The following is a 57671-nucleotide window of genomic DNA, read 5'->3' as shown; positions in this document are numbered from 1 at the left end:
GCTGCTATAAATTGGCAGTTGCCTGAGCACGTCGATTCTGAATAAAAACCCTGATCTCAATACGATGGCCTTGATACAATTCGCGCCATGATAAAACTGAATCAAGTCTCCTTACGTCGAGGGACACGTCTATTATTTGAATCTGCCAATCTGATTATTCACCCAGGACAGCGGATCGGTTTAACGGGTGCCAATGGTACCGGTAAGTCGAGCTTGTTTGCGATGTTGCGGGATCAATTACATGCCGATACTGGCGAAGTCAGTATGCCTGATTCATGGACAACCGCACATGTCGCGCAGAAACTCCAGCGGTTGATTTACCGGCGATTGAGTATGTGTTGCAAGGTGATGAAGAACTCACTCGGCTTCATACCCAATTAGCTGAAGCTGAAAAACAAAGCGATGGGCACTTACAAAGTGTGTTGCATGACAAGCTGGCGGCAATCGATGCCTACACTGCCAATAGTCGTGCAGGTAAGTTGATGCACGGTCTGGGCTTTACTGCCGAGCAGGAGACAAAACCGGTTACGGCATTTTCAGGTGGTTGGCGAATGCGCTTGAACTTGGCACAGGCATTGATGTGCCGTTCAGACTTATTATTACTTGATGAACCAACGAATCACCTTGATTTAGAGGCGGTGTATTGGTTGGAGGAGTGGCTCAGAAGTTACTCAGGTACCTTGCTCGTGATTTCACATGACAGAGATTTTCTCGATAGAGTCGTGACCCATATCGCCCACATCGAACAACAGCGCATCAAAGTGTATACCGGCAATTATTCTGACTTTGAACTGGCTCGCGCCGAGCACCTGGCCAACCAGCAAGCGGCCCATCAAAAGCAACAACGTGAAATTGCCCATATGCGAAGTTTTGTCACGCGCTTTAAAGCCAAGGCAACGAAGGCCAAGCAAGCACAAAGCCGGGTGAAAGCATTAGAGCGTATGGAGTTAATTGCGCCTGCACATGTTGATTCTCCCTTTCACTTCAGCTTTTTGTCGCCAACTCGTCTTACCGTGCCTTTATTAGCATTGGATAAAGCCTCCGTAGGTTATGCTGATACACCGCTGATAAGTCAGGTGAAGCTGACCCTGGCACCGGGGGATCGCATTGGTTTGTTAGGTCCCAATGGCGCAGGGAAATCAACCTTAATTAAATTAATAGCAGGCGTGCTTGAGCCGTTGAGCGGCAAGCGCAAGGAAGCCAAAGATATACGCATTGGATATTTTGCCCAGCATCAGCTGGAGCAGTTACGATCTGACGATACGCCGCTTAAGCATTTACAACGGCTCGACAAGCAAGCCAGTGAACAGGACTTACGTAATTTCTTGGGTGGTTTTGGTTTCCATGGTGATAAAGCGCTGGATTTGGTGGCACCTTTTTCAGGGGGCGAAAAAGCGCGATTGGTATTAGCCATTCTGGTTTACCAAAGACCGGCGGTGTTGTTATTGGATGAGCCAACCAATCATCTTGATTTAGAAATGCGTTTAGCGTTGACCGTCGCCTTACAAGAGTTCGAAGGGGCGCTTGTTGTTGTGTCGCATGACAGACATTTATTACGTTCCGTAACCGATGATTTATGGCTAGTGTCAGAAGGGCAGGCGAAAAGCTTCGATGGTGATCTTGATGATTATCGACAATGGTTACTGAATAAAGATAAGCCACAGAAAACTGAGGCTTCAGCCAACGTTAACAATAAAAAGCAGGATCGCAAAGCGGCAGCCAACCACAGGCAAAAACTGCAACCGCTTCGCAATGCGGTGAAAAAAGCAGAACAACAGATGGATAAGCTGACAGGGTCGTTAAGCGACCTAGAAATAGAAATGGCTGATAACTCGCTTTATACCGAACAAGCCAAAGATAAACTAAAAGCCCTGCTTCAACAGCAAGCGGATTTAAAAACACAACTGGAACAAGCCGAAATGACTTGGTTTGAAGCCAGTGAACAACTAGAAGCAGCTCAAGCTGCTGGAGAATAATTGTGGCATTACTGTCATTGAAGCAAGTTACCGTCAGCTACGGCGGCCCTAATCTATTGGATAAAGTCGATTTTCAATTAGACCGCGGTGAACGTGTGTGTCTGGTTGGACGCAATGGCGCCGGTAAATCAACCTTAATGAAATTGATTGCCGGCGAAATTAAAGCCGACTCCGGCGAAATCATGGGCGGGCAGGAAACCAAAATTGCCCGGCTTGAGCAGGAAGTGCCGATTGGCACGCATGGCAAAGTATTTGATGTCGTGGCGGAAGGGTTAGGCGAGATCGCCCCTTTGTTAGTCGAATACCATCAAATCGTGCATCAACTGGAAACGGATAGCTCAGCAGCCTTACTCGATAAGCTCGAAAAAGCTCAACACAAATTGGAAGCCGTTGATGGCTGGTCCTTGGAACAACGTGTGGAAACGGTGATTTCACGTTTGTCGTTAGATGCTGATATTGAGTTTGATAGCCTTTCAGGTGGTAAAAAACGTCGTGTCTTATTGGCTCAGGCATTAGTTAAACAACCCGATATTTTGTTGCTGGATGAGCCGACTAACCATCTTGATATTGAATCTATCACGTGGCTGGAGGGCTTCCTAAAAAGTTATGGCGGCACCTTATTGTTTATCACCCATGACAGAACCTTCCTGCAATCTTTGGCGACACGCATTGTTCAGCTCGACCGTGGCCAACTCGTGAGCTTTCCTGGTGACTATAATAACTACCTGAAAAAGCGTGAAGAAATTTTGGCAGCTGAAGCCGAACAAAATGCCCAGTTTGATAAAAAGCTGGCTCAGGAAGAAACCTGGATTCGTCAGGGAATTAAGGCCAGAAGAACCCGTAACGAAGGTCGGGTGCGCGCCTTGCAGCAATTACGGAGAGAACGCAGTCAACGCCGTGAAAAGCAGGGCAATGTGCAAATGCAACTGCAAGAAGCAGAGCGAAGCGGCAAGCTGGTGATTGAGGCTGAGAATATCAGTCAGAGCTATGACGGTAAGCAGTTGTTTGAGAATTTTACGACGTTAATCCAACGTGGTGATCGTATCGGTGTCATTGGTCCCAATGGCTGCGGTAAAAGTACTTTGCTGTCTATCTTGCTGGAACGACAAGCCCCTGAATCTGGTGAAGTAAAAACGGGTACGAATCTGGAGATTGCCTTTTTCGACCAATTACGTAGTCAGCTCAATGAAGAGGAAAGTGTGGTCGAGAATGTCGGGCAGGGCAGTGACCATGTCGATATCAATGACAGTCGTAAACATATTATTGGTTACTTACAAGACTTCCTGTTTACACCAGAACGTGCCAGAACACCGGTTAAAGCCTTATCGGGTGGTGAAAGAAACCGTTTATTATTGGCTAAGCTATTTACCCAGCCTGCAAACTTACTGGTGATGGACGAACCGACCAATGACCTGGATGCTGAAACCCTGGAGCTGTTGGAAGATCTTCTACTTAATTACACTGGCACTTTGTTGTTAGTAAGCCATGATCGTGCCTTTATCAATAATGTGGTGACCAGCAGTATTGTGTTTGACGAGGATGGCCAAGTTCGTGAATATGTGGGCGGTTATGATGATTGGTTGCATCAACGGTCACAAGCCAAACAACAAACGCAGGCCTCAAAAAAGTCTGAGAACCAACCTACACCCACGGTAAAGTCAGCGCCGAAAAAGAAAAGTAAACTGACCTATCAAGAGCAATTGGATCTGAAGGCCTTACCAGCCAAAATTGAAGAGTTGGAGGCCAAGCAAGCGGCATTCAATAAACAAATGTCCGATCCCGATTTTTATAAAAAAGATGCAGAGACCATCACCACGCTGCAACAGGATGTTGACGATTTAGAGCAAACACTGTCTGCCACCTATGCAAAGTGGGAAGCGCTCGAGGAAAAAGAAAATAGCTGATATTAGGCCGGTAGGCGCTGCTCCAATAATGGCAGTATATTTTCAGCAGGGATGGGCCTGCTGAAATAATAGCCTTGATAGATATCGCAATCATGTTGTTTTAGAAACGTGAGTTGTTCGATGGTTTCAACCCCTTCAGCAATGATCTGCAGACCTAAACTTTTGCCCAAAGTGATGATTGTTTTACATATTGCCGCATCTTCACGTTTGCTCTGACATTCGCGGATAAAAGCTTGATCAATTTTCAACACATCAACAGGGAATTTTTTAAGATAGCTCAGCGATGAATAACCTGTACCGAAGTCATCGATGGATAAGCGAATATTTGTTTTTTTGAGCGCTTTCATCGCGGCAATACTCTGTTCAGTATTACCAGTCAGTACGCCTTCAGTGATTTCGAACTCTAGCAGTGCACCATCAATATCAAATCGCTGTGTTAATTTGGACACAAAACCAGCCAAATTGTCTGAATGTAAGTGGTGGCCTGAAATATTGATAGCAACAGGAAGTAAGGGCGCGCCGATTTGTCGCCACCGTGACAGTTGTTCAATCACTTGTTGAATGACCCATTCACCCAGATGAATAATCAGGTTTGATTCATCGATTAGAGGGATGAATTCACCTGGCATAATGAGTCCGAGTTCAGGATGATTCCAACGCACTAATGCTTCAAAGCCGACCACCTCATCAGTCATCACTGACACTTTAGGCTGATAATGTAATGTGAGTTGATTCTTTACAATCGCTTCTGGCAAGGCATTTTCAAGTTGGAATTTCTGCTTGGTTTTCTCGCTCATTTCTTCGAGATATACGCGATAGGTATTACGGCCACTTTGTTTGGAACGGTACATGGCCATATCAGCTTGTTGCATTAATTGCTCAGGTGTTATCTGACCGTTTTCAGATATGGCAAGGCCGATGCTGGTTGGAACAACGAGTGTTTGCCCATCCAATTTAACCGGTGAACGCATCACTTTGAGAATATCTTCTGCTTTATGTTCTGCTTGAGATAATGTGATGTTTCCTGACATGACAATGACGAACTCATCGCCGCCCCAGCGACCCACTAAGTCAAGCTCCCTCATCACCTGTTTAAGTCGACTGGCGACTTCACACAATAACTGGTCACCTGCTTTATGGCCTAGATTATCGTTAATTTTTTTAAACTGGTCCAGATCGAGGAACATCAGCACGACTGAGCCTAAGTTCTCTTGATGATAGGCAATTCGTTGCTTGAGATGGCTCATGAAATACGTGCGGTTATAAAGACCGGTTAATGGGTCATTATAAGCAAGTTGTTTAAGTCTATCTTGCAGTCTTATTTGTCGCGTAATGTCGCGAATATGTAAGGTATACTCGATTTCAGATTGTGTCGGCAATGTCGTCTGTGTGATCACAACTTCTGCAGGAAACTCAACACCATCACTTCGTGATAACTCTGTGATGTTATGGCGTTTCAATACCATGCCATCGCCGGCAACAAATCCCTGGTTTAGGCTATTGATAGCAGCTGAACGTGACTCTTCAGCAATGAATAATGTGAAAAAGTTGTCACCCAGTACCGATTTTCGTGACATGCCAAAACATTGTTCAGAGGCAGGGTTGAATTCGATGATATCGCCACGGCCATTGATGGTGACAATGCAATCCATCGCTGCCTGCATGATGGCACCTTTGCGGAACTCACTCTGTTTAAAGGCACTAAACGCTTGATCCCGTTGTTCTATTTCGCTATTCACTTTATCGATAACGCGATTATACTGCTGGGCTATTTGCCCCACCTCAGTAAACGGTTCGACGGGTACGCGGGATGAAAAATCAGACTTTTGTTGCTGATGCTGCATCGCTGCCAGCAAATCGAATACTTCTGTACTGACTCTATGTTCAGCAACATTAAGACCAATCAGCTCAGCTTGTTCGTTGACCCGTAAAGGGTAGAAGCGATTGATAATGCGAAATAAGACATAAGCTGTAAAAAAACTATAGATGCCAATTGTTACTATGCCCAGAGACTGTACATAAAGCTGTTCAGTCCAACTCAGTCCACTGCCAAGACGCTCAGTGTTGCCCATCAAGGCAACGGCTAGGGTTCCCCAAATCCCTGCGAATAAATGAACTGGAATAACCCCAATAGCATCATCAATACGTTTCGATTCAAGAAAACGGTCACCATAAAAAACAATGAGGCCACCCATTAGACCGATCATCATGGCCTCTACTGGCGTCACTAAATGACAATTAGCGGTCACCGAGACTAATCCACCCAAGACGCCATTGATAATCATCAACACATCGACATAACCATCGGTGATGTATTTGAGTAATGTGGTACTGATACCGCCCCATATAGCGGCGAGTATCGTATTGAGAATAATGACAGGGACATCCTCATTCCAGACTAAAGTGCTGCCACCGTTAAAGCCGAACCAGCCAAACCAGATTAACAAGCCGCCTAATACGGCCATAGGCAGGTTGCTACCCGGTATACGCCTGTCTGCTTTGTCATATCTTCCGATTCGCGGCCCAATTACTAGAATGGCCGCTAATGCCACCCAGCCACCCACAGAATGAACGACTGTAGAGCCAGCAAAGTCGACAAACCCTTTTTGCTCCAGCCAACCCGTCGCTTCACCATTGAATATTCCGGCCCAGACCCAGTGGCCAATGATAGGGTAAATGAACAGGGTGATAACAATGGTAATAATCACATAACCAATGTAGCTGGTTCTCTCTGCGACTGCGCCTGATACTAGCGTGGCAGCTGTGCCGCAAAACATCATTTGGAAAATAAAAAAAGTGATAAGCGAAGGAGAACTGTCGTTGCCAAATAGAAATTGGTCACTTCCGAACCAGCCAATTTTGGTTTGACCAAACATCAAACCAAAGCCGACTAGCCAGAAAATGGCACTGGAGATTGTAAAATCTGTAATGTTCTTCGCAGCAACGTTGATGCTGTTTTTACTTCTTACAAGTCCACTTTCTAAACAAAGAAAACCTGCCTGCATTAGAAATACAAGACATGCGGAGCAGAGCAACCAGATACTATCCACCAAAACCTTCTTCCTTTAGGGTTACTTAACTGTTTACGGCACTTTCCAGAAAAAATCCATTGCAATCGTTGAAAAAGCTAGCAAGGAACATTTTTAGCTAGTTAAATCAGAATACAGAGCAAAAAAAAGCCACGATCGAGATGGGTCGTGGCTTTTGAAATAATGACTTATGTTGTTTTATTCGTCGAGTAGGGCATCACGAGTATCTTCGCCGAAACGGGGTAATATCCACATTTCGTACATAGAGACGACCCACATAAAGGCAAAGGATAAAGCCATGGAACCACCGGCAATGATGACTAACCAAGCAAAGTTAGGATTCATTTTTGTGAGCCACCAAGAGGCAATATCAATTAACAGAAAGGCGTAAGGCGTCGATATTGCAAGAACCTTTAAGGGTTTTGGCACACCAGATGCCAGACTGAAGATCAGACCGACAAACATAAATATGAAGGCGATACCAAACAAGTGAATGTGAGATACACGTGCTAATGATGAGAATGAAGCGCCGGTATCCACCAGAGCACGGTCTTTAATGTTCTGGAACTCAGTGTAATCCGGAATCGGCATGCCCGAGTCGGCGTTGTGACAAGCGATACATCTGGATTCAAAAATTTGTTTAATACCATTGCTTTCATAAGCTTCTTCACTTGCACCCTGCTGTATCCAGGTAATAATGTCGGCACGCTCTTCATCACTTGCCATCGGCTTCATCGAACCATGCAATTTATTTTCTAATAAAGAGTTTGAGCGGTTACCGTAATAGCTATAGACAATATCATCGACGGATAAGCCGTATTCACCATCGGCCAGACCATGAGTAAGCTGAATCTGCACCAGTGCCATCAGATAGCCGACAGCGACAACGATCAGGTAACCACTGAATAACGCCTTGAGCGAGGTTCCTTGACTGGACAGGTTGAGTTTGTGCGATAAAGCCATGGTATTTCCTTTATTATTTGTGCGGTCTTTATGTTATTACATTCGTAACATGATAAGTAGCAAAAATTCCCGCTTCTTTCACTGACTGAAAACTTTTTTCAGTAATTCAGTGCTTCGTGCTGCTGGATTCTCTCTGATTTTTTTCTCTTCAATGGCCAGCATAGTGAACAAACCATTCAACGCCTGTTCGGTGACATAATCGGGTAAGTCCACATTTAGATTTTGACCAACAACAGGTACATCAGACACTTGATCGCTGAGTTGATTGTAATAGCGAGTTGATCCAACCTGGTCCAGAGAGTTTTCAATGGTTGGACGAAACAAAGTGCTTAACTGATCACTGGTTTTGGTCTTAAAGTATTCTGTAGCAGCGTTATCAGGGCCGTTGAGAATTTGTTTTGCATCTTCAATGCTCATATTCTTAATCGCATTAATGACGATATTTGTAGCTTCCGGAGCCGCTTCTTCGGCAGCTCGGTTCATACTGGTTGCAAACTCATCGGCTAAGCCACTCATGCCAAACTGGCGCATTAGTCCACCCACTTGTTCAACTTGGGGGGGGAGCGGGATACGAATCTTAGGATTTGCAAGAAACCCGTCTGTCTGGCCAATTGTATCGATGGCACGTTGACTACCGACGCTTAATGCTTCTTTAAGACCGGAAATAATAGTATTCGTGTCTAGCGTTGAGTCTGCGGTTTCAGCACCTGGCATGAAGGTTTTACCCGCTTCTTTTAAATCATCTAACATTGCGCCCCAGTCAGCTCGGGCATGCCCAGACAAAAGACTTATACTAATGATAAGAGTGAGACTTACGAGTTTCAGGTTCATGACAGCCATCCTTTGACGAACGTGTACAGCAACATTGCTGATAGCGATACTTTATTGTCGCTGATGCAGCCATACAGTCAAGTCGCTATTTTCTCTATTTCTAATGGTATTTTCCGCCGAAACCGTGACGCGGTTATGTCAAATCAAGCTTATCAGGCGATAACCAACGAATATCACCAAAACCACCAATCAGTCTGATTGCTGTGAGGTTTAACTGGTAAAACTGAAATCCGGGTAGTTGCAGCACTTGCTCAGCATGGCTGAATTTCATTTGGTAAAGCTTTTGTAATGCCTCTTGCTGCTGGCTGAGCGTGATATCAGCCAAGCAGGTAATTCGTGCTTCAGCGGCGGGGTTGGTGGAGTTATCAGCGTCACTGATAGTCAGTGCTACTTTATTGTTGGCGGCAATGTTTTTTGTATGCTCTGCCAATGCACTGATGTAGATGTGGATGCTACCGTCTTCAGCTAGCAGATAAGGCACCAGTGAACCGAATGGGTAGCCAGGATGACTTAACGAAAAAGTGGATAACACACCAAATTGATGGTGTTTTATAAAATCGGCAGGCTGTAACGGCATCATTGAATCCAATTAATCTCTCTGGCCGTTTTCTCCCCTACTTTTGCTTTACGCAAACTATCCGGCATTTTTGCCTGATGAGGACTAATGGCTATTCGACCAGCCATGATTTCGGCATAGCGTTGCGGGTGCAAAGGTTCACGCTCAGGTTCAGCATAACCTGTAGGAAAAATAGGGAAGTTATGTGCATCATATTTATCACTGGCTCCAACGGTATGTAAAATTTCATGTGCCATGACGACTGTATTCTGCTGTGTTTGTTTTTTACTGGCATAGGCATGTATTACGCCGATAAGTCCTTTTTGTAACCCGAGTGAGTGGGCTAGCGGGGTGCTACCATTGGCTTGGTGATAGAGCACATACAAACGAATACGCGCTTTGTTTGATAGGGTGTCAGGTGTGTTTTTATAAGCCCAATAACGTAATTTCAAACTCCACCATATAGTCGCGATGACATTATTGGAGCTAGGTGGGACAGGGGGGATTTCTTTAATCGTTGCCCCAAGCTGAGTGACAACAGGTTGCTTAGCTGTTAATTGGTATTCACGACCACTACGGGCGAAAAAGTGATCAATAGCGGTGAAGTCATTAGTGGATAAGCGAGTGATATATTCTTGTGTTGCCGCTTTGCCATCGCCATTGATGGGAAAAATGATGACAGTGATTGGCTTATACCAGGCCGTGGTATTACGTTTCTGTTCTTGTGTATAGATGAGTGCGGCCGCCAAAATGCCGAGTAAAATAATCACGCGAATATTGCGGAAACTGAATACTTTCATCGTGTCTTATCACATTTCTTGTGAAGCTACCCGCATAAAAAAGGCCGGTTAGATTGCTCTAACCGGCCTTGGAATTCTATTTTCAGGCATTAAGCTGGGACAACGTTCTCAGCCTGTGGGCCTTTTTGGCCTTGTGTCACTTCCATCGTGACCGCTTGACCTTCCTTCAATGTTCTAAAGCCTTCTGATTTAATCGCGGTGTGGTGGACGAATACATCGGGACCATCAACCTGTTCAATAAATCCGAATCCTTTTGCATCATTGAACCATTTAACCGTACCTGTAACTTGATCTGCCATATCAACCTCAATTTATTAACTATGCCGGTGCCGCTCCAGCGCCGACGGAACATCCGCTCCAAATATGGAGCTTATTGCATTGTACGATCAAAAAATGCAAAAAAGTCAGCATTTTGGGAAAACAAATCAAACTTTTTTTTGATTTTTTTATTAAAAAATGGCATGGGGTGGCGGAGTAAAATTCCTGGAAGGCTTGATTTTATTGGCTTTATGCATTTTCAATGAGTTCGCACAGGGAGCCATGCCAGTGATCGTCTGGTCGTTAGGCTCCCTGCGCTTTTTTCGACTTTTTGCGCTAATTTTACTGTAAAAGCATTATTCTGGAACAAAGTCAGCTGGTGGTGTAGAGCCTTCACCAAAGAAGAACTTTTCCATTTCAGTTTTCAAAAAGGCTTGTGATTTCGGATCTGCCAAAGACAAGCGATATTCATTAATCAGCATGGTTTGTTGGCTCAACCACATTTGCCATGCTTCTTTTGAAACAGACTCATATAACTTTTTGCCCGTTTCACCAGGGTAAGGAGGGAAGTCCAGCCCTTCAGCTTCTTTGTCTAATTTTACGCAATGAATCAAGCGTGCCATAAATGCCTCTATAAAAAAGATTGTAAAAAGGATTTGACTGGTGCCGGGAGGCCCAGCGTTAAAGAATCTTCTATTTTATACCAGTTGCCGTTATCTTTGTCGGCAATGCCTTCTGCTCTGCACTGCAGCAGATGAGGATGAATAGCCAGTTTAAAATGACTAAAGACATGTTGCAGATGAGGCAAGGGCTGATGCTGAGTAATGTTGATATGGAAACGTTGGCGGCATAAAACGTCTATATCTTCAGCCTTGTCAATTTCCGGAAAACTCCAAAGCCCACCCCATATGCCTTGTTGAGGGCGCTGTTCCAGGTAGATTTCATTCTGGTCATTTTTTAACACTAACCAATGTGTTTGACGCTGGGGAACCGCCTTTTTGGGTTTTTTTTCTGGAAATGCCGTTGGCGTGCCCAAAGCAAATGCTTGGCAATGATGTTGCATCGGACAGTTTTGGCAGTCTGGTTTAGACCGAGTGCACAACGTTGCGCCTAGATCCATTTGTGCCTGAATATAGTTGGCGATGCGACGATTTGGCAAAAGTTGTTCGGCACGCTGCCATAATTTATTTTCGACCTGCTTGTTACCGGGCCAGCCTGAAATAGCATCAAACCGAGTTAATACCCGTTTTACATTGCCATCAAGAATCGGAAACGGCTGATGGTATGCTAGTGTCAGGATGGCCCCAGCAGTTGATCGGCCAATGCCGGGCAGAGCTATCAATTGTTCTAATGTCTTGGGCATTTCACCAGCAAAGTCAGCAACCACAATCTGTGCTGTTTTATGCAAATTACGAGCGCGGGCGTAGTAGCCTAAGCCAGACCAATAAGCGAGTACATCATCCTGTTTGGCTTGAGCTAGGCTACGAATACCGGGAAACCGTCGAGTAAAGCGTAAATAATAATCAATGACCGTCGTCACCTGTGTCTGCTGCAGCATGATTTCTGACAACCAGACATGATAGGGCGTGGGTGATTGCTGCCAAGGCAGATCTTTGCGACCAAACTGGTCGTACCAATTCAACAGGGCATCAGCAAAATTAAAAGTTGTCGACATTCAGATAAAAAAATGCCCGCGCCTGAAAAGTGCGGGCATTGAGTCTCGTTTTATTAGGTTTAGAAAAAGTCTTTCAACTTGTCTTTAACGGCATCTTCCAGTTTCTCTTCAGGTGCCTTTTCTTTTTCAACGGGTGCTTCATCCGCTGATTTATTGGTTGAGGTGTCATCCCCCGTTGATTGTGAGTCGGTTGCTCCCTTGGTGCCTAAAGCACCGCCCAGTAAACCACCCAGATCATCACCAAGTTTTTCTTTAATTTTTTCTTCGGCTTTCGATTTCAGCTCTTCTTTGGCCTTATCTTTAACCATGCTAGCCAGATCAACAGTTGGTTTAGGCTCACTGAATGTACCCGTAATTTTTACCGGAATCGTCAGTCCTTTCAGCTCTGTTAACTCTTTACCACCTTGTCCAGAAATGGTGCCAACTACAGCCACATTCAGACTGTAATCGATAGTCTCTTTGGGTAAACTGGCCTGACCAGCGCCACTGATACGTAATAGGGGAGATTTCAGAGATAAATCCTGATTATCAATCACGCCATTGGTGGCTTTGAAGGTACCCGTTAATGCTGAAAAGTCAGTTTGAACAGGCGCATCAGATTCTGCCAGCTTCTGTCCGGATAAAGCCGCTTTAGCTTTACGGATAGCATCAGCAATATTGATACCTTTCAAGGCGCCGTCAGTAAATGAAAAGCCGCCATTACCATTCAGCGTCTGTTTGATCTCATCGACGCTGGCACCGACGCCTGTCAGTTTGGCATTTGCATTGGCTGTACCTGTGACGGCGGCATCCTCTCCAGCTGACATGTCTTGCAATAACGGACCTGCCTGAACGCCTTTAACGGTCTCGTCGATAGCGAGCTTAAGTTTGTCGCCACGGGCATCAAGATTAACATTACCATTGTATGTACCCTGATATAAATCAGCGCGCATCGGTGTCAGCTTTACCAGGCCGTTCGCCGCGTTAATAGTGACATGAATATTTTCACTGGTAAGACCTGTAGCTTTCATTTTGCCAATATCGATACTGCCTTTGGCGTTGATTTGACGCAATGCTTCTAACGGTAGCTGACTCGAGCCACCGGCCGCTGCCGTTGCGGGTGTTGCAGCTGGTTTTGACTCAGCTTTGTCTTCAGGAACGGGCGGCAGATAGCGGTCCGCATCGATTTGATCAAGTTTCAGCTTGAAGTTGAAAGCTGGCTGAGCAAAGTTATTAATCGCTAACTGACCGGTTAATTTACTTTGATCCAATGTGACATCAAGTTGTTTAGCGTTGATATGGCTTGCTGAGCCTTCCAGCTCTGCTTTGACTTCAAGCTTCTCTAAGGTATTGCTGTCGGCCATCTCGGGTAACTCAATGTTCATATCGTCAGCCAATTTTCTTAAGCTGAATGGTTGGATATGCACATTACCGGCAAAGCCTGGTTTGTCGCTTAGGATATTGTTGGCTTTAATATCTGCATTGAGCATCAACTCTTCCAGCTCCAGCATTAACGCTGACAAGGTCAACGTTTGTTGTTTTAGATCTGCATTGATATTACTAGTCAATTTCAGATCTGCCTGTTCGCCAGGTATAGACGGATCTTTTATTGTCGCCGTCAATTCGAAGCCATCAACGGTGGTTTGTTGGCTTGCCAGATTAGCATTGACGTCACCGGTCAGATTGGCATCAATAGTTTGCGTATCGTTATTTACCTTAGCTGTGAGACTTAAGCCCGTGATATTCACCAATTGCTTGACCATATCGGCTTTGATATCACCATTTAACTTGATATCAGCTTGTGCAAACGGCAGCGTTTTGCCTTCAGCAATGGTGGTGAATGCTAGGTCGGTCAGCGCGTATTGCTGGTTTTCCATATCGACCATGACGTTGGTGTCCAACGTGACATGGGCTTTTGCTTCTGGTTTAGCACTGATGAGATCAAATGCCATATCAACAGCGGTAGGTTCACCCGGTGTGAGTGGATCGGTGTCCAGATTCAAGTTACGTAGCTGGTAGCTTTCACCTTTTGACGCATCAGACCAGAGGATATTGGCATTCGTTAATTGCACACCAGCAATGCTAATGGCGGCTAACGCTGGGCCTGATTTTTCCTGACTAGGTTTGGCATCTTCTTTCACCACTTCATCAGCTTGAGTCAGATCATCCCAGTTGGTTTTGCCATTTTTATCTGTTTCCAGATTCAGTACTAGGCCATCCAGCACAACCGTGTCCATTTCGAGTTGCTTTTTCAGTAATGGCATCAGCTTGATACGAATTTCAGCAGCTTCTACTTTAGCGAATGAGTCAGCTTTAAAGCCCTGCGCATTACTCAATGACAATGGTCCCAATTCCAAAGCAATCCATGGAAACACGGAAAGCCCGATATCACCTTGAAGAGTCAGGTTTCGTCCAGTGGCTTTTTCGACCTGACTGGAAATTTCGTCTTTATAATCGTTAGGGTCAACAACAAACGGTAGAGCGACCAAGCTGGCCACTGCGATAATGATGACGATAAGAATCAGTTTTAAGACAGTGCGCATAATTGATATTCCATTTTATTCTAAGAAATCCTGTTTGAATTGATGATATGTCTGCTGACTATGATTATGAAATCGGCTTGGTGGTGAAGTTGAACTGTTCGTAATCCAGTGTGCTGTCTATCATACCATTGGTAATAATGACGTAGGGCTCGCCATCACCTTTGACGCGAATTTTTCTCTTCGGTGAATACAAGCCTTTTTCAGTAATCATGGTTGCGGCTGTTTGCGAATCATTCGCAGGCAAGATCATCGCAGGATGCTGTTCCGCTTCACCATCCGGTGTACAAAGTATTGGGATGGGTTTGCCATCAATAAGTTCCATGCCAATATAGGTATCAGCATCAATATCGATTTGTAACCACTTAATGGTGGCCAGTTTAACTTGGAAGTCACTTTCAAAAATGCCAACCAAATCGCCAATATTTAAATGGTAACACCCCTCAGTTTGTCTTTTTGCCATTAAACCGCCACTGCTCTGATTATCCAGTTTCCAGGTTAACGCGTGGGTCAGTTTTTGTTTCAGGCTTTGCTGTATGGCGTTAATACCATGAGCAATATCGACATTACGGTGCTTGCCTGTATTCAGTCTATGGAAACGGCGCTCATGTGTTGTGTTAAGCTGCGGAATGATTTTTTTAAGTAAACGCAGTTCGGTATCCAAGGAGGCATGAGAGTTGCTCTTGGCATCTTTGAAAGTATTCTCAACAGCTAGCAAAGCCGGTTGAGTATTGAGCATACGGGTTTTGTCCGATGCGCGAATCTCGGTTGGCGTTTTTATCATCGGCTGTGGTAAATCATCATCGTTGCAATCAATACAAAAATGGCCAGTCAGCAAAAAATTACTGGTGGTATTGATTTGCTTGTAACTTAGTAAGCTTAGTTCAATTTTATCGGTGAATTGTGCCATCAAACCGAATAGACGAAACACATCAAACCTCGCCAAGCTGTATGGATCTGCCAGCCCAGTGAGCATGATTTGTGCGTAGAGATCAAAGAAGCTTCTGCTTTGATAAAACTCTTTCAATGCAACAGTTTCATGAAGTGTTCCTGCGGCTTCTTGATACAGGTAAAACTGATGCAGTTGTTGCCAAGCGCCACTGGGTGCCGCGCGATAATAATGATAGGCATGCAGAATTTGTAGAGCGAGCATTTCTGTCGTGCGGTTGATACACAACAGCATGGCCGCGTTGTTATTAGGCGTTTCACCACGCTGATAGTAATAAGCAATGATTTGCTGGTATGCCACAGCAAGGTTGGCAATCAATTCGTTGATACTACGAATCGCGCGCAGGTTTTCTGTGGTGTCGTACAAGTCACGCTTGACCGCAGAAATATCACGCGTGAATAGTAAGTCAGTAGTGGCTTTACGGTAGAACTCTAATAAGCTCAACATCACCATGGGTTTCAGATTTAACTGGCACAGTGGTTGAAGATTAATCAGTAAGGTCCCGGCACGTTGGTTGGCATTTTTGGGTAGCTGGTTGACCCATGCCTGCAAAAGCGTTGGGTCTTTGATTGTGTCTGTTTGCTTGGCTGAGCCCTTATCCTTGGCTAGCTCAAGAGAGGGGAGGTGGGAAGCAGGTTTCTTTCGCAGCTTAATAGTTTCCAGCAATTTGCCAGTCCAACCTGACTGTTGGGTGGTCTCTTTTGTTGAGGTGGTGTTACTTTGATTTTTGTTTGGTTCTCGCTGCAACCGAATTTTTTCTTCAACAAGGTTCAACGCCTCGGAAAAGTTAGATTTACGCAACGGTTTGCGCAATACGATATCAACCGGTTCGCTGACATTACCGGTATTGGTCAGCAATGCTGTTAGTCCTGGTTTACGGTCGCGCCAAGCTTGTTGGCCGCTCTCGGTATCAAAGGCGTAAATAACCAGATCAGCATGTCCGCCATCGACGATCATCCATTCCTGCGTCAATAAGTCAGCGGACAATCGCAGCATTGAGTTGAGTGAACTTTTATCAACACCGTTTAGCCCAGCTAATTTAAGACGCATTACTGTCAACTTTCTGGTTCCTCCTCGTGTTGCTCCAGAATATGATGAATACGAACAGTTTTTATCGCATTATCAGCAGTTTGCACGACTTCAATTACATAGTCATCCATACGAATGCTAACACCCGGATCGGGAATGCTTTCCAGATATTCGATGACTAGACCATTAATCGTCTTGGGTCCTTCTGTGGGCAAACTCCAGTCGTTATTTCGATTAATTTCACGAATATTGGCGGTGCCGTTAATCAGGTAACTGCCATCAGATTGTGGATGAATATCTTTATCATCATCAATGGTGTCTGCAGTGAACTCGCCGACAATTTCACGAAAAATGTCTTCCAAGGTAATTAAACCCAATAAATCACCATACTCATCAACAACCAGTCCTGTGCGTCGGCGGTTACGTTGAAAGTTAATTAACTGCGTGTTCAGTGGTGTGCTTTCAGGTACGAAATACGCGTCCTTGATAATGCTGTTTAGGGTTTCAGGATTCAGATTATCTTGAGTTATCAGATGCAAAGCCTTGCGTAAGTGCAAGATGCCAACAATATTGTCCATGCTGTCTTCGTACACGGGTAGACGTGTATGGCCACAATGTGACAATTGTTTCACTATTTCTTGAAACGGCGCATTGATGTCCAACCCTTCAATTTCATTTCTGGGCACCATAGCGTCATTGACGGTGACTTTTTCCAGATCGAGGATACTCATCAACATATCTTTGTGTCGCGTCGGTATTAAACTACCGGCTTCCATTAAAGCCACTCGCAGTTCTTCGGTATTGATGGCAGAGGTGGCGGCATCCTCTGGAGACACGCCAAACAAACGCACCATACGGTTGGTAATACCATTGGTGAACCAGACCAGCGGATAGAGCACAAACAACATCGGTTTGAGAATATAACTTGCCGGAAAAGCAACACGCTCTGGATGAAGCGCTGCCAAAGTTTTAGGTGTGACTTCGGCAAATAATAAGACAATCAGTGTTAACGCGAAGGTGGCCACAACGATACCGTTTTCACCGAGCAGTTTGATACCGATAACCGTGGCAATGGCTGAAGCTAAAATGTTGACGAAATTATTACCCAGAAGAATCAGGCCAATCAGGCGGTCGGGGCGATTCAACAGTTGACTGGCAATCACAGCACCACGGTGACCTTCCTGTTCGAGGTGACGCAGGCGGTAACGATTCAATGACATTAATGCGGTTTCGGAGCTGGAGAAGAACGCCGAAAACAATAAGAGGAAGAACAGAATCAGAAATAAAACGAGTAATGAAGTTTCTTCAAGCATGTTTGGAGTTAGTTCACTATATATTCAAGAACAAATTTACTGCCCATAAAGGCAAGAAGTAAAAAAGAGAAGCCGACTAAGGTCCATTTAACAGCCGTTTTACCGCGCCAGCCATAACGCCAACGCCCCCATAGTAGTGCAGCAAACACACACCATGACACCAGCGACAAAGATGTTTTGTGTACTAAATGCTGGGCAAATAAATCATCGACAAACATCAAGCCAGTAATCAGGCCCAATGTTAGTAAAGCGAAACCGGTGAGAATCAGCTGAAACAGAGCTGCTTCCATTGATTGCAAAGGTGGTAGTTTGCGCATTAATCCTGCTGCTTGGCGCTGGCGCAGATGTTTTTCTTGTATGGCCAGAATAATGGCCTGAATCGCGGCGAGCATGAATAAGCTATATGCTGCCAGAGACAGCAAGACATGCCATTCCAGAGCGGGATGTGACAGTGACGGTGGTTGCGGTGAAGGCAGTTCAACTTTTAAAATCAGGCTCAGGGCAACCAGTGGATAAATCACAATGCCGGGATGTGAGTTCGGGTAACGAGCACCGGTCAGCAAAGCGATGAAAGCCATTAACCAGGTTGTAAGGGAAAAAGTGGTAAATAAACCAAGATTCCAGCCACCGGCACTTTTCATGGTGAAAAAGATATCCGTTGCATGAAACAATAGCGCCATGATGATCATGATGCCAAGTGGAATACTGGTTTTTACTGCGTTTTGATCCTTCTGTACGAAGCGCCGTATCAGAATGACGCTACTGCTCATGTAAAGCAGGAAAGCAAGCGCGTTGGCAATAGCCATATTCATTCGATCCTTTCGAGGTCTTTAATCATCTCAGTTCGGCAATGATAAACGATGTCATCCCGAACTGAACAATATATCAGTTATAATAGCTGCCTAAAGCAAATAATCTATGGCGTTTTATCCGCCAACCAGCAAGGTGAATTATGTTTGACAGTTTAAGTGAAAGACTAGGGGGCACGCTTAAAAAGCTCCGTGGTCAAGGTCGTATCACTGAAGACAACGTTAAAGAGACGCTGCGTGAAGTGCGCATGGCACTGCTTGAGGCCGATGTTGCATTACCTGTTGTCAAAGCGTTTGTTGATCGCGTCAAAGAGCGCGCAATGGGCCAAGATGTACTTCGTAGTCTGACACCCGGGCAAGCCTTAGTTAAAGTCGTCAATGATGAATTAGTTGCGGTTATGGGGGAGGCGAACGAGGGGCTCAACCTCAATATGCAACCACCGGCTGTTATTTTGATGGCAGGCCTGCAAGGTGCCGGTAAAACGACCAGTGTTGCCAAGTTATCGCGCTGGCTAAAAGAGCGTGATCGCAAATCAGTAATGGTTGCCAGTACCGACGTGTATCGTCCGGCAGCGATTGACCAGTTGCAGACACTCGCTGATGAAGTTGATGCAAAGTTTTTCCCTAGTCAGTCAGATCAAAATCCAGTTGATATAGCCAAAGCGGCTATCGAGCAAGCCAAACGCGATTATGTCGATGTTGTCATCATCGATACCGCTGGTCGTTTGCACATTGACGACGATATGATGAGCGAAATTAAGCAGATTCATGCCGCCATCAATCCGATAGAAACCTTGTTCACAGTTGATAGCATGACTGGTCAGGATGCGGCCAACACAGCAAAAGCATTTAACGAAGCTTTGCCTTTAACAGGCGTGATTCTGACAAAAACAGATGGTGATGCACGAGGCGGTGCGGCCTTATCTATCAGACACATCACTGGCAAGCCCATCAAATTTATGGGTGTCGGCGAGAAAACCGAAGCGTTAGAACCTTTCCATCCTGATCGTGTGGTATCGCGAATTCTGGGAATGGGTGACGTGTTGTCGTTGGTCGAAGAAGCCCAGCGCAAGATGGATGTTGGTTCCGCTGAGAAATTAGCTGGCAAACTGAAAAAAGGCAAAGGCTTTGATCTGGAAGATTTCCGCGATCAGCTACGACAAATGGGCAACATGGGTGGTATTGGTTCATTAATCGATAAAATGCCAGGCATGGGAAATCTGCCTGCTGCAGCAAAACAGCAAGTAAACGATAAAGAATTGGGTAAGCTGGAAGCAATTATCAATTCAATGACGCCAAAAGAACGCCGTAAGCCTGATCTTATTAAAGGTTCACGTAAAAAGCGTATTGCCGCCGGTAGTGGTACCCAGATTCAAGACGTCAACCGTTTACTCAAGCAGTTTACGCAGATGCAAAAGATGATGAAAAAGATGGGCTCAAAAGGTGGTATGGCGAAATTAATGCGTGGCATGGGTGGCAAATTTCCTATGGGCGGAGGCATGCCCTTTTAAATAAAGTTAAAAGGACTTTTCAAACGGGTGGGACTTGCGTAGAATACGACGGTTTTCCGATCCAGTTTTCCAACGGGCTAAATTAATATGGTAACAATTAGATTGACTCGCAGCGGCGCTAAGAAGCGTCCTTTCTACGGTATCGTTGTCACAGACTCGCGCAGCAAGCGTGATGGTCGTTACATCGAACGCTTGGGTTTCTTCAACCCTATCGCACGTGGTCAAGAAGAAAAACTTCGTGTTGACCTTGATCGTGTTGCACATTGGATCAACCAAGGCGCGCAAACATCAGAACGCGTAGCTAAGCTGATCGAAGAAGCGCAAAAAGCGGCTTAAGTAAAGTCGAGGTTCGGGTATGGCAACATCCGAGGAGTTTATCCCGGTAGGTAAGATATCCGGCGCATTTGGTATCAAAGGTTGGGTAAAAGTATTTTCTTTTACTGACCCGCGCACCAATATCCTGGAATATTCACCACTGTTCCTGTCTCGGCAGGGAGAGTGGATTGAAATCAAAGTGTCCGGTGGGCATTTGCAGGGAAAAGGGGTCGTCATGGGTATTGCCAATGTGACTGACCGTGATCAAGTTCAACCATTAATTGGGTCTGAACTTGCGATCAAAAAAGAACAATTGGAACCGGCCGAGGAAGATGAATTTTACTGGTCGGATCTGCAAGGCCTGACGGTGATGAATCTTGAAGATGAAACACTGGGACAGGTTGACCATTTGCTGGAAACCGGTGCCAATGATGTATTGGTGGTAAAAGCAAAAGGTGAGAATACAGAACGATTGATTCCATTTGTGATGGAAGAGATCGTTAAAGCAGTCGATTTGGATAAACAGCTTATTCAGGTCGATTGGAGTAAAGATTATTGATGGAGAAAGGGGTATGCGCCTTGGTGTTATTTCCCTTTTTCCAAAGATGTTTGATGCCATTACAGAGTACGGTGTAACGGGGCGAGCAGTCAGTCAGGGGCGATTAAGCCTTAATTGCTGGAATCCGCGTGACTATACTCACGACAAGCATCGAACGGTAGATGACAGGCCTTATGGTGGAGGCCCAGGCATGGTGATGAAGGTAGCACCTCTTGAGGACGCTATCTCAGCTGCCAAGCAACAGCTGGGTGAAGACTGCAAAGTTATTTATCTGTCGCCACAAGGCAAAAAGCTGGATCAGCAGGCGCTGAAACAGTTAGCAAGCAGAGATAAAATGATTCTGGTTGCCGGACGTTATGAAGGTATTGATGAACGTCTGATTGAAAAACAGATTGACGAGGAATGGTCGATTGGTGACTACGTCCTCAGCGGTGGTGAATTGGCAGCAATGGTTATGATTGACGGTGTTGCTAGGTTATTACCCGGTGTATTGGGAGATGAAAACTCTGCGGAGCAGGATTCTTTTATGACAGGATTTTTAGACTGTCCCCATTACACCAGACCGGAAAAGTTATTTGACCAGTCAGTACCCGAGGTATTGCTGGGGGGTGATCATGAAGCGATTCGCAAATGGCGCCTAAAACAGTCCTTGGGACGAACGTGGTTGCGACGACCTGACTTGTTGGCAAAAGAGACTTTGACTGACGAGCAGAAAGCGCTATTAGAAGAGTTTATTGCCGAGAGCGGGCAGGATTAGTTGGGAGTTGAACAATGAGTAACATTATCGAACAGCTTAACGCTGAACAAGTAAGACAGGATATCCCTGAGTTTTCAGCGGGTGACACTGTCGTTGTAAAAGTTAAAATCAAAGAAGGCGACCGTGAGCGTGAACAGGCGTTTGAAGGTGTAGTCATTGCTAAACGCAATCGTGGTCTGCACTCTGCGTTTACCGTTCGTAAAATTTCAAACGGTGTTGGTGTTGAGCGTGTATTCCAAACTCACAGCCCAAGCATTGCAAGCGTAGATGTGAAACGTCGTGGTGATGTACGTCGTTCTAAGCTGTACTATCTGCGTGACTTGACTGGTAAAGCAGCACGTATTAAAGAAAAGCTGTAACACCACTGGCAGGGTTGTTTAACAATCCATGCAGTTCAAAGGGCAGTGTTCTCACTGCCCTTTTTTGTTTGTGTCTTGCTAAGATATCAACCTGATAAAGGAACGATAATGAGCGAGCAAGACGAACCCACCTCTACCAGTCGCTATTTACAGCCATTTCTGGATAGCCTTTGGCTAGAAGCAGGACTGAGTCAGAATACGGTTGAAGCCTATCGTCGCGACTTACTGGCATTTGCCGCCTGGTTAGCCAAGCTCGATGTGGATTTAGCAGCAGCAACACAGCACGATATCCAGCGTTACCAGAGTCAGCGTATGCGCGAAGGACGTAAAGTCCGGAGTGAAGCTCGGTTACTGTCTACCTTGAGGCGTTTCTATCGCTATCTGTTACGAGAAGATATTCGTGATAGCGACCCCACGGCACAACTTGAATCCCCACGTTTAGGTAAACCGTTGCCTGATAGTCTTACCGAGCAGGATGTTGAAGACTTACTCGCACAACCGGATATTACTGATCTGCTGGGACTGCGTGATCGCACCATGCTAGAGCTGCTTTATGCCAGTGGACTTCGGGTATCAGAATTGGTCGGGTTAAAACAAGAACAGATCAACATGCGACAGGGATTGGTGCGTTGTATTGGTAAAGGCAATAAAGAGCGCCTAGTGCCTTTAGGTGAAGTCGCACTCGACTGGTTACAGCAATATTTCTATGAAAGTCGTCCTGGTCTACTTAACGGCAAAGTGACTGATGATGTGTTTCCAACTCGGCGAGGCAAAGCAATGACCCGTCAGGCTTTTTGGTACATCATTAAGCGTTACGCGAAACAGGCTCAGATCCAAAAAACCTTATCTCCACATACCTTACGTCATGCATTTGCAACACATTTACTTAACCATGGTGCTGATTTACGAGTGGTACAGCTATTACTTGGGCATTCCGATTTATCAACCACGCAAATCTATACACACGTCGCCAAAGAAAGGTTGAAACAATTACACGGCCAACATCACCCTAGAGGCTGATAACACCTGACCCGAACAACATCCAGTGTTACACTAGCTTGCTTTTAAGTATGACACTGCGGGAGAGTGGGCTATGCCATCCTTTGATATCGTCTCAGAAGTCGATAAACATGAACTGACAAACGCTGTTGATCAAGCGAATCGCGAACTGGCGAATCGATTTGATTTTCGTGGAACTGATGCTCGCGTTGATCAGTCTGACAAAGTGTTAACACTTCATGCCGATAGTGACTTTCAATTGGATCAACTGCTGGATATTCTAAGGCTGAAACTGGTAAAACGCGGTATTGAGATTAGTTGTCTGGAAGTTAAAGATCCGGTAGGTAATGGCAAAATGCGTAAACAAGATGTCATTGTTCGCGAAGGAATAGAGAAAGACTTATCACGCAAAATCGTCAAAATCATCAAAGAAAGCAAAACCAAGGTGCAAGCCGCTATTCAGGGTGAGAGTGTCAGGGTGACAGGGAAAAAACGTGATGATTTGCAGGGTGTGATGGCTATGCTGAAGGGCAATGAGGCGATTGATATGCCACTGCAATTCAATAATTTCAGAGACTAGGAAACAAACAATGCTGAAACAGTACTTTATTTCGCTCGCCCTCCTGTGGGGTGGTTTAGCCCATGCGGCTGACCTCGATAAACTCAAGCAACAACTAGAAAAGTCTTTGCCTGAAGTTAAGATTGATAGTCTGCAAGAGGTCGATAACACCGGCTTGTATGAAGCGGTGGTTAATGGCGAAATTATTTACTTTTCTGCTGATGGGCGCTATGCGTTGCAGGGTGAACTGGTCTCACTGGAATCAAGAACTAACCTGACCGAACAACGCAAAGTCAGCTTGAGAAAGGACATGCTGAATACGCTGGATGAAAAAGATATGATTATCTTTGAACCCGAAAAGCCTGAACATACGTTAACGGTATTTACCGATATTGACTGCGTGTACTGCCGCAAAATGCACTCAGAAATTGAACAATACAAAGAGCAGGGCATTCGAATTCGTTACATGGCCTATCCTCGGGGAGGCATTGATTCAGAATCCTACGATGATGCCGTCACCGTCTGGTGTGCTGATGACCGTCATGAGGCGATGACGCGTGCTAAACAAGGTGAAGAGCTAGCGGCTAAAACCTGTGATAACCCGGTAAAAGCGGAGTTTAATATTGGTCGTAAAATGGGCGTTCAAGGCACGCCAGCATTATTTATGGAATCAGGTCAGATGCTGCCGGGTTACGTTCCTGCAGAGCGTTTGAGACAGATCCTAGACCAAAACTCAGGTCAATCTTAATTGTGACGCTTCATCTGCGACGCGGTGATCGTGCAAACTGAGTTGCCGATCATCGATAAGCAGGTAACTCATTTTATCTTGCCAGTCACCTAAAACTACGCGGTGTACCTTATGTCCAGCTTGTGTCTCTAATGAGTGGATAGCAGGTCGGTGAGTGTGTCCATGGATGAGTAAATCAATCTTACGCTCACGCATCACACGCACGACTTCGGCTTGATTCACATCCATAATCATGGCCGTTTTCATCTGCTTCTTTTGCTGACTTTTTTGTTTTATCTTGTCCGAAATATGTTGCCGGAATCTGGCAGGTAAGGCTAAGAATAGGCGCTGCAAAACGGGATTTCGTACCACGCGTCGGTAACGCTGATAGCTCACATCATCAATGCAGAGACTATCACCATGCAGCAGTAATGTTTTATGACCAGCAATATCAAGAAGGTAACCATCATCTAATAAGCGTGCGCCCACTGTCTTTGCGAAGGCGTGCCCCAGCATGAAGTCACGATTTCCCACCATTAGATGCAATTTGATGCCTTGGGCAGACAATGCCTGTAGCGTTGCAACAAAACTAGCAAATTCATCCGGCACCAAATCATCACCTAACCAAGTGTTGAAAATGTCACCTAAGATATAAACTTCATCAACTTGATTTTTTTTTGCATTCAGCAAGTCACAGGCTAACTGCGTCAAAGTCGGATTGCTTGGACTGAGGTGAAGGTCGGAAATAAAAAGTTTTGTCATAAAGGGAAATCTGCCCCTTGATGAGAGGGGCAGTATTCAGGCGTTAAAGAACGCTTGCTTTGATAATTAGTACTGTTTCAGCAGGGACATCCTGATGAGGGCCGCGCATGGTTGTTTTGACGGCGCGAATTTTATCAACGACATCCATTCCTTCAACCACTTCACCGAACACAGCATAACCCCAACCGCTTGGTGCTTTACCTTTAAAATCCAAAAAGTCATTATCAACGGTGTTGATAAAAAACTGTGCCGTGGCGGAATGCGGATCGTTTGTACGCGCCATCGCGAGCGTGCCGCGTTTATTGCTTAAGCCGTTATCCGCTTCGTTTTCAATCGGTGCTTTGGTTTCTTTTTGTTGGAAGTTCTCATCAAAACCACCACCCTGAATCATGAAGTTTTCAATAACACGGTGAAAGATCGTCGCATCGTAAAAACCATCTTCAACATAGCTTAGAAAGTTAGCCACAGTATTGGGTGCTTTGTCTCTGTTCAGTTCAATGACGATGTTGCCATGACTGGTTTCTAATTGAACCTGGGGAGCGGCACCACCCTCAGCGTGGGCAGATAAAGAAAATGAAGCAAAGAAAAGTGGGGCCAAGTGACGATAAAGTAATTTCATGAGTGAGAAAATCCAAACGAGTGCTTAAAAGCCTAATGATAGAGCATCTATGTGTGTAATGGGAGCACCAGTATTCAATTTTAGTAGCAAATTAAAGTGCCATCAGCGATGTGTGAAGAAAAAAACAGCGTCTTTTTCAGCTTAGCGTGACTGCATCATTTGACTGATAGTCGAAGTGTAAGTGACTTATTTATTGAAAGAGTGCTGTTACCGGAGAAGGCTGACAGCGTATAATGCGCCTTTTTATATAAGTTTAGTCATTCGCTATGTCGGAATCAGCTGTTAGCCATAATTTTATACGCCCTATCATTCAGGAAGATATTGACGCAGGCAGAGTGGCCGGAAAAGTGGTTACTCGTTTTCCTCCAGAGCCTAATGGTTATCTTCATATCGGGCATGCCAAGTCTATTTGCCTGAACTTTGGCTTAGCTGAAGAGTTTGGTGGCGATTGTCATTTACGCTTTGATGACACCAACCCAGCGAAAGAAGAGCAGGAATATATTGAAGCTATCAAGGAAGATGTTCAGTGGTTGGGGTTTAAGTGGGCTGGAGATGTGCGCTATGCCTCTAACTATTTCGATCAGTTTTATGGTTGGGCCATTGAGCTTATCAAACAGGGCAAAGCCTATGTGTGTGATTTAACAGCCGAACAAGCTAGTGAATACCGTGGCTGGGCGACCAAGCCGGGTAAGGCATCGCCATTTCGCGATCGAAGCGTCGAAGAAAACTTGGCTTTGTTTGAAAAAATGAAGCAAGGTGAGTTTGAAGAAGGTTTTTGTGTATTACGCGCGAAAATAGATATGGCTTCGCCCAATATGAATCTGCGTGACCCTATTCTTTATCGCATTCGTAAGAAAGCACATCACCAAACTGGGGATAAGTGGTGTATCTACCCCAGCTATGATTTTGCCCACGGACAAGGCGATGCGATTGAAGGTGTCACTCATAGTATCTGTACACTGGAATTTCAGGATCATCGTCCTTTGTATGAGTGGTTTATTGAAAACCTGCCCTTACCGTCCGAGCCAAAGCAATATGAGTTTGGGCGTCTCAATATCAACTATACAGTGACCAGTAAGCGCAACTTAAAGCAACTGGTTGATGACAATATTGTTGCCGGCTGGCATGACCCCCGGATGCCTACAATTTCAGGCATGAGAAGACGTGGATATTCGGCATCAGCGCTTCGCGCTTTTTGTAATGGTCTTGCCGTGGCAAAAACAGACGGCATTGTGGATATTGCGCAACTGGAATTTGAGATCCGCAATGATTTGAATGAAAACGCGGCGCGAGCCATGTGCGTGCTGAATCCCTTGAAAGTCAGTATTACTAACGCGCCGGAGAGTGTTGAATGGTTGGAAGTTGCTAACCATCCGCAACAGGAAGCCATGGGCAAGCGCTCATTGCCATTCACTAAAGAGATCTTTATTGATGCGTCCGACTTTACGGAAGACACCACACTGAGCCGGAAAAAATTCAAACGCTTGGTGATTGGTGATTATGTGCGATTACGCGGTGCTTATGTCATCAAGGCGGACGATGTTATCAAGAACGACAACGGCGACATTATCGAAATTATTGCTTCTTTAGTGCCTGATACGGTTGGTCAAAATCCGCCACCTGAAATGAAACCACGCGGTGTTATTCACTGGGTGTCAGCGACGGAAGGCAAGGAAGTTGAGTTGCGCCTTTATGATAGATTGTTTATCTCGGAAGCTCCGGGAAAAGAAACAGGTAACTATCTTGATGATGTGAACCCGGATTCTTTAGCAGTGATTAAAGCGATTGCCGAACCAGCCATTGTTAACTGTGAACCAGAAACGGCGTTTCAGTTTGAACGAGAAGGCTACTTTGTGAGTGACCGCTATGATCACAGCGACGATAACCCTGTTTTCAACCTAACTATCAGTCTAAAAGAAGATACATCAAAAAATAAATAATGCTAAAAATTCATAACAGTTTATCTCGACAAAAAGAGACGTTTAAGCCAATCACCGCTGGCAAGGTCAACATGTATGTTTGTGGCATGACGGTTTACGACCTTTGCCACGTCGGTCATGCTCGAGTGATGGTGGTCTTTGATGTGGTCACCCGTTACCTGCGGGCACTGGGCTACAATGTCACCTATGTCCGAAACATCACTGATATTGATGACAAAATCATCAAACGTGCTGCAGAAAATGGTGAAACAATTCAGGCTTTAACAGAACGTTTTATCGCTGAAATGCATCAAGATGCCGATGCCTTAGGTGTTTTGCGCCCTGATCTGGAACCCAAAGCCACCGAGTCGATGCCAGAAATTTTGGCTATGGTTGAAACGCTCATCGGTAAAGGGCTGGCATATAAAGCGGATAACGGTGACGTCTATTACGATGTCAGTAAGTTTGAAGCTTACGGTAAGCTCTCAGGTCGTCAGGTAGACGATCTTCGTGCTGGTGAACGCATCGCCGTCAATGAAGCGAAAACCGATCCCTTAGATTTTGTGTTGTGGAAGGCCGCGAAAGAAGGTGAACCAGCCTGGGAGTCACCCTGGGGTATGGGCCGTCCCGGTTGGCATATTGAATGCTCGGCCATGTCAGCACATTGCTTGGGTGAGCACTTTGATATTCATGGCGGTGGTCAGGATTTACAGTTTCCACATCATGAAAATGAGATTGCCCAGTCAGAAGGCGCGCATGATTGCCAGTCAGTAAATTACTGGATGCACAATGGTTTTGTGCGTATTGATGATGAGAAAATGTCCAAGTCATTGGGTAATTTTTTCACAGTACGTGAAGTCTTAGCGCAATATCCTGCTGAAGCGGTCCGTTATTTTATTCTCTCCAGTCATTATCGTAGTCCACTTAACTATGCTGAAGATCAACTGGAGCAGGCTAAAGCGGCGTTAACACGGTTTTATACCTCCTTACGTGATGTCGAGCCACAGCCTGAACTCAACTGGCAAGATGATAAAGAGTTCGGTTCGCGCTTTGCTGAGGCGATGGATGATGACTTTAATACCGCCTTGGCACTCTCTGTTATGGCCGATGTTCGCCAGGCTCTAAATAAAGCCTTAGAAAATAATGAAGCTGATTTGGCTGCCTATCTAGCGGGTTTGTTATTATCTTTCGGTGATGTTTTAGGCTTATTCCAGCAAGATGCAGAGACATTTTTAGTTGGTGATATGGCAGAAGACTCTGACGCTGATGCCATTGACGCTTTGATTGTTGAGCGCAATCAGGCTCGTGCGGATAAGAACTGGTCTCGTGCTGATGATATTCGCGATCAACTTAGCGAGATGGGGATTGTGATTGAAGATGCAGCGGGTAAAACGAGCTGGCGTCGAGCTTAGAGAAAATAAGCGCCTGCTAGATGGCAGGCGCTGTTTGCTTAGTTTTTATGTAAGTGCTCGGCAGCAAATAAGGTATTTTCCAATAAAGTTGCTACCGTCATCGGCCCTACACCACCCGGAACCGGCGTAATCCAAGACGCATTTTCTTTGGCGACATCAAACTCAACATCACCAGTGAGTTTGCCATTATCAAGACGGTTAATACCGACATCAATAACAATTGCGCCCGGTTTAATCCAATCGCCAGGAATAAAGTTAGGCTTACCCACAGCGACGACCAATAAATCGGCTCGTCTTACTTGGTCTTCCAAGTTATTGGTCCAGCGATGGCAGACGGTAGTGGTACAACCTGCTAATAGTAACTCTAGCGCCATTGGGCGACCGACGATGTTAGAAGCACCGACGACCACCGCTTCCAGTCCTTTTAGATCAACTTCGGTACTGCGTAAAAGCGTAATAATGCCTTTCGGCGTACATGGTTGCAGGACAGGAATACGTTGAGCCAGACGGCCGATGTTGTATGGGTGGAAACCATCTACGTCTTTATGTGGGGCAATATGTTCAATAACGGTTTCGCTATCAATATGATCAGGAAGCGGAAGCTGGACTAATATGCCGTCGATTTCGTTATCTTTATTGAGTTTATCGATAAGGGCAAGCAACTCATCCTGAGTCGCGGTTTCTGCTAAATCATAAGCTTCAGATTTAAATCCAATTTCTTCGCAGCTTCGACGTTTACTGCCAACGTAGACCTGGGAGGCTGGATTACTACCAATCAAAACGACGGCCAAGCCAGGGCGACGTTTTCCGGCTGCAACTCGCTGATCAGTCGCTAGCTTTAGCTGTTGTTTGAGATCGGCGGCGACAGCCTTGCCATCGATTATCTTTGCGCTCATTCAAGGTTCCCGGTCATACAAAAGCGGCTATGATCGCATGATGCGACAAGAACAGCAAAAAATATCCAAACAGTGATTGACTCCCGTTCTGTAACCACGTATTATTTCGCCTTCTTCGAGGATGACTTCTTCGAATTAAGTCGGGGCATAGCGCAGTCTGGTAGCGCATCTGGTTTGGGACCAGAGGGTCGGGAGTTCGAATCTCTCTGCCCCGACCACTTCCTAAACGCATTATCCTCGCTTAGACACAATCAATGCGCCCGTAGCTCATCTGGATAGAGCATCGGCCTTCTAAGCCGAGGGTAGCAGGTTCGAGTCCTGCCGGGCGTACCACTTCTCCAATACTTCCCGCATCTTCACTCACTGACTATTCTCGCCACTCTGGCTTATTTTAGTTTCAATTAAGTAGTGTGGAGGATTGTCCTGAAAAAAACGCTCTGAGCATTCTATCTTTTCCTGCCTTGTTCGATGTCAAAACGAAGTAATAGAGGCAAAAAAAACTGTGATCTGTATTTTAGTTAAAGATTAGATTTGTTTGTATGGTTTGAATTCGTTTAGCATTATCCGAATAATTCAAAACGAAATAGACTCCGTGACTCAAAAAACACTCATTATCACTGGTGGTGCAGGCTTTATTGGCTCAGCATTAATTCGTCGCTTAATTACTCAATCAAATTATCAAATCATTAATGTAGACAAATTAACCTATGCCGGTAATTTGGAGTCTTTGAAGAGTATTGAGTCTCATCCTAACTATATTTTTGTTCAGGCTGATATTTGCGATGCTGGTAAGATGGCAGAGGTCTTCAGTTTCTACCAACCTAGTGCGGTGATGCATTTAGCAGCTGAGTCGCACGTTGATCGATCAATTGATGGACCTGCAGACTTTGTACAGACCAACTTAGTTGGTACATACACGATACTGGAAGCAGCACGTGCTTATTGGAATAAATTACCTTCAGAACGTGCTGATAATTTCCGTTTCCATCACATATCGACTGATGAAGTCTTCGGCTCCCTGGGTGAGCATGGTCTTTTTGAAGAGACCACTCCGTACCAACCCAACTCACCGTACTCAGCAACTAAAGCAGGTAGTGATCACTTGGTTAGAGCTTGGCAGCACACTTACGGTTTGCCTGTGCTTATGTCGAACTGCTCAAATAATTACGGACCATTTCAATTCCCTGAGAAATTAATCCCTTTGATGATTAATAATGCTGTTTCAGGTAAGGCATTACCGATATACGGTAGAGGCGACAATATTCGAGATTGGTTATATGTCGAAGACCATGTTGAAGCGCTTCAATTAGTACTGGAGAAAGGCACTGTTGGGGAGAGCTACAATATTGGTGGGTTTAACGAGCATACAAATATCGACGTAGTGGAAACGTTGTGTGGAATTCTGGATGAATTAATTCCAGATTCAGACTTTGTACCGCACAAAAAACTGATTGAATTTGTCACTGATCGGCCTGGACACGATCAACGTTACGCAATTGATGCAACAAAAATTCAACAAGAGTTGGGCTGGCGGCCACGTGAAACTTTTGCAACCGGGTTACAAAAAACGGTGCAATGGTACTTAGAAAATCATGAATGGAGTCAACACGTGATGGATGGAAGTTATCAACAAAACCGACTAGGACTTGGAGAAAAATAAGATGGCAGCACGGAAAGGTATTGTCCTTGCTGGTGGAAGCGGTACACGTCTCCATCCTGTGACTCAGTCAATAAGTAAACAGTTATTACCTATTTACGATAAACCAATGATCTATTATCCCTTATCAACATTGATGCTTGCGGGTATACGAGATATTTGTATTATTTCCACGCCTCAGGATACGCCGCGTCTTCAGCAGCTTTTGGGAGATGGTCAACAATGGGGACTTAATTTAAGTTACATCATTCAAGCTACACCTGATGGTATTGCCCATGCATTCATTCTCGCGAAGGACTTTATTGCTGAGGATAATGTTGCACTTATTTTGGGAGACAATGTTTTCCACGGTCATAATTTAGCAGACGTAATGAATAAGGCTGAGCAGAATGAAGACGGTGCCACAGTTTTTGCTTATCGAGTATATGACCCAGAACGTTATGGGGTAGTGGAGTTTGATAAGACAGGGAGCGTTTTGAGTATTGAAGAAAAACCTAAAATGCCTAAGTCTAATTATGCGATCACAGGTCTATATTTCTATGACAATAAGGTGGTGGATGTTGCAGAAAATTTGAAGCCATCAGCGCGTGGTGAACTAGAAATTACGGATATTAACCGCCACTATCTTGAGTGTAATAATATTCAAGTTCGTGTCATGGGTAGAGGTATGGCATGGTTAGACACTGGAACACACGATTCACTTTTAGAAGCTTCACAATTTATTCAAACAATCGAAAAGAGGCAAGGAATGAAGGTAATGTGTCCTGAAGAAATTGCATTTCGAAAAGGATATATAGAAGCCGAACAACTTGAATTATTAGCTAAACCTTTGTTGAAAAGCGGTTATGGTGATTATTTGATTCAGATACTAAAAGAAAGCAGATAAGCTGTCTTTGAACAAAGGTTCACGAGAGACTGTAAATTTGTTCAAACTAAAGTCGATTCCGTGAATAACTAAAAAAACTTATTGCTTGGCCTGCGATGGTCAAGGCCTCACAGTTTTTACTACCATCTCTATTATTGGGTAATGTAAAGTCTTTGCTTATCTATAATTTAGCGTAGACAAACTTAGATGGACTAACTTTTGAATTTGTATAATAAAATTAACTTACTATCTGGTTGGTTCCTTGGGCGCCCGCGCGTAGTTAAAAGGCTCATCAGTATTGTTGTTGATGTATGTGCTGTTGTTCTTGCTTTATGGTGCGCCTTCTCTTTGAGGTTAGGGGAATTCTATGTTCCATTGCCGCACCAAGTATGGATATTCATATTAGCGCCAGCAATCGCTATTCCTATATTTATCCGATTTGGGTTATATCGTGCAGTGATCCGTTACATTGGCATGGATGCATTGTGGGCTATCACTAAAGCAGTATTTTTATATTCAGTATTTTTTTCAGTCATAGTATTAATTTCGGGTGAAATGGCTGGCAGAGTACCTCGAACGGTTTACGGGATTGATGCGGTCATCGTTATGCTGTTTGTTGGTGGCAGTCGTTTTTTTGCAAGATGGATATTTAACGAAAGTAATCAGAATAAGCGAGCTGGTATTGACACCACACAATATGTGCCACCAGTGCTGATCTATGGCGCTGGTCGGGCGGGGGCGCAACTAGCCACCATGCTTAAAATGAGCCATCAAATGCGGCCAGTCGCGTTTATTGATGACAGCTCCACGCTTTTAAACCAAGAGATAAATGGCTTGCGAGTCTATGCTTTTGAGAAATTAACAGGCTTAATTGAAAAGTTTCATGTGCGTGATGTATTACTCGCCATGCCATCAGCCAGCCGCCATCAGCGGAATCTCATTTTACAACAATTAGAACAGTATCCACTTCACGTAAGAACCTTGCCAGATTTGATGGATATTGCCGAGGGCCGCATAGAAGTTTCAGATATTCAGGAAGTGGATATCGGCGATTTGCTTGGACGTGAAGCGGTAATGCCTGATCAGGATCTGCTGCATAAAAATATCCACAATAAAGTGGTCATGGTAACGGGTGCTGGCGGCTCAATCGGCTCAGAACTTTGTCGTCAGATTAGTCAGTTACAGCCGACTATGCTTATCCTATTTGAAATCAGCGAATTCAGTCTTTATCGCTTAGAGATGGAACTGGCAAAAGTAGCTAACCACATTCCAGTTGTTTCGATCCTAGGCTCTGTGGTGAATCAGAAAAGAGTAGCAGCGATTTGTAAACAATTTAATGTGCAGACTATCTACCATGCAGCTGCGTATAAACATGTGCCTATTGTAGAAAAGAATATCAGTGAGGGCGTGCGAAATAATGTGTTTGGCACTTTAAACTGCGCGCAAGCTGCTATTGAATCAGACGTAGAAACATTCGTACTTATTTCTACTGACAAGGCAGTAAGACCGACCAATACCATGGGGGCGAGTAAACGACTGGCTGAACTGGTGTTACAGGCACTGGCAGACTCGACAACCTTACATCAAAAAACGCGCTTTACCATGGTGCGCTTTGGGAATGTACTGGGTTCTTCAGGTTCCGTTGTGCCGTTATTTCGAGAGCAAATTGCTGCGGGCGGTCCTGTCACGGTAACGGATGCTGAAATCATTCGTTATTTTATGACTATTCCGGAAGCGGCCGAACTTGTTATTCAGGCTGGTGCAATGGGGCTGGGTGGTGATGTATTTGTATTGGATATGGGGCAACCTGTCAAAATTGTCGATTTAGCAAAAAGCATGATTCACTTGAGCGGCTTTACCGTAAGAGATGAAACAACTCCAAATGGTGATATTGAGATTCAGTTTACTGGCCTGCGACCAGGTGAAAAATTATTTGAAGAGCTATTAATTGGCAGTAATGTGACTCAAACTGTGCATACAAAAATCAGCCGGGCTGAGGAGAAAATTATCCCATGGCCTGAGCTGTCAGTATTGTTGGATAAACTTACTCAAGCAGCAGACTCTGATGATTGTGTGCAACTGCGAGAGTTGCTGTTGTTAGCCGTAGATGAATTCAAACCGCAATGTGGAGTGAGTGACTGGTTACTGACTACAGAAATGTGACAGGAAGCTAAGCAAACTCGAATTGACAAAAAAACGTGAGTTATACAGCGGTATAATTCCAAATAGTACAAAGAAAAGGAAGATAAATACGTGTGTGGAATAGTTGGTGGCATTGCCGAACGTAACGTTGCTCCCATCCTAATGGAAGGGTTGAGACGGCTTGAGTATCGTGGTTATGACTCATCAGGCATGGCGCTGTTGGATGCTGACGCTAATTTACATCGTGTTCGCGCAATAGGAAAAATTAAGCAGCTTGAAAATAAGGTCGATGCACTAGATGAACCATTCACTGGTCAAATCGGCATAGCCCATACACGCTGGGCAACACACGGTATTCCTTCTGAAAATAATGCTCACCCGCATATTTGTAACAACAAAGTGGCGGTTGTGCACAATGGCATTATCGAAAACTATCAGACACTCAAACATAAGCAGCTGGCGGCGGGATACAAGTTTACCTCGGAGACTGATACGGAAGTTGTCGCACATGAAATTTTTGATAACTTAACGGAATCAGATGATCTACTTGATGCTGTGATGCAGTCATTGAAATCGTTTGAAGGCGCCTATGCACTGGGTGTGATGGCAACGGATAATCCCGATACGCTGGTTGCTGCCAGAAAAGGCAGTCCATTAGTGATTGGTGTCGGCATCGGTGAACATTTCATCGCATCAGACGTTTCTGCATTATTACCGGTTACCCAAAACTTTATCTTCCTTGAAGATGGTGATGTTGCTTGTTTATCACGTGATCGCATTGAAATTTTTAGTGTGTTGACAGGTGAACGGGTTGAACGCCCGATCAAGCATTCAAATCTCAATATTACGGCTGTAGAGCTGGGCAAACACCGTCACTACATGCACAAAGAAATCTTTGAGCAGCCGCAAGCTGTCATCGATACTTTGGAAGGGCGCATCACACAGGATCAAATTTTAGTATCCAGTTTTGGACCTACCGCTGAGGCTATTTTTGCCAGTGTTAATCGCATCCATATCATTGCCTGTGGAACCAGTTATCATGCTGGGATGGTTGCCAAATACTGGACTGAGGATATTGTCGGTATACCCTGCCAAGTTGAGGTTGCCAGCGAGTTTCGTTATCGCAACCCAGTGATTGAAAACCATACCTTGTTTGTCACAATCAGTCAGTCGGGTGAAACGGCAGATACGTTGGCCGCACTACAACAGATCAACGCGATGCGTCAGAACAAAACTGCAGGGCTACGAAGTCGACGAGCGTCAGATACCCAATCGGATCATCAGGACAACTCAACCCTCTCGAGTACGAGTTCAGACGCACTGAACCTTCCTACTTTAAGTATTTGTAATGTTGCTGAGAGTAGTCTGACTCGCGAGGCAGATCTGGTGTTTTTAACGCATGCTGGTCCAGAAATCGGCGTCGCTTCAACCAAAGCATTTACTACCCAATTGGTCGCCCTGGCTTTGTTATTGACGAGTATTGGTAAAGTCCAAAACCGGCTTGATGATGGTCGGGAAGCAATGATTGCCGGTGGGCTACAGAAGCTACCTAACCTCATTACCATGGCATTGGGGCATGAAGATGAGATTCGACGAATTTCAGAGGATTTTGCCGACAAACAGCATGCTTTGTTTTTGGGCCGTGGCACCATGTACCCGATTGCTTTGGAAGGTGCTCTTAAGCTCAAAGAAATCAGTTATATTCATGCTGAAGCCTACCCTGCCGGTGAGTTAAAACATGGGCCTTTGGCATTGATTGATGAAACAATGCCGGTTATCGCTATTGCTCCTTTAGATGACTTACTTGAGAAGCTCAAATCGAACCTTCAGGAAGTAAAAGCCCGTGGTGGCCAGATGATCGTTTTTGAAGATGAGCGAAGTGACATTAGCTCTGAGAACAGCTTTAAAGTGGTGAAAGCAACCACCAATGTGGGACGTATTACAGCACCCATTACATACAATATACTTTTGCAACTCCTCAGCTATCACGTTGCCTTGATCAAAGGCACCGATGTAGATCAACCACGCAATTTAGCGAAATCAGTCACTGTCGAATAATACAGCTGTCATAGTAGTGAAATAATCTTTCATGACACTGTGCTAAAAACAATTAGGTAAGAATTAATATGAAAATTGCTGTAGCGGGTACTGGCTATGTCGGCCTTTCTCTTGCGGTGTTACTTGCTCAACACCATGAAGTTATTGCTCTGGATATTATCGAAGATAAGGTGGAGCAACTAAATCATGGTCAATCACCGATTGAAGATAAGGAAATTCAGGACTTTCTTGATAATAAGTCGCTCAATTTCAAAGCGACATTGGATAAACACGAAGCGTATGAGAATTCAGACTATGTGATCATTGCCACCCCGACAGATTATGACCCAGATACAAATTATTTTGATACTAAGAGTGTAGAAGCAGTTATCAAGGATGTCAGTAGTGTCAATCCTAATGCCATCATGGTCATCAAATCGACAGTGCCAGTAGGCTATACAGCCGCTCTGAGTAAAGAAGTTGGGACAGAAAAAGTCTTTTTTTCGCCTGAGTTTTTAAGAGAGGGTAAAGCCCTCTACGATAACCTTTACCCCTCACGTATTGTTGTTGGCGAAAACAGTGAGCGAGCAAAGGTTTTTGCTGATCTACTGGTTCAAGGGGCGCAAAAGCAAGACATTCAGGTATTGTTCACTGAGAGCACTGAAGCTGAAGCAATCAAGCTTTTTTCAAATACTTACCTTGCTATGCGTGTGGCTTACTTTAACGAACTGGATTCATACGCTGAAACCCATGGTCTTGATACCCGCCAGATTATTGAGGGGGTGGGGCTAGACCCCAGAATTGGTAATCATTACAACAACCCGTCTTTCGGATATGGCGGATATTGCCTGCCTAAAGACACCAAGCAGTTGCTGGCAAATTATGAAAATGTGCCTAGTAATTTAATCCAGGCTATAGTTGATGCCAATACAACCCGCAAAGATTTTATTGCCAATCAAATTATCAAACAGCAGCCCAAAGTGGTCGGTATTTATCGTTTAGTCATGAAGCAAGGATCGGATAATTTCCGGGCATCAGCCATCCAAGGTGTAATGAAACGAATCAAAGCTAAGGGCATTGAAGTTATTCTTTTTGAGCCAGCCATGAAGGAAGCCAGCTTTTTTAATTCAGCAGTTATCAAAGATCTTGGTGTATTTAAGGCCAAATCAGATGTTGTCATTGCTAATCGCATGACCGATGATATTCATGATATACGCAATAAAGTTTATACCCGAGACCTATTCGGCAATGATTGAACAATTACATGCGAGCTATTGGCATTAAGAGTACTTTTTAAGGTATCAAGGCTAGGCTTAAAAAACTGAGCATCGGATCTATCACTAGGTTGTGACGATAAGCAGTATTTACGCCACTTCATGCACAGTAAACTCATCTTCTTCTTTCTTGCAAGAGCACTAGTCATTTACAAGCTGAGTTAACTACGCTATTTTGTGTTCATTTGTTGAACGCATGAAAATAGTATTATGCTTACAGATGAATACCGATACAAAATCTTCAAATTAGTTGAAGCTAATCCTGAGGTCAGTCAGAGAGAGCTTGCGCGTAAGTTAGGCATAAGTTTAGGTAAAACAAACTTTTGTCTCAAAGCATTAATTGACAAAGGTTTAATAAAAGTAAATAACTTTCGCAATAGCAATAATAAGCTTGCTTACGCCTATAAACTGACCCCATCGGGTATAGATGAAAAAGCAAATGTGACGATTCGATTCTTGAAGAAAAAGATGAAGGAGTATGAATTGTTAAAACAAGAAATTGAAAACATCAGCCAAGAAGTTCGACATGATTCTCACTAACATGAATAAACATTTTTACTGTGCTTAGATGAAAAATATTCAATCAAAAACAGACTTAGCCATCAATGGCGCTCCTCCGGCGTTTGATGAACCACTGCATGTAGGTCGTCCTAATGTGGGAGAAAAAGCTGAATTTCTTAAGCATGTTGATGATATTTTTGAGAGCAAGTGGCTGAGTAATAATGGCCCAAAAGTTCAGCTTTTAGAGCAACGAGTTGCCGATTATCATAATGTGAAATACTGTATTGCAATGTCTAATGGGACAGTTGCCCTGGAAATAGCAATTCGAGCATTAGAACTTGAGGGGGAAGTGATAATCCCTTCCTATACGTTTATAGCTACTGCACACGCACTCTCTTGGCAAGGCATTACGCCTATTTTTGCAGATATTGACCCTGATACTCATTGCTTAGACCCTGATTCGGTCAGAAAAATGATTTCTCCCAACACCACTGGTATTATCGGTGTTCATCTTTGGGGGCAGACAGCGCCTGTGGATGAGTTACAGAAAATAGCAGATCAACATAACCTTAAATTGATGTTTGATGCGGCACATGCATTTGGCTGCTCATACAAAGGCCAAATGATAGGAAATTTTGGTGAAGCGGAAGTACTAAGTTTTCATGCTACCAAACTATTCAATACCTTTGAGGGTGGAGCAGTATTAACGAATAATGATGCATTAGCTGAAAAAATGCGTTTGATGCGTAATTTTGGTTTTAGCGGTTTGGATAATGTTATTTATTCAGGCACAAATGGAAAGATGACAGAAATCTGTGCCGCCATGGGGTTGGTGAACCTAGATAATTTGGACGCAGTTGTTAAGCGTAATCAAGAAAACTACAGGGCCTACCAACAAGGAATCGACGGGCTACCGGGGTTGAGTCTGTCTACGTTTGATGAAAGCGAACGTAATAACTACCAGTACGTGGTCATGGAAGTCGGAGAAGATTGTCCGGTCAGTCGTGATGACATGGTCGAAGCATTACATGCTGAAAATATCCTTGCCCGCAAATACTTCTGGCCAGGGTGCCACAATATGCTTCATTACAGGAAGCTCTACCCTCATGCTCGATTATTACTGCCTATGACTGAGCAAATGAGTGACAAGGTGGTGGTACTACCAACCGGGACCTCTCTATCAGCTGAGATTGTTAATGTAATAACGCAAGTTGTTGAAACAGTTGTGGGAGGAAAAAGTTGAAGTTAGCCATCATGCAGCCTTATTTCCTTCCGTACCTAGGGTATTGGCAATTGATAGCCGCTGTAGATAAGTTTGTTGTGTATGACGATGTTAACTTCATCAAAAATGGCTGGATAAACAGGAACCGAATCCTCTGCAATGGCAACGTCAGTTACCTGACTATTCCTCTCTACCAGGCATCTCCGAATAAACTGATCTATCAAGTCGAGTTCAGTTCGCAGGTGGATTGGCGAAAAAAAATATCCAAATCATTGCAGGCGGCCTATGGTAGAGCACCGGAGTATAAGAATGTCAGTAGTCTGTTTGAAGCGATTCTTTACTATGAGTATGCAGATATTTCTGACTTCCTGGTGAATCAAATTACGGTTTTGTGTGATTTTATGAAGCTCAATACAAGGATTCAGAACACAAGCAAGGTATACCAAAACCATCATCTTCGAGGCCAAGAGCGTGTCATTGATATTTGTAGAGCAGAAGCGGCCGATACCTACATAAATCCATTTGGTGGTAGAGAGTTATATAACTCTGATGAATTTAGTTGTGCAGGCATTGATCTGAAGTTCTTGAGTTCTATTCCTACGCCATACCAGCAGAAGGCCTCAGAATTTGTTCCCGGGTTATCCATCGTTGACATATTGATGAATAACAAACCAGAGCAGGTTCGAGACATGCTGAGAAACTATCAATTAGTTCCGGGAGGAATTTAAGCAAATGAGCAGGGTGTTAGTGATTGGTGCCAGCGGAAGTTTGGGAAGCGTTGTTGCTGAGCAGCTTTCACAAAAAAATCAGGTGACCGGGACATATTGTAGTCGGGAACCGACGATAAAAATCGACAAGGTTGAATACAAACAGCTAAATATTACAGACAAAAAGGCGTTTGAAGGGCTGGAAAAAGGCTTTGATTGCGTTGTTCTTGTATCGGGCGCAATGCCTGCGACTATGTCTGGATATGAGCCACAGACATATATAGATGTCAACATCACTGGCACATTGAATACGCTTGAATTTTGTCGGCAAAGAAATATACCAAAACTGATTTTTATCATGACATTTTCAGACGTCTCGGATTCATTTTACAGTGGACTTCCTATTACGACCGAGCAACCAAGAAAACTGGCAATGACAGGCGACCATGCTGTGTATGGCATATCAAAAGCCACAGCATGTGACTTAATCGAACATTACCATCAGGAGTATGACTTACAGACAATCCTTTTCAGGATACCGACAGTTTACTGTGCCGACGATAATGTCGATTTTTACGTAGATGGCGTTAAGCGGACAAAAGCTTATGTCAAAATGATCCGCAGTGTCGTCCAGCATAAAAAAATCGAAATTTGGGGTAACCCTGAAAATGCCAAAGATATGCCCTATGTGAAAGATTTTTCACGGCTGATAGAGTTGGCGGTAAGTAGCAAAACAGCACAGGGACTTTATAATGCTGGCACTGGAAGCCCTGTGACCCTTGAGCAACTTGTTAATGAAATCATTCAGGTATTCGCTGGCGAAGAGTCTGTAGAGAAAACATATCGTCCGGAGATGGCGTCGCAACCAAACTTTACGTTTGACATGAGCAAGACCGAAGCTGATTTTGGCTACCAGCCTCAATATGACTTAAGAAGTATGCTCATGGATATCAGAGACAGTGTCGATTCCGCAGTCTGGTTAACAAGCGATCTCTGAGTATTATGAAGCGTCTTTTATTACACCTTGGATTGCCTAAAACTGCCACAACAACATTACAACACCATGTATTTCAGCCACTGCATGTGAATGGAAAAATAAACTTTTTGGGCAAAGTTATTGATTTCAATGTGCATGGAAAAGCCACCTTCCGTAATTACACGGGGGGATTTATTCGCAAAGCTTGTGAGGGAAATGATGTAGGTAGTTTGAGTGAGCAACTCAATAATGCACTTGATGAGAATAAGCTAAATGTTTTTAGTGATGAAGGCATTATGGTCTCTTATCCGGGTAAAGAAAATCTGCCATTGACGGAAAAAGTAAGGAACCTGAGTGAGATGTTATTGGATTATGATGTCCGGGTTTTATTGACTGTAAGGCAGCCATTAGACTATTTGTTTTCGCTATACGTAGAGTTATACAAAGACTTTCACAGCAAGGATAAAAGCAAAAATACTTTTAACAAATATGCATCGAGCATATTAGCCAGTGCTAACCCGGTTGATCAATCATCAGTGTATATACACGATAATATTGCTTTGTTGAGCAAGTTTTTTCCTACCACAGTCGTGTTTTTTGAAGATTTAAAATACGATCAATCTGCTTACATTCAATCATTCTCTCATCTCTTTGACGAAGATGTTGAAGAGGTGATCACGGCTGCATTTGAAACAAAGCAAGAGAATGTGAAGAAAAATCTTAATAATGGTGTTTACAGCTTAAATGGTTTGTCTCTGCGCGGAGTAAAGAACAAAGCATCGAACTGGCTCAGACCCATGAAGCCTGTCCACAACCTTTTAAAGCAGCTCTATAGATCGCAGTGGCTACCATTTTCCTTCATCACGGAGCGTAACTTCTTTCAACGTGAGTGTTTCATCAACGGCCTGATCCTGAAATGGCCGAAAAACTTATGGAAATCGTTGGTGTTCCCTCTACGTTTAATGCTCCACAGTACGACATTAGTGAAGAAAAACTTAAACGATATGGTTATCTAGCTCCCGACGATCAGAATGGAAAATAATCTGAAAGTAAGAGTTATTTACGCGGTTAATTACAGTTTCACGCAATACCTGTAATCGACTCACGTTAGCTGGAATCACAGAAGTGTTCTGCATAGTTTGATAAAACTGGAACACTTCGATAAAAGCCTGGCAGACCTCGGGATGATAGTAGGTATCAGCTGAGCAGAACCTATGAGCCATGATACGAAAGATTTGCTCCGATCATTGAATATGTAAATCAGCCCAGGCATTCCAAGACTCACCGTTCTCATTTCATTATACTATGTCGCGCTAGACCAGGCTTTTCCGAGGAGTAAGTTCATTCTGACTGTAAGAAATGATGCTGAACAGTGGTACAACTCCATCACAAAATTTCATGGAAAGAAGTGGGCAGGTGGAAATATACCAACCAAGGAAGATTTAATGAATGCCGTGAATGGTGTTAAAGGCCGTCCTTGGATTGTAAATCAAGCATTGTTTGATACGCCCGAGGATGAGCCATATAGAAAAGCTGACCTTATTAGCTTTTATAATCGACATATTGAGGATGTGACGAGATATTTTAAATATCGACCAACGGATCTATTAGTCATCAACCTCTCAGAGAGAGGTGCGTACCAAAAGTTTGTAGACTTTTTGGATGTTGAGTCACCATATAATTCTTTCCCCTGGGAAAATAAAACCTAATGAGTAATAAAGTAAAAGCCAGACTGAAAAAAATTATCAGGCAAAGGCTGCCTGTCAATGACCCGAATTTTATGGTGATAGGGTCACAAAAGTGTGGTACCAGTTCACTTCATTACTATCTCAATCAACATGCCAGCCTGGTCGGATCAGATCCCAAAGAAGTGCATTTTTTTGATAGGGATATCCATTTTGGTAAACAACTGAGTGAATATCGAAAGCATTTCAGGGGGCGGCGTGATCGACTTCACTTTGAGTCTAGTCCCTCATATATTTATTCCCCCCAGACTGCCAGCAGAATTTACGAGACTTATCCTGAAATAAAATTCATAGTCACTTTTCGGGACCCAGTTAAAAGAGCCTATTCAGCATGGAATCACTATCGCCAGCTTTTCGAAAAGGACAAAAATACCTTTCAAAACCGTCGCAGGCGTGAGGGTAATCTTCTATGCGACAAGTTTTTCACAGGGCGGCAGCAATTTCCTTCTTTCAGGGAATGTATCGACATCGAGCTGGAACTCATTGAGAAAGGGGAGGGGGTTGAACCAGCCCTCTTACGTCGAGGTTTGTATCTTCAGCAGTTACAAACATACTGGCAGTTTTTCGAACCGGGGCAACTGCTGATATTGGGCTTCAAAGACTTGGTTTCTGATACGGAAAAAACGCTGAACCGCGTTTGTGAATTCATCGGAGTCAGTCAAATGGACTGGTCAACCATTGATCGTGAACCGCGTAACGTGCGTGATTATACTGCGCCGATGTTAGAGACAGACAAACAGTATCTGGAAGCCTTTTTTGCTGAACCAAACCAAGCATTATTTGAGCGAATTGGCCCGTTAAATTGGTAACAAACACGTCTCTCAAAAATAAAACCGTGTCTGGTGTCCTCTGGAACTTCACCGAGCTGATGTTGCGACGAGGTGTAGCAACACTGACAACGCTTGCGCTGGCCTGGTTTTTAACGCCGGAAGACTTTGGCCTGTTGGCGATGATGATGGTTTTTCTGGCTTTTGCCGATGTGCTTGTTGATGCCGGTTTCAGTCAGGCCTTAATTCGCAAAGAGTCCGTGACCCAGCGAGAGCTGAGTACAGCGTTTTTCGCCAATATCACAATAGCGGTATTGGCTTATTTGCTACTCTTTTTCTGTGCGCCCTATATTGCGCTATTTTACGAGCAACCCGAGTTAGAGCCCTTAATTCAAGTAGTGGGTGTTGCTGTTTTCTTTAATGCGCTTGCTGTTGTTCAGCAAGCTATATTGAGCAGAGCACTGAAGTTCAGGTTGCAATTACAGGTCACATTGCCTGCTGCTGCTGTGTCAGGTGTGATTGCGATTATCTGTGCATACTCTGGCCTGGGCGTCTGGGCATTAATTGTCCAGGTCGTATCCCAGTCATTGCTGATTTCTTTACTCTATTGGTGGCAGCGACTCTGGACGCCTTCGCTTGAGTTCGGCCGCAATGAGTTTCGTGAGTTGTTTGCCTTTGGTGGCTATCTGCTGCTGGCACAAATGACGAATGTGCCATTCAAAAATATGTATGTGATTGTGATAGCCAAGGTCTATGCCAGTGCTATTGCAGGCTTGTATTTTTTTGCTGAAAAAATCCGAGATTTAATTTTAAACCAGTTGGTTAACTCTGTTCAGAAAGTCACATACCCAGCTCTCTCACAAGTACAGAGTGACAGCGTAAAGCTCAAGCGGGGTTACAGGCAGATCATTTCGGTGACGACCTTTATAGTCTTCCCGGTTCTGATTTTGCTGGCCGCACTGGTCAATAACTTGTTTACACTCCTTTTGCCGGCAACCTGGTTTGCTGCGGTTCCTTACTTGCAGTTAATGTGTCTCGCTGGCTTGATGAACCCATTAAATGCGATCAACCTGAATATTTTAAAGGTGAAAGGACGCTCAGATCTGGTTTTTTACTTGGGAATGTACAAAAAAACCACTGCTATCCTAATATTCATTATTACCTATCAGTACGGCATCACCGCTATTATCGTCGGCCAAATTGTCAACTCAGTGTTGGGATACATACCTAATAGTTATTATTCTAAAAGACTGATTAATTACTCGGTCAGAGAGCAACTGGCTGACTTTATACCGACATTATTGTTAGCAGGCATAGTTGGCTTTTGTACCTGGTTAATTCAATCTGCGCTGAACTGGCCTGTCCTGGTTGAGCTGATTATCCTTGGCAGTGGGGCGGGTCTTATTTATCTCACCGGTGCATGGTTGCTAAATCTTAGCGCCTTTGGTCATGCGAGTCGTCTAGTAGAGATGAAGTTAGGAAGGAAAAACGCTTAATGAGAAATTTGAGGACCCAGGAAGAAATCATGGCAACATGGCAGGAGGATATAGATAAGCCAGTTGTTAGTATTTGTTGTATAACTTATAACCATGAACCCTATATTGAAGATGCGCTGAAAGGCTTTCTTATCCAGGAAACCGATTTCCCCTATGAAATCCTGATTCATGATGATGCTTCCCTCCACCGTACGACAAAGATTATTCGGGAGTATGAGTCGAAATATCCAAAGCTGATAAAGCCGATTTATCAGGTGGAGAATCAGTACTCTTCAGGTAAGAGGGCATTGCAGATTATTACACCTCATAGCAAGGGAAAATATATTGCATTCTGTGAGGGGGATGACTACTGGGCTGATCCTAAAAAGTTACAAATCCAGGTGGATTTTCTTGAAAAAAATCCAGATTACGTTATCTCTGGTCATGATGCCTGTATTGTTGATGGGGTTGGGAACCTACTAAAAGAGTCGAAACTTCCGCAAAGACACAAGCGCGACTACTCTCCTGAAGATTTACAAAAAGGTAAAGCTTGGATTTTAACCCTGTCCTGGGTGTACAGAAACGTTGTTAAAGAGTACGCCCCAGAGCGGTTGATGGTAAAAAATGGAGATAAATTTTTTACATCGGTTATTGGGCAATATGGTATGAGCCATTATCATAGCGAGATTCAACCTGCTGCATATAGAGCTCATGGGGGAGGGGTTTGGTCAAGTTCTTCTGATGTAGAAAAGTTACATTCATTAATGTTTACCTATTATTGGTTGAGTCGCTATTACTCAAGAAAAGGTGACAATTGGCTGAAGCGATATTTTTGGGGATTATTCATTCGTAAAGCTATTGAGGCTACGGAGCTATCATCTCTTATTAAGGAAGTTTTTATAAGACTTTCGTTTGCACGTGAAATCAGATTTTTAGTCCGAAGATTGTTAAAACGGCATTGAACTAGTGGCGTTAGCATTTACTAGCGGATCTAATAAAGACTAACCCAACTCTTAACCATTTGGATTCTGTGATGAGAGATATATCTGTAGTTGTACCTGTATTCAATCAATGGCATTTGATGGCAGATCTAATAAATGCATATTCAAGACAATTAGGTGCATTCTCCAAAGAACTTGTGATCGTGGATAATGGCTCAGATGAGATACCTAAACTTCCCGAGAATCCTGATATCATCATTCTTGAATGCAAAAAGCCGGGTTCTTATGCAGCTAGAAATAAAGGCTTGAGTGTCGTTTCCGGGGAACTGGTTGTATTCACAGATGCTGATTGTTTGCCCGAGAGTGACTGGTTACTTAAATTGATTAAGTCCTACTCGGACTCTGAAAAAAAAACGCTACTGGCTGGGAATGTCATTATTCGTGGTAATAGTCAGCAGCCATCTTCAGCGGAGTTGTACGATATGGCTGCAGGGCTCCCCCAACAGAGATATGTCTCCAGAGGATATGCCGTCACAGCAAACCTTGCTATTCCCAGAACTGTGTTTGATGTGATCGGCATGTTTGATGATAGTCGCTTTTCAGGAGGGGATGCTGATTTCTGCCAGCGTGCCCTGAGTGCTGGCTTTAACCTGAAGTTTGTTTCCGAAGCCGTGGTTTATCATCCTGCCCGAACTACATGGGGTGAGTACGCTACGAAAGTGAGGAGAATGAAGGGGGGGCAAATTCGAGCAGGTAAATTATCTCGAAGGATTAAATACTTTCTTATCACTTTATTACCACCGGTCTGGCGATTTTGGCGAATTGTGAAAAACGATAAGCTTAAACTGAGTGAAAAAATTCGTGTGATCTGGTTTCAGTCCCGACTTTGGGGTATTGAGCTTTTGGAAATGTTTGCCCTGATCTTTGGGAAAATTCCGGAAAGACGGTAATGAATAATCTAAAAGAAGATGAGATTTCAGAGGTATCAATCATTACTCCGCTGCATAACGCAGAAGCCTATATTTCACAAACTATAGGATCTGTTTTGCATCAGACCTATCAAAAATGGGAGTTAATCATCGTTGATGATGTGTCTGAGGATGACTCTGTTCAAATTGTTGAAAACTTTTCTAAGAATGATGCTCGGATTAAATTAATCAGACTCAGAGAAAACAGTGGGGCCGCTGTGGCTAGAAATACTGCAATTGAGACAGCAAAAGGCCGTTATATTGCGTTTTTAGACAGCGATGATGTGTGGTTACCTGAAAAGTTGGAGCGTCAATTAACTTTTATGCAGGAAAATAACTATCCGTTTAGTTTTAGTGCTTATGAACGCATTGACGAAAATGGTCGTTCACTAGGAACTGTCGGAGTGCCTAAAAAAGTTAACTATAAACAAATGCTTAAGACATCAGTAATTGGTTGCCTGACAGCGATGTATGATACATCTCACTTTGGCAAAGTATATATGCCACTAATCCGTAAAAGACAAGATTACGGTTTATGGCTGAAACTACTGAAGCAGACTGATTTTGCACATGGTCTCCAAACTTCGTTGGGGAAGTATCGGATTCGGCGTGATTCCATATCGGCTAATAAGATGAATACAGCAACCTATAACTGGCGTTTATATCGGCAAGTGGAAAAGCTCTCTTTTTTAGCGAGCTGTTATTACTTTAGCCATTATGCTGTGAGAGGTTTACTACGAACAAAATTTCCTACTTTCGCGAAAAAACTAGGTGTAATGCAGTAATGAAAGTGTTAGTGACTGGGGCAAATGGATTTGTTGGTAATGCACTAGTAAGGTTTTTACACCAAGCTGATTGTGATGTGAATGCTGTAATTCGACAAGGAAATCTGATTGGAAAAGCGAATGCTGTTTTCACAAAAGACATCAGAAAAGATACTGAGTGGTCAGATGCTTTAAATGGTGTTTCTATTGTTGTTCATACTGCAGCACGCGCACATGTTATAGATGATAACGTGCGAGAGTCTCTTCAAGCCTTTCGTGAGGTCAACACCTTAGGCACTTTGAACCTAGCAGAGCAAGCTGCGAAAAAAGGTGTGAAACGCTTTATTTTCATCAGTACGATTGGTGTGAATGGAGCGGTGACGTATGGGCAATCTTTTAGTGAGGAAGATGTTCCACAACCGCACAATGATTACGCTGTCTCAAAGTGGGAGGCGGAGCAGGGATTGATGAGAATTGCAGCCGAGACGGGTATGGCTGTGACAATAATTAGACCACCACTTATTTATGGCCCTGGGGCGCCTGGTAACTTCCGTACTTTGGCAAAGTGGGTGAGAAAGGGAGTACCGCTACCTTTTGCAAGGATAAATAATAGCCGCTCCTTCTTGGCTTTGGATAACTTGATAGACTTCATTGTTTTGTCGATGACTCACCCTAAAGCAATCAACGAAACATTTTTATTAGCCGATAGCCGCGATGTTTCAACTTCAGAGTTAATAACATCAATAGCAGATGCTTACCACGCAACTTATAGGTTGTTTTATTTTCCACGCAAAGCGGTTTATTACTTGGCAAAATTGGCTAGACGTGAGCAAATGTACAAACAATTGTGGGGATCGCTTGAGATTGACCTGACTAAAGCGCGAACTTTACTTGGCTGGCAGCCATTGGTGACGATGGATGAGCAACTTAACAAAATGGTTAAGTAAATTAACTTGTTCAACATAAATGTTGGTATTAAGTTTGCGGTATATGCCAAGCCAAGAGAAACACACAATCCAAGAAACAGTAACTCAAGCAAGCTTTAACAGGTAGTATTAGTGCTTGATTTCCACTGACAGAAAAATTTATGACCACTTTTCTCATTAGACTATTCGATATTTTCTTTTCTATCTTGGGGATGACACTCTCTCTGCCCTTATTATTTTTAATAGTAATTCTAGGCTTTATAGACACGGGCTCTCCTGTTTTTAGGCAGCAACGGGTTGGTCGTTATCAACAACCATTTACATTACTTAAGTTTCGCACAATGAAAGTTGATACAACTGATGTGGCTAGCCACCTTGCTAACAAATCATCGATTACGCGACTGGGGCAACTTTTACGTAGCAGTAAGCTCGATGAGTTACCGCAGTTATGGAATGTGTTGAGAGGTGAAATGAGTCTGGTGGGGCCTCGTCCTTGCTTATTCAGTCAGCAAGAGTTGATTGCAGAGCGAGAACGTCGTGGCGTATTTAATGTTAGGCCTGGTATTACAGGCTTGGCTCAAGTAAGTGATATTGATATGTCGACTCCAGTTTTGTTATCTGAAACAGATGCGAAAATGATTCGTGAATTCAGTATTAAATCATATGCCAAATATTTGTTTATGACAGTAACTGGCAAGGGAAGTGGGGACAGAGTTAGGTAACCTCAAACACTAATAATTATTAGAGAATGACATCGTGACAGAAGAAATTGTTTGGTACGACCATGAAATAAACAAGTTGAGCCGTTCATCCCAAAAACGCCAGAAGCCATGCGTTCTTTGGTTCACAGGACTTAGCGCATCAGGAAAGTCTACTACTGCCAATGCGGTAGAGAAAAAACTGTATGAGCTGGGCCATCATACCTATCTACTTGATGGTGACAACGTACGTCACGGTTTAAATAAAGATCTAGGTTTCAGTGATTCTGACAGGGTTGAAAATATTCGCAGAATTGGTGAAATGGCGAAGCTGTTCGCCGATGCAGGACTTATCGTGTTAAGTGCATTTATTTCACCATTTCGTGCTGATCGCCAAATGGTGCGAGACTTGGTTGAAGAAGGTGAGTTTATCGAAATTCATATGTCTACGCCGTTAAGTGTTTGCGAGGAGCGTGACCCAAAAGGGCTTTATAAAAAAGCTCGCTCCGGTGAAATTAGAAACTTCACAGGAATAGATTCAATATACGAGATTCCAGATAAACCTGAGATTACTCTGGATACAGCCGATTGTGATGCTGACGCCTCTGCAGAGAAAGTAATTGCCTACCTGAAACAAAACCATATTATTCACGATTAAATTATGACTTACATTGATGTTTTTAATGGCGATGCTGATGGTATTTGCTCGTTAGTCCAGTTGCGTTTGGCTGCACCAAGAAATGCACAATTAGTTACGGGCATTAAACGCGATATCAACTTGTTAAAACACGTTGAGGCTGGTGTTGGTGATGAGGTCACTGTGTTGGATATTTCAATGCAGAAGAATCACGAAGATTTAGAAAAGCTTTTATTGAATGGGGCCGAGATATTTTACGCCGATCACCATAACCCGGGGGAACAAGTAGCACACCCTAACTTGTCCGCATATATCGATGTCTCACCGACCGTATGTACGGCGCTAATCGTTGATAAGTACCTTAATGGTCAGTATCACTTGTGGGCGATTACAGCAGCCTATGGTGATAACCTGACTTCAGTGGCTGATGATTTATCATCAAAGTATGGGCTTAGCTCAAAGCAGTCGAAGGTACTACAAGAATTAGGTATTTATCTAAATTATAATGGTTATGGCGCTAATCTGGATGACTTGTTTTATCATCCTGCAGCGTTATATCAAGCGTGTGTTCAGTTCTCCTCACCATTAGAATTTATTGAGCAGGATAATAAGGTTTTTGACACCCTCCAAACAGGATATAGGGCAGATATTTTAGCCGCCCAGTCTGAAAAAACGTTTCACGAAACGACAACGCTGTCAGCATTGATTTTACCTAATGAAACATGGGCGCGAAGGGTGAGCGGGGTATACAGTAATCAGCTCAGTAATGAAAACCCTGATCGGGCACATCTTATTCTTACCCAAAAACACGATGGAGATTACCTTGTGAGCATACGAGCACCATTGAACAAATTAGCGGGTGCTGATGAGGTAGCAGCTCAATTTAAAACGGGGGGAGGTCGGAAAGGTGCAGCAGGAATTAATGCTTTATCAGAAAAAGATATCCCGGTTTTAATTGATCTGATGGAAACCCGTTACAGTTAGTTTTCGATCTGATTATTCTGCAGTGTTCTAGTGTATATAAACTAAAACTGTGACCTAAATCGCATAACAATGCTCATAAAACAGCAGAGAGTTGCAAATCATTAAAACTTTAAAGTAGTCTGAAAATGTCACTCAGGATGAGTGATTTAACGGACTAACAAAACGGGAGTTTTAACATGATTAAGCAAAACCTACTGGCTGCAGTTGTAGCACTTTTCGTTTCTTTTGGCACCGCGTTCGCTGCCGATAAAATCAATATTAATACTGCCAATGCAGAAGAACTTCAAATGCTTGATGGAGTTGGTCCTGCCACGGCTTCTGCAATTATTGAATACCGTCAAACGAATAGTGGTTTTGAAAGTGTTGCTGAACTTAGCAGTGTTAGAGGCATCGGTGACAAAAAATTACAAAGCTTAACTGACGATGTAACGGTTTCTGCAGAGTAATTGAGCTAAGTGTGAAAAAAACGGCATGGGGTTGACTCCATGCCGTTTTTTAATGGGATAAACTTTCTGTCAGGCGCTCTTTTAGTTCTTCTTCTTGTTCTTCACTTAACGCGCCATCATCATAGGTTGTGATAAAGAACACGTCCTCTACCTGATCACCCAAGGTATTAATTTTTGCATTAATTAATTGCACTTCACAGGCTAGAAAAACCTGAGCAACTGCTGATACCAAGCCTGGACGATCATGTGTATATAAAGACATCACGGTATGGTTTTGCTGTGGATTAGTTTCGAACTCAATATTGGGCTGTGTTTTGAACAGTTTCATCGTTCGAGGTGTGATGAGAGGGCAATATGGTTTGACGGCATCAGTATTCGCTAATTGCTTTCTCAGTGCCTTGATAATTTCACCTGACTCGAGCGTTTCACCATTCACGATAAATGTGTTGAGAGCATCCAACTCACTGGTGACATTAATTTTGGCATCCAATACATTTAACTGACATTGTTCTAATGACGACGTGATGGCAGCAAAAATACCCGGCCTATCAGAGGTGACAATAAATAATTCCAGCGTTTGTTGATCATTATGTGTACGTAGCGCAATCAGTGGATCTTCCCCGGCATGATCCAGACGTTCTTCGGTTTGCCAGACCAGTTCATCGATAGAGTGACGTAAGAAGTACTCCAAGTCATAGGCTTGCCATAATTGGCTGATGTCTTGTTGCTGGCGGCCATTTGCCATCAGGACTTGCATGGCTTCTTGGTACTTTTTATAGCTTTTTTCGCGGGTACTTTTGGCTTGTGCTTCGGTATGTTCGATCCATTGACGTGTGCTGTGATAAAGCTGTTTTAGCAAAGAGTCACGCCAGCCATTCCACAGATTATCATTGGTTGCACGAATATCAGCCACTGTCAGTAGATATAGATAATTCAGTCTTTCCGTGGTTTTAACTTGATCAGCAAATTTTTTGATGACGTCAGGGTCTTCCAAATCACTTTTTTGTGCTGTTGCCGACATAGCAAGATGTTGCCTCACTAAGAAGCAGACAATGTCAGTGTCGTATTGGCTAAGACTGTGGCGCTCACAAAAGGCTTTGGCATCGACAACACCAAGCACACTGTGATCACCGCCACGACCTTTGGCAATATCGTGATAAATCCCGGCGATATAGAGAATTTCAGGCTTAGGTAATTGATAGAATATTTCCGAGCAAAGTGGGAATTCGCTGTTATATTCTTCGCAGGAAAAGCGCCGTAAGTTTCTGACGAGAAACAGCGTATGTTCATCAACAGTGTAAGCGTGAAACAAATCATGCTGCATTTGACCGACAATGCGTCCAAATTCGGGTAAGTAAGCACCCAGAACATCGAGTTCATTCATTCGCCTAAATTCATGGGTGATGCCTTTAGGTTGGCGAATGATCTCCATGAACAAAGTACGATTACGCAGATCTCGACGAAACTTATCATCAATAAGATGTAAGTGAGCATGAATCTGGCGAATAGTTGATGCTCTTACACCTTTGATCTCGGGATGTTGTTCTAAAATCAGAAAAACTTCCAGCAAAGCATACGGGTAGTAGGCGAAGATTCCGGGATTGATCGTTTCCAGATAACCGTTGTGTGCCTGAAAGCGCCGATTGATAATGTTAACCTGGCGCGTTTCATCTGCCTGAATAATGGTCTCTTCAAATAATTGCAGCAAGAGGCTATTCATCTGGCCGACTGAGCGTGCACAGCGATAGTAATCTTTCATGAACTGTTCAACCGCCATGCGGTTGGCGTTATCTTCATAACCCAACTGTTTGGCAAGTTCACGCTGGTGATCGATCATCAACTTTTCTTGTTTACGACCTGCTTGATGATGCAGTGCAAAGCGAACTGTCCAGAGGAAGTCCTGCGCTTTTTGTAGGGTTTCAAACTCACTGTTAGCGAGAAAGCCTTTTTGTCTCAAGCCTTCCAGATTTTTCACATCAAAATGCTGCTGGGCTACCCAGTTCACTACCTGAATATCACGTAAACCACCGGGTGATTCCTTAATATTGGGTTCAAGGTGATTGGTTGTATCGTTATGTTTTTGATGTCGTTGCTGCTGTTCTTCTCGTTTTAATTCGAAGAAGCGTTTGGTATCCCAGGTTTTATTGGTGACGGTCAGTTGTTGTAGCGACTCGAATAAGGACTCTACACCACACAGGAACCGAGCTTCCAGCAAGTTGGTTGCAATGGTGATGTCAGCTTCAGCTTGTTGGCGACATTCTTGAATGGTTCTAACACTGTGACCAATTTCCAGTCCGATATCCCACAACTGTGTCAGGAAATCAGACAAGGAGGCTGGAGGCGACTCTGAAACTGATTCATCCAGCAGGATTAATAAATCGATATCGGAGTAGGGATGTAGTTCACCACGTCCATAACCGCCTACTGCGACAAGAGTGACGGGCGTTGTGCCGTCGATATGTTGCTGCCACATCTGTTGCAGAATCTCGTCGACAAAGGTGGCTCGCTGATAGACCAACTCATCAACCGGAACACCTTGGTCAAACTGCTGTTTGAGGTAGTCTTGGCTTTGTTTGAGTGCCTGTCGACACAAAGCACCGCTGACTTCGGCGTCGGGTGAAATGACAAGATTACCGACTTCCCAGATGGACATTTCTTGTGTTGGCATAAATGCTGACATCAGATGTCGGTTTCTTCTTCCCGGCGTGTCAAAATTTCATAGCCTTTGTCGGTAACAAGGATAGTGTGTTCCCATTGGGCTGAGAGGGAGCGATCTTTGGTGACGACCGTCCAACCATCCGGTAATTGACGGACATGGCGCTTGCCAGCATTAATCATCGGTTCGATGGTGAAGGTCATGCCTTCTTTGAGTTCCATGCCTGTGCCGGGAGTACCGTAGTGAAGCACTTGCGGCTCCTCATGGAATATTTCGCCAATACCGTGACCACAATATTCACGTACGACCGAGAATTTTTCTTTCTCAGCGTGTTGTTGAATAGCATGACCAATATCACCAAGACGGACACCGGGTTTCACCATATCAATACCAATCAACATGGATTCACGCGCTACACGACACAAACGTTCAGCCAAAATGGAGGTTTTACCAACATGGAACATCTTGCTGGTATCACCATGAAAACCATCTTTGATAACAGTCACATCGATATTAATGATATCGCCGTCTTTCAGCTTTTTTTCGCCCGGAATACCATGACAAATTACATGGTTGACAGAGGTACAGACTGACTTTGGGAAACCATGGTAATTCAGCGGCGCAGGAATGGCTTTTTGCTCATTAACGATGTAGTCATGACAAATTTGATTCAGCTCATCCGTGGTGATACCAGCTTTGACATGGGGGGTGATCATCATCAGTACGTCAGCAGCAAGTTTGCCGGCGACGCGCATCTTTTCGATTTCTTCTGCAGTTTTGATACTGACAGCCATTTAAAGTCCCGATTTCAAAATAGTTAAGAGAATATAGCCCATAGTTTGCCGTAAAATTAGTCTAGTAACCAGTAATCACTTAGTCGAAATGACTTTGTCTGTGATTTGGCTTTGTTTTGTCTGGTAATTGTGGAATAATATGCGCGCCTTTGAAAGGCAAAATTCACACATGTGCCGACACAGGTGTCGGGGTGCTGTTGGGAACACCCAATCAGTCGACAGCTGGGGTACATGGAGGATCAACCCCATACTATATAGGTATAAACATGGCTAAAACAACAATGCGCCAAATGCTTGAAGCAGGCGTACATTTCGGGCACCAAACCCGTTACTGGAACCCTAAAATGGGTCAGTTCATCTTTGGTAAGCGTAACAATATTCATATCATCAACCTGGAGCAAAGCCTGCCTTTGTTCAACGATGCGTTGAACTTTGTCAGCAAATTGGCTTCACAAAAAGGCCGTATCCTGTTTGTTGGTACTAAACGTGCCGCGCAAGATGCTATCCGTGAAGATGCAGAACGTGCTGGCATGCCATACGTAAATCGTCGTTGGTTAGGCGGTATGCTGACTAACTACCAAACTGTTCGTCAATCGATCAAGCGTTTGGATGCTATCCAGGAAATGATGGAGTCAGGCAAAACAGAAGGTCTTAAAAAGAAAGAAATTCTGGATCTGACCCGTGAGCAAGATAAACTCGAAAAAAGCATCGGCGGTATCCGCAAAATGGGTGGATTACCTGATGCAATGTTTGTTATCGACGTTGAACATGAAAGCATCGCTGTAAAAGAAGCGAGAAAACTGGGTATCCCTGTCATCGCTGTTGTTGATAGTAACAGTGACCCTGACGGTGTCGATTACGTCATTCCAGGTAATGATGACTCGATGCGTGCAATCCGTTTGTACACAGCAAACTTTGCTGATGCCATTCTGGAAGGTCGTGCTTCAGTCACCACTGCAGATGCAAACGAAGAATTTGTAGAAGTTGCCGAAGAAAGTGCTGAAACAGCAGGCGAATAATTTCTACTGAGTAAATGTAGCAGGCTCGTCCGGTGGGCGGGCCTGTGTTGTATGTGTGACCTGGATAAATTGGGGCACCACAAACAAATAGATTGAAGGGTTTGAACAATGGCAATTACTGCAGCTTTAGTAAAAGAACTGCGTGAGCGTACTGGCTCAGGCATGATGGAATGTAAAAAAGCATTGGTAGAAGCAAATGGCGATATCGAGCTGGCGGTTGAAGAAATGCGCAAAGCCGGTTTGGCAAAAGCTGACAAAAAAGCAGATCGTGTTGCAGCTGAAGGCATTATCGCTATTGAAGTGAGTGCAGATGGTAAAAACGCCATCATGTTAGAAGTAAACTCAGAAACTGACTTTGTTGCAAAAGCTGATGACTTTATTAACTTCGTTAACGCTGTTGCTACAAAAGCATTAGAAGCAGCACCAGCAGATGTTGATGCATTGAAAGAAATGACCTTGGAGTCTGGTGAAACTGTGGAAACGGTTCGTCAGGCACTGGTAGCGAAAATTGGTGAAAACATTCAAATTCGTCGTTTCACTACACTGACAAGTGATGCCGGTGTGATTGGTTTCTATCGTCACGGTGACCGTATTGGCACCATGGTACAAATTACAGGTGGTGATGAAACCTTAGCGAAAGATCTGGCAATGCATGTTGCGGCAAGTCGTCCGCAAGCTGTTTCTCCTGCTGAATTATCACAGGAACTCTTGGATAAAGAGCGTGATATTGTAGCGACTCAAGCAAAAGAGAGTGGCAAGCCAGATAATATCGTTGAAAAAATGATTGAAGGTCGTATGGCTAAATTTGTTAACGAAATCAGTTTGCTGGGGCAAGCGTTCGTTAAAGACCCTGACCTGACAGTTGAAAAGCTGGTTAAAAATGCGGGTGCGACAGTTGACGCATTTGCATTCTACGAAGTGGGTGAAGGTATCGAGAAAGCTGAAGATAACTTTGCTGAAGAAGTAATGGCTCAAGCCAGAGGTAAGTAACGTATGACAAAAACGGGAAGTCAGCCAGTTTATAAGCGTGTTCTGCTCAAACTGAGTGGCGAAGCGTTGATGGGGGATGCAGAGTATGGCATCCAGCCAGAAGTGATTTCCCGATTTGCCAATGAGATTTCCGAGCTCAACGCGCAAGGCGTTGAGCTTGGTATCGTGATTGGTGGCGGTAATATCTTTCGCGGTGCGGGTTTGGCTGCAAGCGGTATGGATCGAGTCAGCGGTGATCACATGGGCATGCTGGCAACGGTTATGAATGCCTTGGCGCTGCAAGATGCGTTAGAAAGTAATGGCACCTTCTGCCGCGTTATGTCGGCCATTAGAATTCATGAGGTTTGCGAAGACTACCTTCGTCGTAGAGCCATTCGTCACTTGGAAAAAGGCCGCGTTGTCATCTTTGCGGCAGGCACGGGCAATCCCTTTTTCACAACAGATACTGCGGCCAGTTTGCGAGCGGTGGAAGTTG

The 57671-nt window shown here is 44.0% G+C and carries 53 protein-coding genes, 2 tRNA genes and 1 pseudogene (2 of these 56 running past the window's edge); 39 read left to right on the top strand and 17 right to left on the bottom strand.

Going from position 1 to position 57671, the window contains the following annotated elements:
- The 3 genes and pseudogenes from ung to uup all read left to right on the top strand — a co-directional run.
- A protein-coding gene (gene ung / locus MDMS009_RS15680; protein WP_008292299.1) for a uracil-DNA glycosylase crosses the window boundary here: on the top strand, positions 1-45 show its 3' end. 648 nt of this gene lie to the left of the window's left edge; only the last 45 of its 693 coding nucleotides appear in the window; the start codon falls outside the window, past its left edge; the stop codon is at positions 43-45.
- A gap of 42 nt (positions 46-87) precedes the next feature.
- Positions 88-1976: pseudogene (locus MDMS009_RS15675) on the top strand (ATP-binding cassette domain-containing protein).
- Positions 1977-1978: 2 nt separating this feature from the next.
- Entirely contained in the window at positions 1979-3880 is a 1902-nt protein-coding gene (gene uup / locus MDMS009_RS15670; RefSeq protein ID WP_008292316.1) for an ATP-binding cassette ATPase Uup, read from the top strand.
- Between the two features lie 2 nt (positions 3881-3882).
- On the opposite strand, the gene amt is transcribed toward uup, so the two are convergent.
- From amt to MDMS009_RS15610, 12 genes are all read right to left on the bottom strand, one after another.
- Positions 3883-6930, bottom strand: a complete 3048-nt coding sequence (gene amt, locus MDMS009_RS15665; RefSeq protein ID WP_081443646.1) for an ammonium transporter — start codon at positions 6928-6930, stop codon at positions 3883-3885.
- A gap of 177 nt (positions 6931-7107) precedes the next feature.
- On the bottom strand, positions 7108-7872 hold the full coding sequence (locus MDMS009_RS15660; RefSeq protein ID WP_008292342.1) for a hypothetical protein: 765 nt from the start codon (positions 7870-7872) through the stop codon (positions 7108-7110).
- Positions 7873-7950: 78 nt separating this feature from the next.
- Entirely contained in the window at positions 7951-8703 is a 753-nt protein-coding gene (locus tag MDMS009_RS15655; protein WP_052298184.1) for a DUF4197 domain-containing protein, read from the bottom strand.
- 133 nt (positions 8704-8836) lie between these two features.
- Entirely contained in the window at positions 8837-9283 is a 447-nt protein-coding gene (locus tag MDMS009_RS15650; protein ID WP_043888466.1) for a HugZ family pyridoxamine 5'-phosphate oxidase, read from the bottom strand.
- On the bottom strand, positions 9280-10059 hold the full coding sequence (locus MDMS009_RS15645) for a hypothetical protein (RefSeq protein WP_008292312.1): 780 nt from the start codon (positions 10057-10059) through the stop codon (positions 9280-9282). The genes MDMS009_RS15650 and MDMS009_RS15645 overlap by 4 nt, the downstream gene beginning before the upstream one ends.
- Before the next feature lie 89 nt (positions 10060-10148).
- Positions 10149-10358 (bottom strand): cold-shock protein, encoded by a 210-nt coding sequence (locus MDMS009_RS15640; RefSeq protein WP_008292300.1) that lies wholly within the window; start codon positions 10356-10358, stop codon positions 10149-10151.
- Between the two features lie 315 nt (positions 10359-10673).
- A complete protein-coding gene (locus MDMS009_RS15635) occupies positions 10674-10940 on the bottom strand; it encodes an oxidative damage protection protein (protein WP_008292302.1) in 267 nt (88 codons plus the stop codon).
- Between the two features lie 8 nt (positions 10941-10948).
- On the bottom strand, positions 10949-11992 hold the full coding sequence (gene mutY, locus MDMS009_RS15630; protein ID WP_008292354.1) for an A/G-specific adenine glycosylase: 1044 nt from the start codon (positions 11990-11992) through the stop codon (positions 10949-10951).
- 59 nt (positions 11993-12051) lie between these two features.
- Positions 12052-14514: an AsmA family protein gene (locus tag MDMS009_RS15625; protein WP_008292324.1), complete on the bottom strand. Its 2463-nt coding sequence runs from the start codon at positions 14512-14514 to the stop codon at positions 12052-12054.
- A gap of 64 nt (positions 14515-14578) precedes the next feature.
- Complete coding sequence (locus MDMS009_RS15620; RefSeq protein ID WP_237700555.1) at positions 14579-16510, bottom strand: hypothetical protein; 1932 nt, start codon at positions 16508-16510, stop codon at positions 14579-14581.
- A 5-nt stretch (positions 16511-16515) separates the two neighbouring features.
- Entirely contained in the window at positions 16516-17802 is a 1287-nt protein-coding gene (locus MDMS009_RS15615) for an HlyC/CorC family transporter (RefSeq protein WP_008292309.1), read from the bottom strand.
- Positions 17803-17810: 8 nt separating this feature from the next.
- Entirely contained in the window at positions 17811-18608 is a 798-nt protein-coding gene (locus MDMS009_RS15610) for a cytochrome C assembly family protein (protein WP_052298182.1), read from the bottom strand.
- A 146-nt stretch (positions 18609-18754) separates the two neighbouring features.
- On the opposite strand from MDMS009_RS15610, the gene ffh reads away from it, so the two are divergent.
- The 8 genes from ffh to MDMS009_RS15570 all read left to right on the top strand — a co-directional run bounded on the left by ffh (position 18755) and on the right by MDMS009_RS15570 (position 24418).
- Complete coding sequence (ffh, locus tag MDMS009_RS15605; RefSeq protein ID WP_008292303.1) at positions 18755-20122, top strand: signal recognition particle protein; 1368 nt, start codon at positions 18755-18757, stop codon at positions 20120-20122.
- Between the two features lie 87 nt (positions 20123-20209).
- On the top strand, positions 20210-20458 hold the full coding sequence (rpsP, locus tag MDMS009_RS15600; protein WP_008292361.1) for a 30S ribosomal protein S16: 249 nt from the start codon (positions 20210-20212) through the stop codon (positions 20456-20458).
- Between the two features lie 19 nt (positions 20459-20477).
- Entirely contained in the window at positions 20478-20996 is a 519-nt protein-coding gene (gene rimM, locus MDMS009_RS15595) for a ribosome maturation factor RimM (protein ID WP_008292357.1), read from the top strand.
- Positions 20997-21009: 13 nt separating this feature from the next.
- Positions 21010-21753 (top strand): tRNA (guanosine(37)-N1)-methyltransferase TrmD, encoded by a 744-nt coding sequence (gene trmD, locus MDMS009_RS15590; RefSeq protein WP_043888465.1) that lies wholly within the window; start codon positions 21010-21012, stop codon positions 21751-21753.
- Positions 21754-21767: 14 nt separating this feature from the next.
- Positions 21768-22112, top strand: coding sequence for a 50S ribosomal protein L19 (gene rplS / locus MDMS009_RS15585; RefSeq protein ID WP_008292347.1), 345 nt, complete (start codon positions 21768-21770; stop codon positions 22110-22112).
- A gap of 108 nt (positions 22113-22220) precedes the next feature.
- Positions 22221-23132 (top strand): site-specific tyrosine recombinase XerD, encoded by a 912-nt coding sequence (gene xerD, locus MDMS009_RS15580; RefSeq protein WP_008292365.1) that lies wholly within the window; start codon positions 22221-22223, stop codon positions 23130-23132.
- Between the two features lie 73 nt (positions 23133-23205).
- A complete protein-coding gene (locus MDMS009_RS15575) occupies positions 23206-23691 on the top strand; it encodes a YajQ family cyclic di-GMP-binding protein (protein WP_008292330.1) in 486 nt (161 codons plus the stop codon).
- A gap of 10 nt (positions 23692-23701) precedes the next feature.
- Complete coding sequence (locus tag MDMS009_RS15570) at positions 23702-24418, top strand: DsbC family protein (protein ID WP_043888464.1); 717 nt, start codon at positions 23702-23704, stop codon at positions 24416-24418.
- On the opposite strand, the gene MDMS009_RS15565 is transcribed toward MDMS009_RS15570, so the two are convergent.
- Entirely contained in the window at positions 24404-25159 is a 756-nt protein-coding gene (locus MDMS009_RS15565) for a UDP-2,3-diacylglucosamine diphosphatase (protein WP_008292307.1), read from the bottom strand. The two genes, MDMS009_RS15570 and MDMS009_RS15565, sit on opposite strands and share 15 nt — an antisense overlap.
- 43 nt (positions 25160-25202) lie before the next feature.
- On the bottom strand, positions 25203-25778 hold the full coding sequence (locus MDMS009_RS15560) for a peptidylprolyl isomerase (protein ID WP_008292329.1): 576 nt from the start codon (positions 25776-25778) through the stop codon (positions 25203-25205).
- A 266-nt stretch (positions 25779-26044) separates the two neighbouring features.
- Between MDMS009_RS15560 and MDMS009_RS15555 the strand changes: the two genes are divergently transcribed.
- Together MDMS009_RS15555 and cysS are read left to right on the top strand one after the other, a co-directional pair.
- On the top strand, positions 26045-27718 hold the full coding sequence (locus MDMS009_RS15555) for a glutamine--tRNA ligase/YqeY domain fusion protein (protein WP_008292339.1): 1674 nt from the start codon (positions 26045-26047) through the stop codon (positions 27716-27718).
- Entirely contained in the window at positions 27718-29109 is a 1392-nt protein-coding gene (gene cysS / locus MDMS009_RS15550) for a cysteine--tRNA ligase (protein WP_008292370.1), read from the top strand. The genes MDMS009_RS15555 and cysS overlap by 1 nt, the downstream gene beginning before the upstream one ends.
- A 38-nt stretch (positions 29110-29147) precedes the next feature.
- Here the strand turns inward: cysS and folD are convergent, their stop codons facing one another.
- Positions 29148-30005, bottom strand: coding sequence for a bifunctional methylenetetrahydrofolate dehydrogenase/methenyltetrahydrofolate cyclohydrolase FolD (gene folD / locus MDMS009_RS15545; protein WP_008292331.1), 858 nt, complete (start codon positions 30003-30005; stop codon positions 29148-29150).
- Positions 30006-30146: 141 nt separating this feature from the next.
- Between folD and MDMS009_RS15540 the strand changes: the two genes are divergently transcribed.
- From MDMS009_RS15540 to MDMS009_RS15430, 23 genes are all read left to right on the top strand, one after another.
- Positions 30147-30223 (top strand) — tRNA-Pro (locus tag MDMS009_RS15540).
- 38 nt (positions 30224-30261) lie between these two features.
- A tRNA-Arg gene (locus tag MDMS009_RS15535) sits at positions 30262-30338 on the top strand.
- 259 nt (positions 30339-30597) lie between these two features.
- Positions 30598-31665, top strand: a complete 1068-nt coding sequence (gene rfbB, locus MDMS009_RS15530; protein WP_008292336.1) for a dTDP-glucose 4,6-dehydratase — start codon at positions 30598-30600, stop codon at positions 31663-31665.
- A gap of 1 nt (position 31666) precedes the next feature.
- On the top strand, positions 31667-32548 hold the full coding sequence (gene rfbA, locus MDMS009_RS15525; protein WP_008292350.1) for a glucose-1-phosphate thymidylyltransferase RfbA: 882 nt from the start codon (positions 31667-31669) through the stop codon (positions 32546-32548).
- Between the two features lie 198 nt (positions 32549-32746).
- Entirely contained in the window at positions 32747-34690 is a 1944-nt protein-coding gene (locus MDMS009_RS15520) for a polysaccharide biosynthesis protein (protein WP_043888463.1), read from the top strand.
- 90 nt (positions 34691-34780) lie between these two features.
- Positions 34781-36727: a glutamine--fructose-6-phosphate transaminase (isomerizing) gene (gene glmS, locus MDMS009_RS15515; protein ID WP_043888461.1), complete on the top strand. Its 1947-nt coding sequence runs from the start codon at positions 34781-34783 to the stop codon at positions 36725-36727.
- Positions 36728-36795: 68 nt separating this feature from the next.
- A complete protein-coding gene (locus tag MDMS009_RS15510; RefSeq protein ID WP_008292355.1) occupies positions 36796-37962 on the top strand; it encodes a nucleotide sugar dehydrogenase in 1167 nt (388 codons plus the stop codon).
- 228 nt (positions 37963-38190) lie between these two features.
- Positions 38191-38520 carry a MarR family EPS-associated transcriptional regulator gene (locus tag MDMS009_RS15505; RefSeq protein ID WP_008292356.1) on the top strand — a complete coding sequence of 110 codons (330 nt, stop codon included), beginning with the start codon at positions 38191-38193 and terminating at the stop codon, positions 38518-38520.
- A gap of 28 nt (positions 38521-38548) precedes the next feature.
- Positions 38549-39724: a DegT/DnrJ/EryC1/StrS family aminotransferase gene (locus MDMS009_RS15500; protein ID WP_008292352.1), complete on the top strand. Its 1176-nt coding sequence runs from the start codon at positions 38549-38551 to the stop codon at positions 39722-39724.
- Complete coding sequence (locus MDMS009_RS15495; RefSeq protein ID WP_043888460.1) at positions 39721-40431, top strand: WbqC family protein; 711 nt, start codon at positions 39721-39723, stop codon at positions 40429-40431. The genes MDMS009_RS15500 and MDMS009_RS15495 overlap by 4 nt, the downstream gene beginning before the upstream one ends.
- 4 nt (positions 40432-40435) lie before the next feature.
- Positions 40436-41407 (top strand): NAD-dependent epimerase/dehydratase family protein, encoded by a 972-nt coding sequence (locus MDMS009_RS15490; protein WP_043888459.1) that lies wholly within the window; start codon positions 40436-40438, stop codon positions 41405-41407.
- A 5-nt stretch (positions 41408-41412) separates the two neighbouring features.
- Positions 41413-42402: a hypothetical protein gene (locus MDMS009_RS15485; RefSeq protein ID WP_008292297.1), complete on the top strand. Its 990-nt coding sequence runs from the start codon at positions 41413-41415 to the stop codon at positions 42400-42402.
- 243 nt (positions 42403-42645) lie between these two features.
- Positions 42646-43095: a sulfotransferase gene (locus MDMS009_RS16375; RefSeq protein ID WP_161596158.1), complete on the top strand. Its 450-nt coding sequence runs from the start codon at positions 42646-42648 to the stop codon at positions 43093-43095.
- Positions 43095-43940 carry a sulfotransferase family protein gene (locus MDMS009_RS15475; protein ID WP_008292319.1) on the top strand — a complete coding sequence of 282 codons (846 nt, stop codon included), beginning with the start codon at positions 43095-43097 and terminating at the stop codon, positions 43938-43940. Before MDMS009_RS16375 ends, MDMS009_RS15475 begins: the two co-directional genes overlap by 1 nt.
- Before the next feature lie 26 nt (positions 43941-43966).
- The gene (locus MDMS009_RS15470) at positions 43967-45394 is read left to right on the top strand and encodes a lipopolysaccharide biosynthesis protein (protein ID WP_272941083.1); all 1428 of its coding nucleotides are present in this window, start codon (positions 43967-43969) and stop codon (positions 45392-45394) included.
- Between the two features lie 29 nt (positions 45395-45423).
- A complete protein-coding gene (locus MDMS009_RS15465) occupies positions 45424-46335 on the top strand; it encodes a glycosyltransferase family 2 protein (protein ID WP_008292321.1) in 912 nt (303 codons plus the stop codon).
- A 71-nt stretch (positions 46336-46406) separates the two neighbouring features.
- Positions 46407-47264 (top strand): glycosyltransferase family 2 protein, encoded by an 858-nt coding sequence (locus tag MDMS009_RS15460; protein WP_008292328.1) that lies wholly within the window; start codon positions 46407-46409, stop codon positions 47262-47264.
- Positions 47264-48067: a glycosyltransferase family 2 protein gene (locus MDMS009_RS15455; protein ID WP_008292353.1), complete on the top strand. Its 804-nt coding sequence runs from the start codon at positions 47264-47266 to the stop codon at positions 48065-48067. Before MDMS009_RS15460 ends, MDMS009_RS15455 begins: the two co-directional genes overlap by 1 nt.
- Complete coding sequence (locus MDMS009_RS15450) at positions 48067-48993, top strand: NAD-dependent epimerase/dehydratase family protein (RefSeq protein ID WP_008292314.1); 927 nt, start codon at positions 48067-48069, stop codon at positions 48991-48993. Before MDMS009_RS15455 ends, MDMS009_RS15450 begins: the two co-directional genes overlap by 1 nt.
- 140 nt (positions 48994-49133) lie before the next feature.
- Entirely contained in the window at positions 49134-49694 is a 561-nt protein-coding gene (locus MDMS009_RS15445) for a sugar transferase (RefSeq protein WP_043888455.1), read from the top strand.
- Between the two features lie 34 nt (positions 49695-49728).
- The gene (cysC, locus tag MDMS009_RS15440) at positions 49729-50328 is read left to right on the top strand and encodes an adenylyl-sulfate kinase (protein WP_008292305.1); all 600 of its coding nucleotides are present in this window, start codon (positions 49729-49731) and stop codon (positions 50326-50328) included.
- A 3-nt stretch (positions 50329-50331) separates the two neighbouring features.
- Positions 50332-51291, top strand: a complete 960-nt coding sequence (locus MDMS009_RS15435) for an acetyltransferase (protein ID WP_008292317.1) — start codon at positions 50332-50334, stop codon at positions 51289-51291.
- 176 nt (positions 51292-51467) lie between these two features.
- Complete coding sequence (locus tag MDMS009_RS15430; RefSeq protein ID WP_008292337.1) at positions 51468-51737, top strand: ComEA family DNA-binding protein; 270 nt, start codon at positions 51468-51470, stop codon at positions 51735-51737.
- 49 nt (positions 51738-51786) lie between these two features.
- Here the strand turns inward: MDMS009_RS15430 and glnD are convergent, their stop codons facing one another.
- Positions 51787-54390, bottom strand: a complete 2604-nt coding sequence (gene glnD / locus MDMS009_RS15425) for a [protein-PII] uridylyltransferase (protein WP_043888470.1) — start codon at positions 54388-54390, stop codon at positions 51787-51789.
- A gap of 26 nt (positions 54391-54416) precedes the next feature.
- Entirely contained in the window at positions 54417-55187 is a 771-nt protein-coding gene (map, locus tag MDMS009_RS15420; RefSeq protein ID WP_008292345.1) for a type I methionyl aminopeptidase, read from the bottom strand.
- Positions 55188-55453: 266 nt separating this feature from the next.
- Between map and rpsB the strand changes: the two genes are divergently transcribed.
- From rpsB to pyrH, 3 genes are all read left to right on the top strand, one after another.
- Complete coding sequence (rpsB, locus tag MDMS009_RS15415; RefSeq protein ID WP_043888454.1) at positions 55454-56206, top strand: 30S ribosomal protein S2; 753 nt, start codon at positions 55454-55456, stop codon at positions 56204-56206.
- A gap of 108 nt (positions 56207-56314) precedes the next feature.
- A complete protein-coding gene (gene tsf, locus MDMS009_RS15410; RefSeq protein WP_008292311.1) occupies positions 56315-57196 on the top strand; it encodes a translation elongation factor Ts in 882 nt (293 codons plus the stop codon).
- Positions 57197-57199: 3 nt separating this feature from the next.
- On the top strand, positions 57200-57671 hold the 5' portion of the coding sequence (gene pyrH, locus MDMS009_RS15405) for a UMP kinase (protein WP_008292368.1). The gene runs 254 nt beyond the window's last position; the window shows 472 of its 726 coding nt (coding positions 1-472); its start codon is at positions 57200-57202; its stop codon lies beyond the right edge, outside the window.

Source organism: Methylophaga thiooxydans DMS010 (genome assembly GCF_000156355.1).
GTDB classification, from domain to species: Bacteria; Pseudomonadota; Gammaproteobacteria; order Nitrosococcales; family Methylophagaceae; genus Methylophaga; species Methylophaga thiooxydans.
Note: the sequence above shows the minus strand (reverse complement) of the source record. Positions and strands in the feature narration are given on the sequence as shown.

Bases quoted from the DNA above. Each gene is read 5' to 3' on its own strand.
- MDMS009_RS15660 (WP_008292342.1), bottom strand. From the start codon at position 7,872: ATGGCTTTATCGCACAAACTCAACCTGTCCAGTCAAGGAACCTCGCTC.
- MDMS009_RS15655 (WP_052298184.1), bottom strand. From the start codon at position 8,703: ATGAACCTGAAACTCGTAAGTCTCACTCTTATCATTAGTATAAGTCTT.
- MDMS009_RS15650 (WP_043888466.1), bottom strand. From the start codon at position 9,283: ATGATGCCGTTACAGCCTGCCGATTTTATAAAACACCATCAATTTGGT.
- MDMS009_RS15645 (WP_008292312.1), bottom strand. From the start codon at position 10,059: ATGAAAGTATTCAGTTTCCGCAATATTCGCGTGATTATTTTACTCGGC.
- MDMS009_RS15640 (WP_008292300.1), bottom strand. From the start codon at position 10,358: ATGGCAGATCAAGTTACAGGTACGGTTAAATGGTTCAATGATGCAAAA.
- MDMS009_RS15635 (WP_008292302.1), bottom strand. From the start codon at position 10,940: ATGGCACGCTTGATTCATTGCGTAAAATTAGACAAAGAAGCTGAAGGG.
- mutY (WP_008292354.1), bottom strand. From the start codon at position 11,992: ATGTCGACAACTTTTAATTTTGCTGATGCCCTGTTGAATTGGTACGAC.
- MDMS009_RS15625 (WP_008292324.1), bottom strand. From the start codon at position 14,514: ATGCGCACTGTCTTAAAACTGATTCTTATCGTCATCATTATCGCAGTG.
- MDMS009_RS15620 (WP_237700555.1), bottom strand. From the start codon at position 16,510: ATGCGTCTTAAATTAGCTGGGCTAAACGGTGTTGATAAAAGTTCACTC.
- MDMS009_RS15615 (WP_008292309.1), bottom strand. From the start codon at position 17,802: ATGCTTGAAGAAACTTCATTACTCGTTTTATTTCTGATTCTGTTCTTC.
- MDMS009_RS15610 (WP_052298182.1), bottom strand. From the start codon at position 18,608: ATGGCTATTGCCAACGCGCTTGCTTTCCTGCTTTACATGAGCAGTAGC.
- ffh (WP_008292303.1), top strand. From the start codon at position 18,755: ATGTTTGACAGTTTAAGTGAAAGACTAGGGGGCACGCTTAAAAAGCTC.
- rpsP (WP_008292361.1), top strand. From the start codon at position 20,210: ATGGTAACAATTAGATTGACTCGCAGCGGCGCTAAGAAGCGTCCTTTC.
- rimM (WP_008292357.1), top strand. From the start codon at position 20,478: ATGGCAACATCCGAGGAGTTTATCCCGGTAGGTAAGATATCCGGCGCA.
- trmD (WP_043888465.1), top strand. From the start codon at position 21,010: ATGCGCCTTGGTGTTATTTCCCTTTTTCCAAAGATGTTTGATGCCATT.
- rplS (WP_008292347.1), top strand. From the start codon at position 21,768: ATGAGTAACATTATCGAACAGCTTAACGCTGAACAAGTAAGACAGGAT.
- xerD (WP_008292365.1), top strand. From the start codon at position 22,221: ATGAGCGAGCAAGACGAACCCACCTCTACCAGTCGCTATTTACAGCCA.
- MDMS009_RS15575 (WP_008292330.1), top strand. From the start codon at position 23,206: ATGCCATCCTTTGATATCGTCTCAGAAGTCGATAAACATGAACTGACA.
- MDMS009_RS15570 (WP_043888464.1), top strand. From the start codon at position 23,702: ATGCTGAAACAGTACTTTATTTCGCTCGCCCTCCTGTGGGGTGGTTTA.
- MDMS009_RS15565 (WP_008292307.1), bottom strand. From the start codon at position 25,159: ATGACAAAACTTTTTATTTCCGACCTTCACCTCAGTCCAAGCAATCCG.
- MDMS009_RS15560 (WP_008292329.1), bottom strand. From the start codon at position 25,778: ATGAAATTACTTTATCGTCACTTGGCCCCACTTTTCTTTGCTTCATTT.
- MDMS009_RS15555 (WP_008292339.1), top strand. From the start codon at position 26,045: ATGTCGGAATCAGCTGTTAGCCATAATTTTATACGCCCTATCATTCAG.
- cysS (WP_008292370.1), top strand. From the start codon at position 27,718: ATGCTAAAAATTCATAACAGTTTATCTCGACAAAAAGAGACGTTTAAG.
- folD (WP_008292331.1), bottom strand. From the start codon at position 30,005: ATGAGCGCAAAGATAATCGATGGCAAGGCTGTCGCCGCCGATCTCAAA.
- rfbA (WP_008292350.1), top strand. From the start codon at position 31,667: ATGGCAGCACGGAAAGGTATTGTCCTTGCTGGTGGAAGCGGTACACGT.
- MDMS009_RS15510 (WP_008292355.1), top strand. From the start codon at position 36,796: ATGAAAATTGCTGTAGCGGGTACTGGCTATGTCGGCCTTTCTCTTGCG.
- MDMS009_RS15505 (WP_008292356.1), top strand. From the start codon at position 38,191: ATGCTTACAGATGAATACCGATACAAAATCTTCAAATTAGTTGAAGCT.
- MDMS009_RS15500 (WP_008292352.1), top strand. From the start codon at position 38,549: ATGAAAAATATTCAATCAAAAACAGACTTAGCCATCAATGGCGCTCCT.
- MDMS009_RS15490 (WP_043888459.1), top strand. From the start codon at position 40,436: ATGAGCAGGGTGTTAGTGATTGGTGCCAGCGGAAGTTTGGGAAGCGTT.
- MDMS009_RS15485 (WP_008292297.1), top strand. From the start codon at position 41,413: ATGAAGCGTCTTTTATTACACCTTGGATTGCCTAAAACTGCCACAACA.
- MDMS009_RS15475 (WP_008292319.1), top strand. From the start codon at position 43,095: ATGAGTAATAAAGTAAAAGCCAGACTGAAAAAAATTATCAGGCAAAGG.
- MDMS009_RS15465 (WP_008292321.1), top strand. From the start codon at position 45,424: ATGGCAACATGGCAGGAGGATATAGATAAGCCAGTTGTTAGTATTTGT.
- MDMS009_RS15460 (WP_008292328.1), top strand. From the start codon at position 46,407: ATGAGAGATATATCTGTAGTTGTACCTGTATTCAATCAATGGCATTTG.
- MDMS009_RS15455 (WP_008292353.1), top strand. From the start codon at position 47,264: ATGAATAATCTAAAAGAAGATGAGATTTCAGAGGTATCAATCATTACT.
- MDMS009_RS15450 (WP_008292314.1), top strand. From the start codon at position 48,067: ATGAAAGTGTTAGTGACTGGGGCAAATGGATTTGTTGGTAATGCACTA.
- MDMS009_RS15445 (WP_043888455.1), top strand. From the start codon at position 49,134: ATGACCACTTTTCTCATTAGACTATTCGATATTTTCTTTTCTATCTTG.
- MDMS009_RS15435 (WP_008292317.1), top strand. From the start codon at position 50,332: ATGACTTACATTGATGTTTTTAATGGCGATGCTGATGGTATTTGCTCG.
- MDMS009_RS15430 (WP_008292337.1), top strand. From the start codon at position 51,468: ATGATTAAGCAAAACCTACTGGCTGCAGTTGTAGCACTTTTCGTTTCT.
- glnD (WP_043888470.1), bottom strand. From the start codon at position 54,390: ATGTCCATCTGGGAAGTCGGTAATCTTGTCATTTCACCCGACGCCGAA.
- map (WP_008292345.1), bottom strand. From the start codon at position 55,187: ATGGCTGTCAGTATCAAAACTGCAGAAGAAATCGAAAAGATGCGCGTC.
- rpsB (WP_043888454.1), top strand. From the start codon at position 55,454: ATGGCTAAAACAACAATGCGCCAAATGCTTGAAGCAGGCGTACATTTC.
- tsf (WP_008292311.1), top strand. From the start codon at position 56,315: ATGGCAATTACTGCAGCTTTAGTAAAAGAACTGCGTGAGCGTACTGGC.